At 70.6% G+C, this 56380-nt stretch carries 53 protein-coding genes, 1 pseudogene and 1 riboswitch; of the genes and pseudogenes, 26 read left to right on the forward strand and 28 right to left on the reverse strand.

Translation table 11 applies throughout. The features are described from left to right. Positions 1 to 317 precede the first annotated feature (317 nt). Both L0U85_RS01270 and L0U85_RS01275 read right to left on the reverse strand, forming a co-directional pair. Entirely contained in the window at positions 318 to 617 is a 300-nt protein-coding gene (locus L0U85_RS01270; RefSeq protein WP_241375798.1) for an SHOCT domain-containing protein, read from the reverse strand. Positions 618 to 715: 98 nt separating this feature from the next. After that, positions 716 to 1309, reverse strand: a complete 594-nt coding sequence (locus L0U85_RS01275; RefSeq protein ID WP_241375799.1) for a hypothetical protein — start codon at positions 1307 to 1309, stop codon at positions 716 to 718. A 376-nt stretch (positions 1310 to 1685) separates the two neighbouring features. Here L0U85_RS01275 and disA point away from each other — a divergent pair, with 376 nt between their 5' ends. Then, positions 1686 to 2708: a DNA integrity scanning diadenylate cyclase DisA gene (disA, locus tag L0U85_RS01280; RefSeq protein WP_241375800.1), complete on the forward strand. Its 1023-nt coding sequence runs from the start codon at positions 1686 to 1688 to the stop codon at positions 2706 to 2708. A 31-nt stretch (positions 2709 to 2739) separates the two neighbouring features. On the opposite strand, the gene L0U85_RS01285 is transcribed toward disA, so the two are convergent. After that, the gene (locus L0U85_RS01285; RefSeq protein ID WP_241375801.1) at positions 2740 to 3402 is read right to left on the reverse strand and encodes a hypothetical protein; all 663 of its coding nucleotides are present in this window, start codon (positions 3400 to 3402) and stop codon (positions 2740 to 2742) included. A 60-nt stretch (positions 3403 to 3462) separates the two neighbouring features. Between L0U85_RS01285 and L0U85_RS01290 the strand changes: the two genes are divergently transcribed. After that, a complete protein-coding gene (locus L0U85_RS01290) occupies positions 3463 to 4335 on the forward strand; it encodes an A/G-specific adenine glycosylase (RefSeq protein ID WP_241375802.1) in 873 nt (290 codons plus the stop codon). Between the two features lie 536 nt (positions 4336 to 4871). Here L0U85_RS01290 and L0U85_RS01295 read toward each other — a convergent pair. Together L0U85_RS01295 and L0U85_RS01300 are read right to left on the reverse strand one after the other, a co-directional pair. Next, positions 4872 to 5093 (reverse strand): BldC family transcriptional regulator, encoded by a 222-nt coding sequence (locus L0U85_RS01295; RefSeq protein ID WP_241375803.1) that lies wholly within the window; start codon positions 5091 to 5093, stop codon positions 4872 to 4874. Between the two features lie 206 nt (positions 5094 to 5299). After that, a complete protein-coding gene (locus L0U85_RS01300) occupies positions 5300 to 6136 on the reverse strand; it encodes a hypothetical protein (RefSeq protein WP_241375804.1) in 837 nt (278 codons plus the stop codon). Between the two features lie 477 nt (positions 6137 to 6613). On the opposite strand from L0U85_RS01300, the gene L0U85_RS01305 reads away from it, so the two are divergent. After that, the gene (locus L0U85_RS01305; protein WP_241375805.1) at positions 6614 to 7843 is read left to right on the forward strand and encodes a Glu/Leu/Phe/Val dehydrogenase dimerization domain-containing protein; all 1230 of its coding nucleotides are present in this window, start codon (positions 6614 to 6616) and stop codon (positions 7841 to 7843) included. Positions 7844 to 7922: 79 nt separating this feature from the next. Further along, positions 7923 to 8189: a DUF3073 domain-containing protein gene (locus L0U85_RS01310; RefSeq protein WP_277605238.1), complete on the forward strand. Its 267-nt coding sequence runs from the start codon at positions 7923 to 7925 to the stop codon at positions 8187 to 8189. A 217-nt stretch (positions 8190 to 8406) separates the two neighbouring features. On the opposite strand, the gene L0U85_RS01315 is transcribed toward L0U85_RS01310, so the two are convergent. Then, the gene (locus L0U85_RS01315; RefSeq protein ID WP_241375807.1) at positions 8407 to 9132 is read right to left on the reverse strand and encodes a hypothetical protein; all 726 of its coding nucleotides are present in this window, start codon (positions 9130 to 9132) and stop codon (positions 8407 to 8409) included. Between the two features lie 202 nt (positions 9133 to 9334). Here L0U85_RS01315 and L0U85_RS01320 point away from each other — a divergent pair, with 202 nt between their 5' ends. From L0U85_RS01320 to L0U85_RS01335, 4 genes are read left to right on the forward strand one after another with little or no spacing between them, the layout of a single operon-like run. Then, positions 9335 to 10780 (forward strand): aldehyde dehydrogenase family protein, encoded by a 1446-nt coding sequence (locus L0U85_RS01320; protein ID WP_277605239.1) that lies wholly within the window; start codon positions 9335 to 9337, stop codon positions 10778 to 10780. Positions 10781 to 10783: 3 nt separating this feature from the next. Then, entirely contained in the window at positions 10784 to 11347 is a 564-nt protein-coding gene (locus L0U85_RS01325; protein WP_241375809.1) for a hypothetical protein, read from the forward strand. A gap of 48 nt (positions 11348 to 11395) precedes the next feature. Continuing rightward, entirely contained in the window at positions 11396 to 12244 is an 849-nt protein-coding gene (locus tag L0U85_RS01330) for a hypothetical protein (RefSeq protein ID WP_241375810.1), read from the forward strand. A 57-nt stretch (positions 12245 to 12301) separates the two neighbouring features. Further along, entirely contained in the window at positions 12302 to 13279 is a 978-nt protein-coding gene (locus L0U85_RS01335; RefSeq protein ID WP_241375811.1) for a hypothetical protein, read from the forward strand. Here the strand turns inward: L0U85_RS01335 and pstB are convergent, their stop codons facing one another. The 8 genes from pstB to L0U85_RS01375 all read right to left on the reverse strand — a co-directional run bounded on the left by pstB (position 13280) and on the right by L0U85_RS01375 (position 22832). Continuing rightward, entirely contained in the window at positions 13280 to 14125 is an 846-nt protein-coding gene (gene pstB, locus L0U85_RS01340) for a phosphate ABC transporter ATP-binding protein PstB (protein WP_347177329.1), read from the reverse strand. Between the two features lie 127 nt (positions 14126 to 14252). Then, positions 14253 to 15107, reverse strand: a complete 855-nt coding sequence (locus L0U85_RS01345; protein ID WP_241375812.1) for a DUF6042 family protein — start codon at positions 15105 to 15107, stop codon at positions 14253 to 14255. A gap of 236 nt (positions 15108 to 15343) precedes the next feature. Then, positions 15344 to 15550 (reverse strand): hypothetical protein, encoded by a 207-nt coding sequence (locus L0U85_RS01350; RefSeq protein WP_241375813.1) that lies wholly within the window; start codon positions 15548 to 15550, stop codon positions 15344 to 15346. A gap of 122 nt (positions 15551 to 15672) precedes the next feature. Then, positions 15673 to 17454, reverse strand: coding sequence for an NHL domain-containing thioredoxin family protein (locus tag L0U85_RS01355; protein ID WP_347177321.1), 1782 nt, complete (start codon positions 17452 to 17454; stop codon positions 15673 to 15675). A gap of 81 nt (positions 17455 to 17535) precedes the next feature. After that, positions 17536 to 18936, reverse strand: a complete 1401-nt coding sequence (locus L0U85_RS01360) for a hypothetical protein (RefSeq protein WP_241375815.1) — start codon at positions 18934 to 18936, stop codon at positions 17536 to 17538. Positions 18937 to 19388: 452 nt separating this feature from the next. Further along, positions 19389 to 20696, reverse strand: a complete 1308-nt coding sequence (locus L0U85_RS01365) for a dihydrolipoamide acetyltransferase family protein (protein ID WP_241375816.1) — start codon at positions 20694 to 20696, stop codon at positions 19389 to 19391. A 10-nt stretch (positions 20697 to 20706) separates the two neighbouring features. Continuing rightward, complete coding sequence (locus tag L0U85_RS01370) at positions 20707 to 21681, reverse strand: alpha-ketoacid dehydrogenase subunit beta (RefSeq protein ID WP_241375817.1); 975 nt, start codon at positions 21679 to 21681, stop codon at positions 20707 to 20709. Beyond that, positions 21681 to 22832 carry a thiamine pyrophosphate-dependent dehydrogenase E1 component subunit alpha gene (locus L0U85_RS01375; RefSeq protein ID WP_241375818.1) on the reverse strand — a complete coding sequence of 384 codons (1152 nt, stop codon included), beginning with the start codon at positions 22830 to 22832 and terminating at the stop codon, positions 21681 to 21683. Before L0U85_RS01375 ends, L0U85_RS01370 begins: the two co-directional genes overlap by 1 nt. A 194-nt stretch (positions 22833 to 23026) precedes the next feature. Between L0U85_RS01375 and L0U85_RS01380 the strand changes: the two genes are divergently transcribed. Both L0U85_RS01380 and L0U85_RS01385 read left to right on the forward strand, forming a co-directional pair. Beyond that, positions 23027 to 23515 carry a hypothetical protein gene (locus L0U85_RS01380; RefSeq protein WP_241375819.1) on the forward strand — a complete coding sequence of 163 codons (489 nt, stop codon included), beginning with the start codon at positions 23027 to 23029 and terminating at the stop codon, positions 23513 to 23515. Between the two features lie 114 nt (positions 23516 to 23629). Then, on the forward strand, positions 23630 to 24163 hold the full coding sequence (locus L0U85_RS01385) for a hypothetical protein (RefSeq protein WP_241375820.1): 534 nt from the start codon (positions 23630 to 23632) through the stop codon (positions 24161 to 24163). Positions 24164 to 24218: 55 nt separating this feature from the next. On the opposite strand, the gene ddaH is transcribed toward L0U85_RS01385, so the two are convergent. From ddaH to L0U85_RS01430, 9 genes are all read right to left on the reverse strand, one after another. Further along, the gene (gene ddaH, locus L0U85_RS01390) at positions 24219 to 25064 is read right to left on the reverse strand and encodes a dimethylargininase (RefSeq protein ID WP_241375821.1); all 846 of its coding nucleotides are present in this window, start codon (positions 25062 to 25064) and stop codon (positions 24219 to 24221) included. A gap of 438 nt (positions 25065 to 25502) precedes the next feature. Next, positions 25503 to 25877, reverse strand: a complete 375-nt coding sequence (locus L0U85_RS01395; RefSeq protein ID WP_241375822.1) for an Rv3654c family TadE-like protein — start codon at positions 25875 to 25877, stop codon at positions 25503 to 25505. Then, positions 25874 to 26260: a TadE family type IV pilus minor pilin gene (locus L0U85_RS01400; protein WP_241375823.1), complete on the reverse strand. Its 387-nt coding sequence runs from the start codon at positions 26258 to 26260 to the stop codon at positions 25874 to 25876. The genes L0U85_RS01395 and L0U85_RS01400 overlap by 4 nt, the downstream gene beginning before the upstream one ends. After that, a complete protein-coding gene (locus tag L0U85_RS21015) occupies positions 26257 to 26451 on the reverse strand; it encodes a DUF4244 domain-containing protein (protein ID WP_347177330.1) in 195 nt (64 codons plus the stop codon). The genes L0U85_RS01400 and L0U85_RS21015 overlap by 4 nt, the downstream gene beginning before the upstream one ends. A gap of 249 nt (positions 26452 to 26700) precedes the next feature. Next, positions 26701 to 27303 carry a type II secretion system F family protein gene (locus tag L0U85_RS01410; protein WP_241375825.1) on the reverse strand — a complete coding sequence of 201 codons (603 nt, stop codon included), beginning with the start codon at positions 27301 to 27303 and terminating at the stop codon, positions 26701 to 26703. Continuing rightward, positions 27300 to 27962 carry a type II secretion system F family protein gene (locus tag L0U85_RS01415; RefSeq protein ID WP_241375826.1) on the reverse strand — a complete coding sequence of 221 codons (663 nt, stop codon included), beginning with the start codon at positions 27960 to 27962 and terminating at the stop codon, positions 27300 to 27302. Before L0U85_RS01415 ends, L0U85_RS01410 begins: the two co-directional genes overlap by 4 nt. Next, on the reverse strand, positions 27959 to 29134 hold the full coding sequence (locus tag L0U85_RS01420) for a TadA family conjugal transfer-associated ATPase (RefSeq protein WP_241375827.1): 1176 nt from the start codon (positions 29132 to 29134) through the stop codon (positions 27959 to 27961). Before L0U85_RS01420 ends, L0U85_RS01415 begins: the two co-directional genes overlap by 4 nt. Beyond that, a complete protein-coding gene (ssd, locus tag L0U85_RS01425; protein WP_241375828.1) occupies positions 29131 to 30324 on the reverse strand; it encodes a septum site-determining protein Ssd in 1194 nt (397 codons plus the stop codon). Before ssd ends, L0U85_RS01420 begins: the two co-directional genes overlap by 4 nt. Positions 30325 to 30607: 283 nt before the next feature. Then, positions 30608 to 31504, reverse strand: coding sequence for an aldose 1-epimerase family protein (locus tag L0U85_RS01430; protein WP_241375829.1), 897 nt, complete (start codon positions 31502 to 31504; stop codon positions 30608 to 30610). Positions 31505 to 31861: 357 nt separating this feature from the next. On the opposite strand from L0U85_RS01430, the gene L0U85_RS01435 reads away from it, so the two are divergent. The 8 genes and pseudogenes from L0U85_RS01435 to L0U85_RS01470 all read left to right on the forward strand — a co-directional run. Next, entirely contained in the window at positions 31862 to 32950 is a 1089-nt protein-coding gene (locus L0U85_RS01435; RefSeq protein WP_241375830.1) for a citrate synthase 2, read from the forward strand. Between the two features lie 134 nt (positions 32951 to 33084). Then, positions 33085 to 35118 (forward strand): PIG-L family deacetylase, encoded by a 2034-nt coding sequence (locus L0U85_RS01440; protein WP_241375831.1) that lies wholly within the window; start codon positions 33085 to 33087, stop codon positions 35116 to 35118. A 24-nt stretch (positions 35119 to 35142) separates the two neighbouring features. Further along, entirely contained in the window at positions 35143 to 36273 is a 1131-nt protein-coding gene (serC, locus tag L0U85_RS01445) for a phosphoserine transaminase (protein WP_347177322.1), read from the forward strand. A 215-nt stretch (positions 36274 to 36488) separates the two neighbouring features. Then, positions 36489 to 37349 (forward strand): fructosamine kinase family protein, encoded by an 861-nt coding sequence (locus L0U85_RS01450; RefSeq protein ID WP_241375833.1) that lies wholly within the window; start codon positions 36489 to 36491, stop codon positions 37347 to 37349. Between the two features lie 76 nt (positions 37350 to 37425). Continuing rightward, the gene (moaA, locus tag L0U85_RS01455; protein ID WP_241375834.1) at positions 37426 to 38424 is read left to right on the forward strand and encodes a GTP 3',8-cyclase MoaA; all 999 of its coding nucleotides are present in this window, start codon (positions 37426 to 37428) and stop codon (positions 38422 to 38424) included. Continuing rightward, on the forward strand, positions 38421 to 38669 hold the full coding sequence (locus L0U85_RS01460) for a MoaD/ThiS family protein (protein WP_277605240.1): 249 nt from the start codon (positions 38421 to 38423) through the stop codon (positions 38667 to 38669). Before moaA ends, L0U85_RS01460 begins: the two co-directional genes overlap by 4 nt. A gap of 105 nt (positions 38670 to 38774) precedes the next feature. Beyond that, positions 38775 to 39962 carry an AAA family ATPase gene (locus L0U85_RS01465; protein WP_241375836.1) on the forward strand — a complete coding sequence of 396 codons (1188 nt, stop codon included), beginning with the start codon at positions 38775 to 38777 and terminating at the stop codon, positions 39960 to 39962. A 301-nt stretch (positions 39963 to 40263) separates the two neighbouring features. After that, positions 40264 to 41187 (forward strand): annotated as a pseudogene (locus tag L0U85_RS01470) (chromosome partitioning protein); the annotation flags it as partial. On the opposite strand, the gene L0U85_RS01475 reads toward L0U85_RS01470, so the two are convergent. Next, positions 41115 to 41852 (reverse strand): TetR/AcrR family transcriptional regulator, encoded by a 738-nt coding sequence (locus L0U85_RS01475; RefSeq protein ID WP_347177323.1) that lies wholly within the window; start codon positions 41850 to 41852, stop codon positions 41115 to 41117. The pseudogene L0U85_RS01470 and the gene L0U85_RS01475 sit on opposite strands and share 73 nt — an antisense overlap. Positions 41853 to 41896: 44 nt before the next feature. Further along, a riboswitch (cobalamin riboswitch) is annotated at positions 41897 to 42067 on the forward strand. Positions 42068 to 42149: 82 nt separating this feature from the next. On the opposite strand from L0U85_RS01475, the gene L0U85_RS01480 reads away from it, so the two are divergent. Genes L0U85_RS01480 through L0U85_RS01500 form a run of 5 tightly spaced genes read left to right on the forward strand, consistent with a single transcriptional unit; the run spans position 42150 to position 47406 of the window. Next, positions 42150 to 43364 carry a hypothetical protein gene (locus tag L0U85_RS01480; RefSeq protein WP_241375839.1) on the forward strand — a complete coding sequence of 405 codons (1215 nt, stop codon included), beginning with the start codon at positions 42150 to 42152 and terminating at the stop codon, positions 43362 to 43364. Beyond that, on the forward strand, positions 43361 to 43936 hold the full coding sequence (locus tag L0U85_RS01485; RefSeq protein WP_241375840.1) for a hypothetical protein: 576 nt from the start codon (positions 43361 to 43363) through the stop codon (positions 43934 to 43936). Before L0U85_RS01480 ends, L0U85_RS01485 begins: the two co-directional genes overlap by 4 nt. Continuing rightward, a complete protein-coding gene (locus L0U85_RS01490; protein WP_241375841.1) occupies positions 43933 to 45030 on the forward strand; it encodes a CbiQ family ECF transporter T component in 1098 nt (365 codons plus the stop codon). Before L0U85_RS01485 ends, L0U85_RS01490 begins: the two co-directional genes overlap by 4 nt. Beyond that, complete coding sequence (locus tag L0U85_RS01495; RefSeq protein WP_241375842.1) at positions 45027 to 46628, forward strand: ATP-binding cassette domain-containing protein; 1602 nt, start codon at positions 45027 to 45029, stop codon at positions 46626 to 46628. Before L0U85_RS01490 ends, L0U85_RS01495 begins: the two co-directional genes overlap by 4 nt. Beyond that, positions 46618 to 47406, forward strand: a complete 789-nt coding sequence (locus L0U85_RS01500) for an ECF transporter S component (RefSeq protein ID WP_241375843.1) — start codon at positions 46618 to 46620, stop codon at positions 47404 to 47406. The genes L0U85_RS01495 and L0U85_RS01500 overlap by 11 nt, the downstream gene beginning before the upstream one ends. 39 nt (positions 47407 to 47445) lie before the next feature. Here L0U85_RS01500 and L0U85_RS01505 read toward each other — a convergent pair whose 3' ends face one another. Both L0U85_RS01505 and dnaE read right to left on the reverse strand, forming a co-directional pair. Beyond that, positions 47446 to 48195 (reverse strand): carbonic anhydrase, encoded by a 750-nt coding sequence (locus tag L0U85_RS01505; RefSeq protein ID WP_241375844.1) that lies wholly within the window; start codon positions 48193 to 48195, stop codon positions 47446 to 47448. 483 nt (positions 48196 to 48678) lie between these two features. Further along, complete coding sequence (gene dnaE / locus L0U85_RS01510; protein WP_241375845.1) at positions 48679 to 52215, reverse strand: DNA polymerase III subunit alpha; 3537 nt, start codon at positions 52213 to 52215, stop codon at positions 48679 to 48681. A 286-nt stretch (positions 52216 to 52501) separates the two neighbouring features. On the opposite strand from dnaE, the gene L0U85_RS01515 reads away from it, so the two are divergent. Next, the gene (locus tag L0U85_RS01515; RefSeq protein ID WP_241375846.1) at positions 52502 to 53479 is read left to right on the forward strand and encodes a DUF4192 domain-containing protein; all 978 of its coding nucleotides are present in this window, start codon (positions 52502 to 52504) and stop codon (positions 53477 to 53479) included. A 9-nt stretch (positions 53480 to 53488) separates the two neighbouring features. Continuing rightward, positions 53489 to 54115, forward strand: a complete 627-nt coding sequence (locus tag L0U85_RS01520) for an NTP transferase domain-containing protein (RefSeq protein WP_241375847.1) — start codon at positions 53489 to 53491, stop codon at positions 54113 to 54115. 105 nt (positions 54116 to 54220) lie between these two features. Here L0U85_RS01520 and L0U85_RS01525 read toward each other — a convergent pair whose 3' ends face one another. Beyond that, a complete protein-coding gene (locus L0U85_RS01525) occupies positions 54221 to 55156 on the reverse strand; it encodes a rhomboid family intramembrane serine protease (protein ID WP_241375848.1) in 936 nt (311 codons plus the stop codon). After that, entirely contained in the window at positions 55157 to 55669 is a 513-nt protein-coding gene (locus L0U85_RS01530) for a peptidylprolyl isomerase (protein ID WP_241375849.1), read from the reverse strand. Between the two features lie 146 nt (positions 55670 to 55815). Between L0U85_RS01530 and L0U85_RS01535 the strand changes: the two genes are divergently transcribed. Further along, entirely contained in the window at positions 55816 to 56181 is a 366-nt protein-coding gene (locus L0U85_RS01535; protein WP_241375850.1) for a hypothetical protein, read from the forward strand. The last annotated feature ends 199 nt before the right edge of the window (positions 56182 to 56380 follow it).

Here is a 56380-nt window from a genome sequence, read left to right on the forward strand (position 1 = left end):
CTCATCGCTGATCGATTGAAGCCCAAGCGAGAGGCACCGGGGAGCCGAAGACCCCACCCCCTCCCAACCATCCACCTCGTCATCGCCGCCGCCCTTGGCGCAGAACAACCATCCACCCCACACCGCTCCCGCCAGCGCCCCCGCGGCCATTGCCGGGCTCCCAAGGCGCACCCCTCCGACTTTGCGCTTGGACGCATCCCGATGAAAACGAACAGCCCGCGGTCGCTGACATGCCTTGAGCCCTGACCAACCGCCTGAACTGGTCCCGGAGACGAGTTCGGCCCCAGCGATCCCGCTGAGGCCGTTCGATTCGGAGGTCAGGTGGAAGCGGTCGGCGGACTGTCAGGCTTCTCGCCTTCGAGGCGGGTGCGCATGTCCTCGTAAGTGTCCGCGTCGATCTCGCCCGAGGCGTAGCGCCTGTCGAGGATCTCGCGCGGCGAGCCGTGCTGGACCGGATAGGGGGCCCTTACCGGCGGCCTCGGCCCGAGTGGGGCCTCCGGCTTGGTCAGGCGCAGGATCGACCAGACGATAAGGGCGATGAGTGCGGCCCAGAACAGGAAAGTCAGGAGTCCCCAGACCCAGCCGACTCCGTCGTAGTAGTAGTGCGGTCCGTGCATTGTCGGTTCCCACCCTCCATGTTTCGGTTGAGTGGTTCCGACTTCATCATCCGTTGCGTGAACAGGGCTGCATAAAGGCTTAGGGCCGGATCAGAGTTTCACAGCCGGTCGACGACCTGCACGTGTCCGGGCGCGAAGGACGCGAGCCGGGCGAGGAGCTGCTGGGGGTCGGGGTCGAAGTCGTTGCAGCGCATGGCCAGGTCAAAGCCGGCGACAAGGCCCTCAGTGGCGCGGTTGGCTTCGCGAAGGACCGAGCGGGCGATGAACCCGGGGCGATCGGAGCCGCCTCGGCCGAGGTAGACGTCTGTGGCGAGCAGCAGGTACGAGTGCCCTCTGCGCCGGGAACCGACGGTGATCGCCGCGAGCTCTTCGACATTGCTCCAAGGGATGAGAAGGACCTTCCCGAAGCTGGGGCGCACGCGCAGTCCGAAGTGGTTGACCTGCAACTGCGGTGGTCGGACGAGCGGCGCGAGGAGGAACAACGCTCCCAGGGCGGACACGGCGGTGAAGAAGCCGGGGAGCGCGACGACCGGGTTGGCCTCACCGGAGTCGAGGGTGTCGGGCTCGGTGTGGACCAGCCAGAGGAGCGCGCCGATACCCGCGGCGCACACGAGGGCGTAGAGGACCAGCGAGGAGATCCGGCGGGTCGGGGCGGAGCGTTCGACGACGGTCCAGTCCGAGCTTCTTGGCACCGGGTCACCTCCTGACCGCAACTGTAACCAGCGCCGTCGAACCGGCCGTCCCGGGCGGCGAGAGCGGACATGCGACTGAGATGCCAATCAAGGGTGAATGCGCAGCGCATTCGGGGTGAAGAGACGCGAATGAGCGGTGGTATCCGGCGCGGCGGCGACGTGGGGGTCCCTGGTGCGCGGGCCCCATCCGTACACTGGTGGCAACCACCCGGTGTCCGCTTCGTCCGCCCCTCACGGTGAAGCTCGGGAGCCGAACCTCGGCTCCGGGCGTCGGATCATATTGTCCAGCCGGCACCGCCGGATCAGATAGTCCAGTTATTGGGGGGTTCTCGTGCCGGCGATCCCGGATGAAGGCCTACGCGCGACACTGGCCACGATGGCTCCCGGAACGGCGCTGCGCGACGGCTTGGAACGCATCCTGCGGGGCCGCACCGGCGCACTCATCATCGTCGGCTGCGACGACGCGGTGGAGACGATGTGCACCGGCGGGTTCGAGCTCGACATCGAGTTCTCGGCGACCCGCCTGCGCGAACTGTGCAAGATGGACGGCGCGGTGGTGCTGACGACGGACGGCTCGCGGATCGTGCGCGCCGGAGTCCACCTCATGCCCGACCCGACCATCTTCTCGGCCGAGTCGGGCACGCGACACCGCACCGCCGAACGCGTCGCCAAGCAGACCGGCTTCCCCGTCATCTCCGTCAGCCAGTCGATGCACACCATCGGCCTGTACATGGGCCCGATCCACCACCTGCTGGAGCCGTCGACGAAGATCCTCTCCCGCGCCAACCAGGCCCTGGCGACACTGGAGCGCTACAAGCAGCGCCTCGACGAAGTCGCGGGGAACCTGTCGAGCCTCGAGATCGAAGACCTCGTGACCGTCCGCGACGCGGTCACGGTCCTGCAGCGCCTGGAGATGGCCCGGCACATCGCCGACGAGGTCGAGGGCCACGTCATCGAACTCGGCACCGACGGGCGGCTCCTGGCGCTCCAGCTCGACGAGCTCATGGCCGGGGTCGACACCGACCGGGAGCTCATCGTCCGCGACTACCTGCCCGGCGGCACCGACTACCGCAAGGCCCTGCGCACCGTCGACGAGATGGGCTCCACCGAGCTGCTCGACCTGTCAGCGGTCGCCCGCTCGCTCGGGTACGGGTCCTCGCCCGACGCGCTCGAACGCCGTGTGAGCCCCCGCGGGTACCGGATGCTCGCCAAGGTGCCGCGCTTGACCGAGGCCGTGGTCGAACGCGTCGTCTCGCGCTTCGGCACCCTGCCCGAGCTCCTCGGCGTCTCCGTCGAGGACCTCCAGGGCGTCGACGGGATCGGCCCGGGGCGCGCGCAGAACATCCGCGAGAGCCTCACCCGCCTCGCAGAGGTGTCCATACTCGACCGGTACATCTGAGCTCTTCCGGGACCGACCCGCATGGTGGGCCCTAGGTCAGAGTGAGGGACGTGGGCGGGGAGACCGCCTCGCCGAGCCTGGCGCGAATCTCGTAGTCGCCCGCCGGCAATCTCCTGCGGTCACCTCCGCAGCCCGGGTCGGAGGCGCGTGAGTCGAGCGTGAACTCCGCGGTCTGGCCCGCGCCCGCCTCCAGTTCCACCGTGTTCGGCTCCGCCTCCTCGCAGTGCGCCGTCGAATAGACGACGTCCGATCCGGCCGCGAGCTCGACCTCCACCTCGCCGAGCTCGGCCGTGCACGTCGCCTCCGAACCGCTGGCGACCAGAACGCTCACCGGCACCTCGGCCCCCGAGCGCGCCTCGTCGAACGCCGCGACGACCTGCAGCAGCAGCTCCTCCTCGGCGCACGCGGCAATCGCCGGCTCCGTCGGCGACGGCGATGCGCTGCTCGGCTCCGCCTCCGGCGTCGGCGCGATGTGCGGACGCTTCAGCGTGCTCGACTGCGACGGCCGCACCCACTCCTGCGGCTCGGCCTCGCCGTCGACGCTGGCGCCGCCGCCCCCCGAGCCGAGCGCCTTGAACGCGAACACGACGACCACGATCAGCGCGACCGCCGCCCCCGCCACGATCGCCCGGCGCTGCCAGTAGACCGACGGCGGCTCCGAGCCCTTCACGAACCTGTCCTGGAAACGCTGCACTTCGGGACGCTAACCCACCCTCCCGGCGCATCGTCGGAACTACACGCGGAGAATGGGCGCATGCTCGCACCCGACCAGCTCGCCGAACGGCTCCTGCCCTGGTTCGACGCCCAGGGCCGCACCGACCTGCCCTGGAGGCGGCCCGGCACCACCGCCTGGGGCGTTCTCGTCTCCGAGGTCATGAGCCAGCAGACGCAGGTCGCGCGCGCCGCCCCCGTCTGGGAGGCGTGGATGGAGCGCTGGCCGACCCCCGCCGACCTCGCCTCGGCGCCCACCGCCGAGGTCCTCCGCGCCTGGGGCCGCATGGGCTACCCGCGCCGGGCGCTGCGGCTCCAGGAGTGCGCGCGCATCGTCGCCGAGCACCACGGCGGCACTGTCCCCTCCGACCCGGCCGAACTCGAGAAGCTCCCCGGCATCGGCGTCTACACCGCCGCCGCAGTCGCCGTGTTCCACTTCGGCAAGCGCCACCCGGTCGTCGACACGAACGTCCGCAGGGTCGTCGCGCGCCTCGGCGGCGAGGCCGACGCCGGCACCGCCACCACGAAGGCCGACCTGGCCGCGGCCGAGGCGCTCCTCCCGGCCGAGGCGAGGACGGCGTCCCGGGTGTCGTTGGCGCTCATGGAGCTCGGCGCGCTCGTCTGCACCGCCCGCAAGCCCGAATGCGGCGACTGCCCGGTGGGCGACGCCTGCGGATTCTCGGGGCAGGAGGTCCCGGCCGGTCCGAGCCGCAAGCGCCAGCGCTACAAGGGCACCAACCGGCACGTCCGCGGGGAGGTCATGAAGGTCCTCCGCGAAGCGGACGGACCGGTCGAACGGGGCCGGATCGACGCGGCCTGGCCTGATCCGCGCATGCTCGACGAGGCCGTCGCCCAGCTCATCGCAGAGGGGCTCATAGAGACCGACGAAAACGGTCGATTCGAGTTGCCGTCTTAGTGACAAGCGGCGTTCCCACTGCTAACGTATGAATTGAGAGAACTTCACGATGCTCGGTTGGTGCCGATTCTTAGAGTCGGCGGCTCTGGGTCCGACTCCGCTTCTCACACAAGCGGGGCACCGGACGGGCCAACAGGCCCGTGCTCACCGCCGGTGCCAGAGCCGACACACCTACCGCCAAGGCCGCCCCCGCGCGGCCGGCCAGGAACACGACGACGCGGCTCGCGCCATCACAACGTCGCGTCGACCGCGGACCAGCCGCATGAAAGCGGCCGAGGCGAATGCGAACGCCGTCAGGCGTCGCGACCGGGCAACGACGATGCCGCCGAGGTACCGCGCGCTCAGACCCCGGCGGCACCGTCACGTTTCAACCGGCCACCGCTTGCCGAACTCTATGGCGCCCGTTCAGGGCAAGAAAAACGCCGCCCGCACACGTGCTGACGGCTGCTGCCGGGTTCGGCGGGCCCTGAGGGAGGGCCCGCGCTTCCCGACTCGATCGGTTCCGGCGGCCGGCAGGGTGGTCCGGCCAGCCCGGGCTACTCGCCCGATTCGCGCTGGCCGGGGATGTCTCCGTTGATGAGGGCGCGGATCTCCGACTCGCGGTAGCGGCGGTGGCCGCCGAGGGTGCGGATCGCCGAGATCTTCCCCGCCTTGGCCCAACGGGTGACGGTCTTGGGATCGACGCGGAACATCGCGGCGACCTCAGAGGGTGTGAGCAGGGTCTCGGTTTCAACCGGAAGGTTCAAATCTGTCGTCATCGTTCGTTCTCCTCCACAGGCGGGCTTGGAATCACCGGCTGCCGCAGCCTCGATTCTTTCCTTCTCCAATCGTCCGTGCTGTCGTAGATGTCCGACATAGTCCGAACGGCCGATTTTGGCTGGACTTTCCGCTCGTTCACCTCATCCGAGTGATCACTCCACAGGAGAATCCGGTGCTCGCGAGCGCACTGCCTCGACTGTGAAGTTCAATTCAACCGCTCGGCGAGACGACGATCACGCCATCGCTCCACCAGGCGCGCATAGCAGTCCTGCGCGGCCTCCCTCTCGCCCGCGCCGAGCTTGTCGAGCGCCTCCCAGGTGATGTCTACCGAGTCCTCCCGACGCAGCTCCTCGTCGTCCATGCGCGCGACCAGGCCGCCGTAGTCGAGCTCGACGAGCGAGTCGTGGCCGAAGCCCTCCAGCCACTCGGCCGTCTCGCCGATCGCCGCCGCGAGGTCGGCGTCGTCGCCGAATTCGGCGCGGAGGAGGTTGCGGGCGACGACGAGCTGCGTGCGAGCCTTCGCGATCGGGGTGCGGTAGCGCAGCCACGTGGCGCGGGGGCGGACGACGAGCTGACGGTCCTCGGGCCGGACGCAGGCGAACCAGCGCAGCGGCACCGACCAGGACGCGACCTGCTCATGGGTGTCGGCCGGCGCCTCGTGCCGGTCGGTGAGGTCGTCGTGGGCGACGACCTCCGCGGCCGAGGCGAGGAAGTCCGGCGGGACGAGCGCCTCGGCGACCGCCTCCGGCGTCAGGCGGCGCAGCTCCAGCGCCGCCTGGGCGATCCGGTAGCGCAGGTTCCACGGGCACACCAGCGGGTCGGCGTCCTCGCCGCGGTCGATGACGTAGGCCTCGCGCCCGAAGGAGGGGACACTCCGCCAGGGCCATCCGACGCGCTCGTAGAGTGCTTCTCGGCGCAGCCTCGGGCCCTCGTGCTGTTCGGGCGCCCGTCCGGACGCGGCGTAGGCGCGCCAGTAGTCGGCGTCGGCGAAGGCCCCGGCCGGCTCGTAGACGCGCAGATACGAAGCGTTCGGTTCGTACACGAGGCAGATACTTCCACAGCGCCCACCGACGCGACCGAGTGCCTTCGCCGATCAAGGTGATTCGGATCGCATCCGAATCACCGTCACCTCGCAGGAGGCCGGGCCGTTAGCCCATGCGTCGGATGATCGCTCGCCCGAGCGAAGAGCAAGGAGCACCTGGAATGGAGCGAGACCCGAGCGCGCGGCGCCGCCGTCCGTACGCACCTGCCGCTGTGGGAACTGCCAGACCACCAGACGACGGGACAGGAATTCCGCGCTGGTGATTCTCGGCCCGGGCTGATTTCGCCGCTGAGACCGGAAGTCCTCGGCGGCCGAGGGACGCGCAGGCGGCCAGAGTTGGGAATCTCCTCATCCGAGACGAGAATGCGAAGTCATAGACTGGTCGCGTAGCCGTACCCGTGCTACGCCAAAACGCCCCGGCCGCGATCCGGCCGATCATAGGGCGGGTCCGGCCCGCCCACGGAACTGGAGCAAGTCATGAGCATCTTCGACGAATGCGGCCATGAGCAGGTCGTGTTCTGCCACGACCCGGACTCCGGGCTGCGCGCGGTCATCGCGATCTACTCGACCGCGCTCGGCCCTGCCCTCGGCGGCACCCGCTTCTACCCCTACGCGACCGAGCAGGAGGCCCTCACCGACGTGCTGCACCTGTCGGAGGGCATGGCCTATAAGAACGCGCTCGCCGGGCTCGACCACGGCGGCGGCAAGGCCGTCATCTGGGGCGACCCGGCCACCGACAAGAGCGAAGCGCTCCTGCGCGCCTACGGCCGCTTCGTCGAGTCCCTCGGCGGTCGCTACGTGACCGCCTGCGACGTCGGTACCTATGTGGAGGACATGGACGTCGTCGCGCGCGAGTCGCGGCACGTCACCGGCCGGTCGCCCGAGGCCGGCGGTGCCGGCGACTCCTCGATCCTCACCGCTTTCGGCGTCTTCCAGGCCATGCGGGCCGCCGCCCGCCACCGCTGGGGCTCAAGCGACCTCTCCGGGCGCACGGTGGGCATCGCGGGGCTCGGCAAGGTCGGCCGCCACCTGCTGCCGCACCTGACCGAGGCCGGCGCCGACATCGTCGCCACCGACATCTCCGAGGCCGCCCGCGTCTGGACCGCCGAGCAGTTCCCGAAGGTGCGCCTGGTGTCCGACACCGACGAGCTCATCGCCTCCGGTCTCCACCTCTACGCCCCGTGCGCCCTGGGCGGGGTGCTCAACGAGCATTCTGTGAAGATCCTCGACGCCGATGTCGTCTGCGGCGCGGCCAACAACCAGCTTGCCGAGCCCGGCGTCGCCGACGAGCTCGAACGGGCCGGGATCCTCTACTGCCCGGACTACGTGGTCAACTCCGGCGGGGTCATTCAGGTCGGTGACGAGTACGGCGGCGCCTTCGACTTCAAGCGGGCCGAACGCCACACCGCGACGGTCTTCGACACCACCGCGGCCATCCTCGATCGCGCCGAGGACGACGGTGTCACGCCGGTCGCCGCCGCCGACGTCATCGCCGAGGAGCGCATGGCCGCCGTCGGCCGACTCCAGCGGCTGCGCCTGTTCAGGTTATCGGTCGCTCACATCGCGGGAGCCGACTCCCGCGATGTGAACTCGTGTTCACGCTGCACCGGGCCGCTCGCCGGTCCGGTCTCGACTCGATCGCCCGTAATCTGTGGCATCGAACTCATGGGCCGGGATGCAACCGAGCGCCGCGAGGTTGTACCGTAGGAGCCACGAAGAGATTGCAAGCATGCCGGGGCGCCGAATTGGCTGCCCCGATGATTTCTGTGCGAGGGGGTCGAGCCATATGGGGCGCGGCCGAGCTAAGGCAAAGCAGACCAAAGTGGCCCGGAAGCTCAAGTACCATGCTCCGAACACCGACCTGCGCGCGCTCGAGCGCGAGCTCTCAGGCGGTCGTGAGGATGCCGGTGACGTCGAGCCTGACGAGCCTGAAGAGGACCCGTACGCTGCTTACGCCGATCGGTACAACGCGGACGACGACGAAGTCCGTGAGGATGACTGGATCCCGCCGGACAAGAGGTTAGCCGTCTCGGCGGAGCTCGCAGCCCTGTAGGCCGCGGGCCTGGCCCGGTCCGGCATCTGCAATCCACATATCTGGCATCAACCGCGTTCACCGCCGACCTCCGCGCCGGTCCCACCGACCCGTGCGCCGCGAAGCAGTGGAGGCGGGTCGGGCGTCGATGCGGTCGGTCCCGACGAAGCGAGAACACAGCACAGCACTAAGACGAGGCGGTCGCGACCACGGGTCGCGACCGCCTCGTCCGTTCCGTCTACTGCTGCGGCGGCTGCGGCCACTGGTTCTGCTGGGTCGGCTGGGAGCCTGCATAGCCGGTAGCGTAACCGCCCGGTTGCTGCGGCTGCTGCTGCGCCGCCTGCTGCGGCGCCGCGGCCTGCTGCTGGGCGGCAGCCTGCTGCTTGGCGGCCTTCGCCGCGGCTTCGTCGGCGCTCCCGGGAACCATGATCGCGCCGGCCACGAACACGCCGTAGGCGCCGAGCAGCAGGATCGCCGCGATCCACGCCGAGGCGTCCGAGCCGCTGTCGCCGTCGGGCAGGTCGAGCACGACGTACAGGAACTCCGCCAAGAACACCGCACCCGCGGCCAGCGTCAACGTCTTCCACAGGGGACGCAGTCGCTCCCCCGCGAACAGCGTCAGCGCGAACATGACGATGACGCCCACCAGCGTGGTCTGGACGCCGCCGAACTCGCTGCCGATGTACTCGCCCAGCCTCGTGCTGTCGCTGGTTCCGGCGATGAGTCCTGCCAGGGCCAGCGCGCCCAGGCCCGACATCCCCAGGATCGCGGACATCGAGGGGACGCCGAGCTTGTCGAACAGCGACGGGCTCTGGGGAGCGTAGGCCGCGTACTGCTGCTGCTGGGCCTGCTGAGCCTGGTACTGCGCCTGCGGCGAGGCGTACTGGGGCGGGTACCCCTGCTGTTGCGGTTGGCCGGAGGTCGGCTGCTGCGGATACCCCGCACCTGATTGCTGTTCACTCATTACTTCATCATGCCTTGCGGACGCAAGATCGGGGACAAGCGGGTGCGAAGGGTGCCGGAGAGGTGTCTGCGCGTCGACGATGGCCCCTCGCAGCAGGCGAGGTACCCGCTCGTCGAGAACAGGGGACCGAAAACTGGTGCGATGCGGGACCACGCGCGCGAGATGAGAGCGAGCGGCCGATACGAGACCGTAGGCTGGGGGCATGTCGCAACGTCTCCGTCCCGTTTCACCGATTTGGGTGGCAGGCCGTCCGCAGCACGGCGAGGAGGAATTCTTCGTCACCCATCCCTACGACGACTCGCCGGTGGGCGCCACGTCCTGGGCCACTTCGGGCCAAGTCGAGGCGGCCGTCGCCGCCGCCTCGGGGGTCGCCCGCGAGGCCGCGGCACTGCCCGCGCACGTCCGCGCCGAAGCGCTCGAACACGTCAGGCGCCGCCTCGACGAGGAGGCCGAGACGTGCGCCGAGCTCATCACCGCCGAGTCCGGGAAGCCGATCTCGTGGGCCAGGATCGAGGTGCGCCGGGCGGTCTCGACGTTCCGGTGGGCCGCCGAGGAGGCCCGCCGGTTCTCAGGGGCGGTGCAGCGGCTCGACACCGACGCGTCCGCAGAGGGCCGCATGGCGCTGGTGCGTCGATTCCCGCGCGGCCCGGTAGTGGGCATCACTCCGTTCAACTTCCCGCTGAATCTGGTGGCGCACAAGATCGGGCCGGCGATCGCCGCGGGCTGCCCGATCGTGCTCAAGCCGGCTCCGGCGACGCCGCTGTCGGCGCTGCACCTGGGCGCGCTGTTCTCCGAGACCGAGTTGCCTCCGGCGATGCTCTCAGTGCTGCCGGTGCCGAACGAGCGGGCCGGGCAGCTGGTGGAGGACTCGCGGCTGCCGGTGGTGTCGTTCACCGGTTCGGCCCCGGTCGGCGCGCAGATCGTCCGGCAGGTCCCGGGCAAGCACGTGACGCTGGAGCTGGGAGGCAACGGGGCGGTGCTGGTGGCCGCGGACTACCCGAAGCGGGACTGGGCGGCGGAGCGGATCGCGACGTTCGGGAACTACCAGGCAGGGCAGTCGTGCATCGCGGTGCAGCGCGTGTACGTGGAGGCCCCCGCGTTCAACGACATGGCGCTGCGGATCACCGAGAAGGTCGAGTCGCTGCCGTCGGGAGACCCGAACGACCCGGCGTGCAAGGTCGGGCCGATGATCAGCGCCGCGGCGGCCGACCGGGTCGAGTCGTGGGTGGGTGACGCGGTCGAGGCCGGCGCGAAGGTGCTGTGCGGCGGTTCGCCGCGCTCGGGCGCGAACCTGGAGCCGACGGTGCTCTCGGACGTGAGGGCGGACGCGCTGGTACTGCGCGAGGAGGTATTCGGGCCGGTGCTGGTGCTGCAGAGCGTGGACTCGTTCGAGGCGGGCCTGGCCGCGATCAACGACTCCAAGTACGGGCTGCAGGCGGGGGTGTTCACCGAGAACCTGCCGCAGGCGATGAAGGCGCATCGGGAGTTGGAGGTCGGCGGCGTCGTCATCGGCGACGTGCCGTCGTTCCGGGCCGATCAGATGCCGTACGGGGGCGTGAAGGCGTCCGGGATCGGCCGGGAGGGTGTGGCGTCCGCGATGGACGATTACACGGTCGAGCGGGTCCTGGTCATCCCAGATACGCTGTAGCGCATGAGCTACCCCCCGCATGCGTCGGTCCATTCACCCCGGAATCCGTACACGCCGCAGGGTGGGCGGCCCGGTCCGCCCCGCCGGAACATGGCGCTCGTCGGCGGCATCGTCGTCGGTTGCACGGCCTTGCTGCTCGGCTCGATCCTGATGGTGGCGTTCGTCGTCAACCGCGGCGGTGGGAACGCCGCGGCCGAGGATCCGGCGGAGACCACCGACGGTGCCGAGGAGGCCGGCATCGAGTCGGGGTCCAACGACCCCGAGGAGGTCGCGGTGACGGTGGCCGAGATCCTGTACGGCCTGAGCGGTGAGGGCTCGGAAGGCTATGTCTGCGCCGATCCGAGCTCCGCGCTCGCGGACGTCGAGCAGACCGGCGCCATCGCGGCCGAGATGCTCGGAGAGCTCAGTGAGCTGCTGGAGGGCGTCACCGCCACCGGTTCCTCGCGGGAGGGCGATGCGATGCTGGTGGACGTCGCGTTCATCGCCTCGGGGGCCCAGAGCCCGGCGGGCACGGTCGAGCTCGTCGTCGAGGACGGCCTGTGGAAGGCGTGCGACTTCACTTACTGACGACCGGGGCCCTCGGAACGCATTGACACCGCCTTATAGCTTGGCATCATGAGCGTCCCTCCGAACTACAGCGTTCCGCCCGAGCGCCCGCCGACCCCGGACTACGGGTTTCAACCACAGCATGGCGGCCCGACGGCCCCGGAGGATCCCAAGCCGCGCAACTACGCCCTCATCGGCGGCATCGTCGTGGGCTGCACCGTGCTCGGGCTCGGGACGATCCTGCTGCTCGCACTCGGGCTCACCAGGGGCGGCGAGGAGGCCGACCCCCCGGCCGCCGCGGCCGAGACGACCTCTGCGGCCGAGGAGGAGGCGACGACGCCCCAGGCCGAGGAGACCACGACCGAGGCCGCCGACGACGAGATCGGCCGGTGTCTGATCCGCGAGCCCGCGATCATCGGGGACGGCCTGGAGCTGCTGGACTCCTGCGAGGACCCCGAGGCGTTCTGGACGATCACGAACATGTCCTACGACGTCGACGCGGACGTCGACGACGAGGGGGGCCTGGCCGACACACAGGTCGCCTACGATCTGTGCGGCGAGGAGTACGGTGCCGCCCGGCTCGGCGAGACGTGGACGAACTGGCACTGGGTGTACTCCTCGGGCACGGTCGACTCCCTGTACTGCATCGAGGCGATCGGGAACCCCGACGACGAAGGGCGCCTGCCGTACACACCGGACACCGACGACTGCTTCCCCGACGCCGCCGAGTGGTGGATCGTCCCCTGCGACTCGGACCTGGCGGCCTACGAGGTGACCGACACGATCGAGTTCGACGAGCCGCGGGAGCTCGACGACGACGAGGCCACGGCGGAGGCCGCCTGCGACAGCGATTTCTACTGGAAGGTAGTCGACGTCGAGGACCGCACCACCGCGATCCTCTGCGGCAACGAGCGGTAGCGGGGCGAATGGGCCATTCCGCCCACCAGGACTGAGCATTGCTCATAGTCTGGGGCCATGGTCGAGCCTCCGAACTACGGCAGTCCGCCACCGGGCCCCGATCCCCAGTACCAGTGGGGACGCGGACCCGAGCGGCCGGGCGGCCCTGGCCCGCCGCAGTATCCGCCGCCGGACCAGGACCCGGGCTTCGGACCGGGCGGCGCGCAGCCGCCCTACCCCCCTGGCGGTCCTCCCGGCGGTCCGCCGGGCGGCTATCCGGCCCAGTTCGGGCCGCAGGAGCCGCGCCGGAACCGGACTGGACTCATCATCGGGATCGTCATCGCGGCGGTCGTCCTCGTAGCGGCGCTCGCACTGCTCGGCCTGAGCCTGCTCGGCGGTGACGACGAGCCCGAACCCGGCGCGGCCGAGGACACCTCCGAGGAGGTCACGACAGAGGAGGAGCCCACGGAGGAGGAGACCACCGCACCGCCCGCGGCCGGCGAGGCGGTCGGCCTGTGCCTGCCGCGCGAGCCGCAGGTCTCGGGATTCTCCTTCGACTTCGGCACCTCCTGCGACAGCGACGCGGCGTTCTGGGAGGTCACCGCCGCCTCCGGTGCGGTCGGCGCGAGCGTCGACACCGAAGGCAGGCTCGTGGACCCGCAGGCGGCCTTTCAGGTCTGCGGCGAGGAGTACGGGGCGTTCCAGCTCGGCGAGCTGTGGAAGGACTGGTACTTCACCTACGACGACGCGACACTCGTCGTCGAGGAGCTGTACTGCGTCCAGGCCATCGGCAACCCGGACCCCGAAGGCCGCGAGCCGGTCACGCCCGACACGGGCTCGTGCTTCGACGACTCCGACCACTGGTGGTCCGTGCCGTGCGACTCCGACCTGGCGCTGTACGAAGTGGTCGACACCCTCACCGTCGACCCGCCCGAGGAGATGAGCACCGACGAGGCGAACGACGCCTCGACGCCGTGCTCCGGAGGCGAGTTCTTCTGGCAGGTCACCGACGTGGAGGGCCGCACCACCGCGATCCTCTGCGGTGACGAGGTCTGATCAGCCGAAGCGGCCGGTGATGTAATCCTCGGTGCGCGAGTCGGACGGGTTGGAGAACAGCTTCTGCGTGTCGTCGAACTCGACGAGGTACCCGAAGCGCTCCCCGGTGTCGTCCACATCGGCCGAGTAGAACGCCGTCGAATCCGAGACTCGCGCGGCCTGCTGCATGTTGTGGGTGACGATGACAATCGTGTAGTCCTCGACGAGCTCGTTCATGAGCTCCTCGATGCGGGCCGTCGCGATCGGGTCGAGCGCCGAACAGGGCTCGTCCATGAGCAGGACCTCGGGCTGCACGGCGATGGCGCGCGCGATGCACAGGCGCTGCTGCTGGCCGCCCGAGAGCGCCAGAGCGCTCTTCTTCAGCGTGTCCTTGACCTCGTCCCACAGGGCGGCGCCTCGCAGGGCCCGCTCGACCCGGTCGGACAGGTCGTCGGTCATGCCGTTGATGCGCAGGCCGTAGGCGACGTTGTCGAAGATCGACTTGGGGAACGGGTTGGCCTTCTGGAAGACCATGCCGATGTGGCGCCGCACGGCGATCGGGTCGACGCCGGAGGCGTAGATGTCCTGACCGTGGTAGGTGATCGCACCGGTGACGCGGGCGCCGGGGATGAGGTCGTTCATGCGGTTGATCGAGCGCAGCACCGTCGACTTGCCGCAGCCGGAGGGGCCGATCATCGCGGTGATGCGGTTGCGCGCGACCGGAAGCGAGACGTCCCGCACGGCGTGGGCCTTGCCGTAGTGGACATCGACGCCCTTGAGCTCGATGATCGTCTCAGTGGCCTGCCGGGTTCCGGGGGCCTTCGTCTCGACCTGGACCGGTTCGGTCCGCTGGCCGCTCTCGTTCACTGGCACGCGAACTCCAATCGCCGAATTTCAACCGCCGTTAACGTGTCCTGTACTCATGGAATGCGATACAGGTGCACACCAGTGGGCTTGCAGATGAACGGAGCGTGAACGACGCTTGAGATGCGTCTCAGGCGTGCTCGGGCGGCAGGAGCTCGTCGTTCGGGTAGCCGCCGAGCAGGTCGTCGGAAGCCGTCAGGGTGAACTCCTCGCCGAGGCCGACGGTCGCGAGATCGGCCGGGGTCGACACGTCGCCGTCTTCGGCGAGCTCCATGAGCATGCCGCGGATGACCTGCGGCGGGACGCCCGCGTCGTCCCCGAGTGAGACGAGGTCGAGGGTCACTGTGGCGGAGGACGCGCCGCCCGGCAGCGCGAAGTGTCCCTCGTCGTCGAACTCGTATTCGACGCCGCCGACGCGCCTTACGGCGATCGCGGTGAGCTCTTCGAGGTCGCCGCGCTGGTCGGCGGCCTCCTCGATCGCCTCAAGCTTGTCGAAGGCGAGCACGTCGAACGGGTTGATGTACAGCTGGGGCGAGACGTGCAGCTGGCCGTCGCGGGTCTCGCCGCGGTACAGCCCGAGGGCGAGCAGGAACTCGAGCAGGTCGCGGACGGTGTGCGGGACGGGCAGGCCGCTGCGCTCGCAGTGCGTGGTGAACGTCGCGATGCGCTCCGAGCGCTCGGCGGTGGCGCGGTCGTACTCCTCGCGGGCCTCCTTCTCGACGACCTCCGGGGAGGCGCCGTAGTGGTGCTCGCGGGCCTCGGCGATCCAGTCGTCGACATCGCCGGGGTCGCACCAGACCGGCTCGTTCCAGATGTCCTCCTCGGGGAAGACGTCCGCCCACCAGGTCGCCGGGAACGGGTTCAGCGACGGGACGGTACGGAACAGCTCTATGCTGCACGGCATGAGCCTGATCCACGCGGGGTGCATCGGGGCTTGGACCGGGCCGGACTCGTCGCCGCCGAACGGCCTTTCGAAAGCTTCCACTCGTCGAAGGTAGCAGCGCGGGCCGACGGCGCCGCACGGCTCGGCCCCAGCGTGGTTCGCCTGTAGCGGAATCGGGGCCGCGGGCGGTTTGCGCGGTGGTGCCGCCACGGCGTTTTGTCATCAGTGTTGCTCAGTGCTCGTCGAATGCCTTTTGCATCGAGACAGATCGCGGCGCGGTCGACCCAGCCTTGCACACCGTGCTCATGACCCCGTTCGCCCCCGAGGCGTGGCGCTGTTCACCGGCTGAGACCGGCGGCGCCGTCGAGGCGGGCGGCCCTCAGGTCCGGCTCGAAGTCCGCGAGGTCCTCGGCGGGAAGATATTCGAGCATCCTGACCTGCTGAGCCAGCAACTGACCGACCTCGACGATCTGATCGGCGGCGTTGATGACGAGCCAGTGCTCGTACTCGGCGTATCGTTCCTCGACCTGCGCCTCGGCGGTCACCTGGTTCCTCCCTTGAGCGATGTCATCTGGCAAAGCTAATGCGCGCGCCCCCGGCGCGCTCCGCCGACACGCCGCGCGGCGGCGAAACGGAGCGGACCTGCCCGTCCACTCGGCCGACGGGTTCAAGACCGCAGGACGAGCCGGAGCGTGTCGGTGCCGCCTGGGGCGACTTCGACGGGGACGCCCCAGTCCTGGCGGGTGAGGTGGCAGGCGGGGTGCTCGGCCTCGGCGTCGCAGGTCGCGACCTGCGCGACGACTTGGAGGACGCCGCGGTCACCATACTCCCGGGCCAGTTCGATCTCGCGCGCGAGCTCCTCGCCGGGACCCGATCCGGCCTCGAGCAGCCGGGGCGGGTCGGCCGAGACCTTCACCGAGATCGGGGAGCCGAAGCTGAAGTCGAGCTTGTGCCCGGCGGCCGGCTCGAACAGGACCTCCAAGCGGAGCTTCCCGGGGGCGACGGCGGTGCGCTTGCGAGTCACGCGGTGGTGCTCGCCTTCCACGGCGGTCTCGGCGAGACCGGGGGCGACCAGGCGGTGCGCGGCCGATTCGACGACGACGAGGCGCCCGCCCGCGACGACGACGTCGCTGGGTTCGGCCAGTCCGGCCGCCAGCGTGGTGACTTCCCCGAAGGTCGGGTCGTAGCAGCGCAGAGCGCCGTTGTAGGTGTCGGCGACGGCGACGCGCCCGTCGGGCAGGACGCCGACGCCGAGCGGGTGCTGCATGAGCGCGTCGGCGGCCGGACCGTCGACGTGCCCGAAGTCGAACAGGCCGTGGCCGACGGCGGTGCGCATCCGGCCGTGCTCGACGTAGCGCAGCGCGGAGGTCTCCGAGTCGACCAGCCACAGCCGCTCGCCGTCGGCGGCCAGTCCGGAGGGTTGGGCCATCCACACCTCGGCGAGCGGGCCGTCCTTGAGGCTCTCGACGGTGGTGCCGGCCCAGGGGCCGGCCGTGCCGGCGACGGGGTCGAAGTACCAGAGCTGGTGGATCCCGGCCATCGCGACGATGATCTTCCCGTCGAACCAGGCGACGTCCCATGGAGAGGAGAGGTCCACTTCGGTCGCGGCGCCGGGGCCGCCGGTGCGCCACTGGTTCCCGGTGCCGGCGACGGTGGTGACGGCGCCGTCGGACAGGCGCAGCCCGCGCAGGAGGTGGTTCACGGTGTCGGCGACGACGACGTCGTAGCCGAGGAGCCCGGCGACGTCTTCGGGCAGCAGCGCCAGGCCTTGCGGTTCGCTGAACTCGGGTGCCGTGCCGTCGGCGCGGCCGCGCTCGCCTGAGCCGACGACGGCCTTCACGGTTCGGAGGTCGGCGCCGAGGCGCACGAGGCGGTGGCGGGCGGAGTCGGAGACGAGGAGGTCGCCGCCGGGCAGGGGCAGGGCTTTACCGGGAAAGCGCAGCGCGGTCTCGGCCTGCGGCGGGGCGACGTACGGGGAGCCGGCGGGGTCGAGGGCGCCGTGCCGCTCGACGAGGCCGCCGACGACCGCGTCGAGCGCCTCCAGGTGCCCTTCGCCGGCCATGGTGGACACGACGTAGCCGGCCGGGTCGATGACGACGAGGGTCGGCCAGGCGCGCGCGGCGTAGGCGTCCCAAGTGGTCAGGTCGGGGTCGTCGAGGACGGGGTGGGCGACGCCGTAGCGTTCGACGGCGGCGGCCAGGGCCTCCGGGTCGCGTTCGTGGTCGAACTTCGGGGAGTGGACGCCGACGATGACGAGCGCACCGCCGTACTTCGCCTCGAGGGGCCGCAGTTCGTCCAGCACGTGCAGGCAGTTGATGCAGCAGAAGGTCCAGAAGTCGAGGACTACGACTTTTCCTCGGAGGCGCTCCAGATCGAGGGAGCGCCCGCCGGTGTTGAGCCACCCGCGGCCGACGAGCGGGGCGGCGCGCACGCGAGACTGAGTCACCACCAGAGCCTAGCGCGCACGAGAACCCGTGATCCTACAGGACATATCCAATACGATCACGGTCAGATCGCGTTTGAACTGGGATCACTCGCCTTCGGGCGCTTCCTCTTCCGCATCGCCGTCGACCTCGGCGCCGAGGAGGGTGAGGCAGTAGACGTCCTCACCGGCGGTGAGGGTCTCGCGGCCCGTGTCGGCGCATTCGGAGCCGTCGCCTACCTTCGAGGTGATCTGGTAGTCCTCGCCTTCGACGGCCTCCTCGCAGTCGATGGCCTCTGCGGTGTCGCCGCCGCCGTGGCGAACGCAGCCGCCCTCTTCGAACGAGGGGGGCCGGAGCAGGAGGATCGCGGCCACGGCGGCAGCGCCGATGACGACCACGGCGATGAGCGCGAAGACCGGGACGAGCCACTTCTTGCGGGTCTTCGCGGGCGGCGGCTGCTGCGGGTACTGGCCGCCGGGGCCCATCGGACCGGGCGGCGGGGCCATGCCCCCGCCGGGCGGGACTGAGCCGGGCGGCATCTGCCCGGGATAGGCGCCGGGCGCGGAGCCCGGATACATGCCGGGCTGCTGCATCTGCTGCTGCTCGGAGGGCATCGGCTGCGCGGCCCCGTAACCGGGGGCCACCGGGCCGCGCGGTTCGCTCTGCGGCGACTGGGCCCCGATGATGAGCCGCTGCGTGTCGTCGGACTGCGGCGGCGGGGGCTGCTGTCCTGCGGGCGGCTGCGGCGGCTGACCCGACGGCGGCAGACCTGCGTCCGCCGGCGGCATGACGGTGTTGAGGGGGTTGGGCGGGGGCGAGGGCCACGCCGCATGCGGCTGCTGCGACTGCGCCGGCGACTGGTGCTGGGGCTGCTCCCCGAAGGGGGCCGGCGGGTTGAAGCCGACGCCTTGGGCAGGCAGGACCTCGGTGGCCTCGTCCTCTACGTTCTTGGCCGGGGAGGGCTCGGGTTCCTTCGAGCCGGCCTGGGGAGCGCTGTAGCGCAGCACCGTGGTGCCGCCGTCTTCGAAGCGTTCAGGCGAGGGCTCCGGCGCGGGTTCGGCCGGGGCCTCGGCGCCCGGGGCGGCGGGGGCCGGCGGTTCCGGCGGGGCGGGCGGCACCTGCTCGGGAGCAGCGGTGTCGGCGGCCGGGGCGGCGGGGATCGCGATGTCGATGGAGCCGGAGACGGGGATGGCCTGCGTGGCGCCCTCGTCGACGGTCTCGCTGGAGGGGGTCTCGGGTTCGGGGGCCGCGGTCTCGGCGGCTTCGGCCGCATCGCCTGCGGACGCTTCGGCGGTCTCGGGTGCGCCGTTCGCCCCGGGGTCTGCCGGCGCGGCCTCGCTCTCGGCCGGCGCCGACTCGGAGGCTTGCGATTCGGCGGCTTCAGGGGCGCCCCCAGGCTCAGGGGCACTCTCCTGTGTGGTGCCGTCCTCGACGGAGGCACTGTTCTCGGGGGCCCTCGCTTCGGGGGTCTCGCCCTTGTCTGACGCGTTGCCTTGCTCGGAGGTCACGGCTGCTCCTCAATGGTGCTTTCGGCCCGGCGTCCCGGGGAGGACGCCAGACGAAGCACACGGTACAGCAGCAGATCAACCCTGCATTCGACAGGGTTGCGCGCGAATTGCGCCGCGGTGGGCGCGAATGGAAGCCCGGAGGGCTGAGACGTTAAAGGCCGGGCGCCGCAGTAGCCCACCCCTCATGGCTACGCGGCACCCGGCCGGTGTGAGAACCCCCTGGAGAGGGTCTCCATGCGGTGCGCGGACTCGGCGCTGTCCGCCGCACCTATTGGGAGGAGATAAGTACGCGGCCTCAGTCGTCGCCGAAGCGTCCGACGCCATTCGATGCTCGACTCCCGTCATCGATAGGCGACGCAAAGAAACTTCGAAGTCATGTTTCCTCGACGTTTCCTTGCATCAATTACAACACCGGACAGCTCGATCCGCCATCGATTCATCGGTGCGATGCATCACGTCCAGGAGAGCAGTGTTTCCCCTGGACGCGTAAGGAACGCACCGACATCGGCGAGGAACTGCGCGCCGAGTTCACCGTCGACGAGCCGGTGGTCGAACGCCAGGCCCAGCGTCGTGATCTGCCTTACGGCGATCTCGCCTTCATGGACCCACGGCTGCGGCCGGACCGCCCCGAACACGAGGATCGCCGACTCCCCCGGCGGGAGGATCGGCGTGCCGGTGTCGATGCCGAAGACACCGACGTTGGTGATCGAGAACGTCCCGCCGGCCATGCCGCCGGGCGAGGTCTTGCCGTCGCGGGCCGTGCGGACCAGCTCGCCCATCGCCTCGGCCAGTTCCACCAGGCTCAGGTTCTGTGCGGCCTTGATGTTCGGCACCACCAGACCGCGGGGCGTGGCCGCCGCGATGCCGAGGTTGACGTCGTGCTTGACGACGATCTCCCCGGCCGCCTCGTCCCAGAAGGCGTTGATCATCGGGTGGCGGCGGCACGCCAGCAGGACAGCCTTGGCGACCAGCAGCAGCGGCGTGACCTTGACGTCGGCGAACTCGCGGCGGGCCTTGAGCTCGGCGACCGTCTCCATCATTCCGGTGACGTCGCAGGTGAGGAACACGGTGGCGTGCGGGGCGGTGAACGCCGAGGCCACCATGTTCTGCGCGGTGAGCTTGCGGACGCCCTTGATCGGGATGCGCTCCTCGCCTCCGGCAGGCGCCGCGGCCCGGCTCGGAGCGGTAGCCGGTCGGGCCGCCGCCTCGACGTCGGCTCGGGACACGGTGCCGTGGGGGCCGGTCGGGGTGACCGCGCGCAGGTCGACGCCGAGGTCCTTGGCGAGCTTGCGCACCGGGGGCTTGGCGAGCGTCGGCGCGGTCGGCTCGGCCGCCGGAGCCGGTGACACGGGGGTCTCGGCCCCGACCAGGGACGCGGGGGCGGTCGGCTCCGCCGACGCCCCGCCGGCCTCACGCTTGCGCTTGCGGCGCTTCGGCGCCGACTCCTTCGCGCCGTAGCCGACGAGGTTCGGGGTGCGCTTGTCCGCGTCCTTCTTCGGCTTCTCGGGCTCGGCGCCCTCGACCTCGAACGTCGCCAACGGCGAGCCGACATCGACGGTGTCGCCGGCCGAGGCGTGGTGCTCGGCGAGCCTCCCGTCATAGGGGCTGGGCACCTCCACGAGCGCCTTGGCGGTCTCGACCTCCACGAACGGCTGGTTGAGCTTCACCTCGCCGCCGGGCTCGACGAGCCAGGCGGCGACTTCGCCCTCGGTGAGTCCCTCACCGAGGTCGGGCAGATTGAACGTGATCTTCTGACCCATGTCCCGCTCCTCAGTACTCAAGGGACCGGTCGACGGCGTCGAGCACCCGGTCCAGGTTCGGAAGGTAGTCCTCTTCGAGGCGGCTCGTCGGATAAGGGACGTCATAGCCCGTCACCCGCAGCACCGGCGCCTCCAGGGAGTAGAAGCACCGCTCCGAGAGGCGCGCGGCCACCTCCGAGCCGATCCCCAGCGACCCGGAGGCCTCGTGGACGACGATGGCGCGGCCGGTCCTGCGCAGCGATGCTTCAAGCGGCTCCCAGTCGATCGGCGACAGCGAGCGCAGATCGACGACCTCCAGGTCCAGCCCCTCCTCGGCGGCCGCCGCGGCCGCGCTCTGCGCCACGTCGACCGTGGGGCCGTAGGCGATCACGGTCGCGTCCGAGCCGGAACGGACGACGCGCGCGTCGTGGAGGCCCATCGGCGCCGACTCGGTGTCCACGTCGGCCTTGGCGTGGTAGCGGCGCTTGGGCTCGAAGAAGATCACCGGGTCGTCCGAGGCGGCCGCCTGCTGGATCATCCAGAAGGCGTCGTTCGGGTCGGCGCAGGTGACGACCTTCAGGCCCGCGGTGTGCGCGAAGTACGCCTCAGGCGATTCGGAGTGGTGCTCGATCGCGCCGATGCCGCCGCCGTAGGGGATGCGGACGACCACCGGCAGGCGCACGCGCCCGCCCGAGCGGTTCGGGATCTTCGCCAACTGCGACACCAGCTGGTCGAACGCCGGGTACACGAACCCGTCGAACTGGATCTCGCAGATAGGCCGGTAGCCGCGCAGGGCCAGGCCGATCGCGGTGCCGATGATGCCGGACTCGGCCAGCGGCGTGTCGATGACCCGCTCAGAGCCGAAGTCCTTCTGCAGGGCGTCGGTCACGCGGAACACTCCGCCGAGACGCCCCACGTCCTCGCCCATGACCAGGGCCTTCTCATCCTCTTCGAGGATGCGGCGCAGGCCCGTGTTGAGGGCCTTGATCATCGTCATGGTCGCCATCAGGACTCGCTCCCCTCGTCGAGCGACGCCCGGAAGGCGACCGCCTCCGCCCGCTCGGCACCGAGGCGCGGCGGCAGGTCCGTGTAAACGGAATCGAACATCTCGGTCACCTCGGGATCGGGCAGGTCCATGACCCGCTGCCGCAGTTCGCGGACGTGCTGGACGGCCTCGTCGTCGACCGAGGCGAAGTAGTCGGCGTCGGCCAGCGACTCGGCCTCCAGCCAGGAGCGGTAGCGCAGGATCGGGTCCTTCGCGCGCCAGTAGTCCAGCTCGGCCTCGTCCCGGTAGCGGGTGGCGTCGTCGGAGGTGGTGTGCGGCTGCATCCGGTAGGTGAACGCCTCGACCAGGCTCGGGCCCTCGCCGGTGCGGGCGCGGTCGAGTGCGGACTCGGTGACCGCGTAGGTCGCCAGGACGTCGTTGCCGTCTACGCGGACGCCCGGCAGGCCGAAGCCCTCGGCCCGCTTGTACGGCGGCACGCGGAACTGGCGGGCGTTGGTCTCGGAGATCGCGTACTGGTTGTTCTGGCAGAAGAACACCAGCGGAGAGTTGAACACCCCGGCCCAGATCAGCGCCTCGTTGAAATCGCCCTCGGCGGTGGCGCCGTCGCCGTGGTAGACGATGACGGCCTCGCCGTCGGCGCCGCCGACCGCGCCGTCCTTGGCCACGCCCATGGCGTAGCCGGCGGCGTGGAGGGTCTGGGAGGCGATGACGATCTCGTACATGTTGAAGCGGTCGGCGGCAACGTCGCGGCCACCGAGGTCGACGCCGCGGAACAACGAGAACGCCGAGATCATGTCGATGCCGCGGCACCACTGGACGCCGAGCTCCCGGTAGGCGGGGAAGACCGTGTCCTGCGGCTTGAGCGCCCGGCCGGAACCGATCTGGGCGGCCTCCTGGCCGAGCAGGCTCGGCCACAGGCCCAGCTGGCCCTGGCGCTGCAGGGCCGTGCCCTGGGCGTCGAGCTCGCGAGTGATGAGGAGGTCGCGGTACAGGCCGCGGTACTCCTCGTCGGTGAAGTTCACCTCGTAGTCGGGGTGGGAGACGCGCTTCCCCTCGGGGGTCAGCAGTTGCACGAACTCAGGTTCGTTCGCTGAGGCGGATTTCCGACGGCTCTTGGCCGTCTTCGCGGCTGGACGCTTCTGGTCGCCCATGTTTGCCTCCTCGGTATTGACATTCCGGTGTATTCAAGCATCTCAAAGCCGTGGCGTGCGCGTTCCGCACCTCACGTCCGACTACCATTCGTAGGCTGACATTCGACGCTGAGTAGCCATCTTCGTTCGGCCTCCGACATCATCGGTCCTGAACGCGCGTTTCGCTGCACGGGGGTGGCGGGAAGGAGCGCTTCGTGCGCCATGAGGGCAGCGATCAGGTGGGGCGCTGGCCGTGGGGGGTGTGGCTCGCGCTGGTGGGCGTGAGCGCGGGGACGGTAGCGTCCTTCGCCGCGGTGGGCTGGGTGTTTCTGAGCGCGGACCTCTACAGGGGGACCGACGCGGCGGGACCGCCGAAGCGGGCCGAGGACCAGGTGGTGATCGAGGCCGAGGAGACGCCGGTCCCCGAGCCGGGTCCGGGCGGCTCGGAGCCGACGACGCAGGCGCTCTCGGCTCCGGTGCCAGAGGCCGCGCCGGTAGGGAACCAGGCGGAGCCGATCCCGGAGCGGGCGGGCGAGGTGCCCGCGGAGGATCCGCGCCTCGTGCCGGTCGAGGACGATCCAGAGTGTGAACTGCGGGAGGAGCGGCCGTGGCTTGAGCTCGAAAGCGACCTTTCGGACAGGGACGCGATGCCAGAGCTGATCATCGAACATGAGGCCCCTTGGTTGCCTCGCCCTAAGGAGTGAGCGCGCGGAATTCCCGTCCGCAGCCGTAACTTGCACATGCGGATATCCGTTAAAGGTAACGAGAGCGCATCGCAGAGTGACGAACACATACGGATATCTGTGGGGTACAAGCACATGGACCTTTTCTCCCGCACCATGCTCGCCTCCTCGGCCGAGGCCGGCCTGACCACGACGACCCTCAGCCGACACGTTCCACTCCTCCGCCGCAACATCCGGCCCTCCGATCGGGTGGCGCTGCTGACCGGCTGCGTCGGCTCCGACGGGCTGGCCAGCGGCGACTGCATGCTCATGCTCACCGGTGAGCGCATAGTCGTGACCAGGCAGTCGCGGCTGCTGAGCCGGGTAAGTCTGTGCCTTGACACGCCTGTCAGAGCCGTCGAGAACCTGCGCTGGTCGGCGGACCCGAACGGGCCCGGCGTCGAGCTGAACTTCACGGTGCCGGGGAGGCCTGGCGCGACCTCACCGCACCGGTGGCACTTCTGGCTGCCGGCCTCGCACGCGAAGCGGGTGTGGAGGATCGACGCACTGCTGGCGCGGGCGTTCCGACGCCCAGGGGCGTCCGCGGCCCCCGGTTTCGGATCGGCCCCGCAGTGGGGTGCGAGGCCGATCCGGGGACAGGGCTTCGATGTGACGCTCGCGCCTGCGTAGCGGGCCCGACGGTCGCCCGAATCGACGGAAGCGGCCGGACCCCTTCGTCAGGCCTTCATCGACGCAGCTCGGCGGTGCAGCATTTCACGCTGCCGCCGCCCTTCTTGAGCTCCGAGAGGTCGACTGGGACGGGCTCGTAGCCGGCGTCGCGGAGCTTGCCGACCATGCCGGCGGCCTCGGCGTTGACGACGACGTTCGTGCCGTCGGAGACGAAGTTGAGGCCGAAAGCGGCGGCGTCGGCGGCGTCGGCGAGGACCGCGTCGGGGAAGAGCCGCTCGAGGAGCAGTCGGCTGCCGGGCGCGAATGCGTCGGGGTAGTACGCGATGCGCTCGTCGTCGAGGGGCGCGAGCGCGGTGTCGAGGTGGTAGTAGCGCGGGTCGACCAGGCGCAGCGAGACGACTTGGCGGCCGAACACGTCGGCGGCTTCGGCGTGCGCGCGGGCGTCGGTGCGGAAACCCCATCCGGCGAGGATGAGCCCGCGGCCGGGGAGGTAGGTGAAGTCGCCTTCGCCTTCGTTGGTGTGCTCGGGCTTGACGAATGTCCAGCCGGCGGCGCGGTGCCACTTCTCGTGGGAGTCGGCTTCGGAGGTGCGCTCGGGGTGGCGGAAGCGGGCGCCATAGGCGGTGCCGTCGACGACGAACGCGCCGTTGGCGGCGTAGACCATGTCGGGCAGCCCGGGCTCGGGTTCGATGCGCAGGACTTCGTGGCCGAGGTCGGCATAGATGTCCGCGAGGGCCTCCCACTGCGCGCAGGCGCGCGCGGTGTCGACGGGAGCCGAGGTGTCCATCCAAGGGTTGATGGCGTACTCGACGGCGTAGTAGGCGGGCCGGCACATGAGGTAGGTGCGGCCGCGGGACGCCCGGATCGCGGACGTCTCGGGTGAAGAACTGCGTATCGCCATGGCGGAAGTGTAGACAGCGGACGGCCCGCGGGACCCGCAAGTGACTCGCAGACACCTGATATGTGACCGAATCGCCGTCAACCGGATCGCCGCCGCGCAGCGGCGGCCGCAGCGAGCGGCATGCTCGCGGGCGGGGCCGGACCAGGCCGCAGATTTCGGGTCGCAGGCCGCGGGCCGCGGCGCGGCCCGCGAGGGATTGTCCTGCGACCCGCCCGACGGCGGTCTTCCGGGCCCTCCCCTCCCCGTGCCCACCCTCCGCCGACCAGCACCCATATCGAGAGCGGGCTCGCGCCCGCGCGGGGATCCAGCCGCGGGACCGCGTCCCGCGCACCTCCTCGACCCGCGAAGTCGACCTTTGCCGGTATGCGCCCGGCTGCCTCTATGTGAGGCCGCGGCGGCGTGGCCACCGCCGCCGCGGCCGGATTATGGATTCGGTTCCTATGACGTCATGACCGGCCCCGCCCGGGAGACCGCCCGAGCCGGACCGAACGCCGCCGGGACCCCGACCGGATCGGCGGCCACATGGACCGTCACCTCCAGGTCCTCCACCACGCAGCCTTCGAGCTCGGCGCCATTGGCGGCGACCAGTTCGGCCGCGGCATCGCAAGCCGCCCCGTCCCCGAGAAGGACCCGGGCCGCTCCCGCCAGCGCCGCCGCGTCGGCCGCCCCCTGCGCCCGGTGCCGCGCCGCACTCGCCTGCCCCACGGCCGCGAACGCCGTCGCGAACAGCACCAGAGCGGCGACCACGCCCACGGACAGGACCGTCGCCGACCCCCGCTCGCCACGTTCGCTCGCCGATTCGCGCAGGTTCATTCGGGCATCCCCGGTTCTTTCGGGGCCGTCGCCTCGGCCCGCACCTGCACCGCCGGAGTCAACGAGCCCAGCGGCCTCGCCGGCGCGGTCACCGTCGCCCGCATCATGTCGTCCTCCTCGGCGACCGACACCGACGATCCCTCCGGCAGGTACGCCGCGGCGACCGCTTGAGGGTCCTCGCCCCGCGCCGCCGCGAGGGCGGCGCTGTTGGCCGCGTCGATCGCTCGGACCTTCACGCCGACGGTCGCGACCGCCCAGATGGCGAGCGCGAGCACCGCCACGACCGCGGGAAGGACGGCGGCGAGTTCGGCGGTGACGAAGCCGCGCTGGCCGGTATCGGTTCGTCGTGGCAGGCGGTGTGGTCGGCCGCGGACGGGTGTCATGACAGCGCGCGTTCGATCAGACCGGACAGGGCGCTTTGGACGGTGCCGGAGGTGAGGACCTTCAGCAGGACGCCGGCGAAGGCGACGGCGGCCAGGGTGCCGACGGCGTATTCCGCCGTGGACATGCCTCGTTCGCCGCGCATTCGGGAGGCGAACCTGCCGCCCCAGCTGGGTTTCGTGACGCCTTTCATCCGGCCGGGGCTCCATTCGTCGTCGCGTGGCCTCGGGTTGGGGCGCCGTGTCGGTTGCGGTCGCGGGCGGGCGGGGGCAGGGCAGTCCTCGCCGCTCGGGCGTTGGAGTTCGCATTGCTGCTTGAGGCGGCAGGTGCTCGGGCAGTCGCGGGTGGTCTCGGGTCGGGTCGTGGAGGCCGGGCTGGTCTCGGTCGTGGTCATGTCGGTTGCCTTTCTTCTTGTGGTGTCGGTTCCCGGTTGCGGTCTGGGTCAGAGGGCGAGGGTGTCGGCGACGATGCCGAACACGACCGGTCCGATGCCGGCTATGACGAAGGCGGGCAGGAAGCACAGGCACAGCGGCCCGATGAGGGCCACGGCTGCGCGTCCGGCGCGTTCTTCGGTGCGGGTGCGGTGTTCGGCTCTCAGTGAGGCGGCGAGTTGTTCGAGTCCTCCGGCGATCGCGGCGCCGCTTGCGGTGGAGCGGTCGAGTTGTCTGGCGAGGCGGTCGGCGCCGGGGAGTCTTCCGAGTTCCGGGGCGGCTTCGGTGGCGGTCGCGCCGAGGTGCATGGCCTGGGCGAAGCGGGTGAGCCGTTCGCCGAGAGGTCCTTGCTCGGCGTTCGCGACGGCGAGGGCCGCCTGTGGGAAGGGGGCGCCGGCCCGCATACCCGCGGCGGCCAGGTCGAGCGTCCAGGTCCATTGGGGCGTGAGGCGGGTCGCCGCGAGTTGTTCGCTGCGGTGGGGGTCGGTGCGCAGGAGCCGGCGGATGAGCCACCAGGCCGCGACGCCGGTTGCCGCTCCGGTGGGGCCGCCTACGGCGATGGCGGTGGCGGTGCCGATGAGCGGGGCGGTGAGTTTGCCGAGTCGGTGTTTCATGCGGTCTCCACTCCGACGGATTTGACGAGTGCTGTGGTCCAGGCGATGCCTGCGGCTTGGAGTGCCGTCGCGGCTGCGAGGCAGGCGATGCCGGGGAGTGTGCCGAGGAGGAAGGCGAGGGCGCCGATCCCGAGTGCTTCTCCTAGGGCGACTCCGGCGGCGGGGAGCGCGGTGAGCAGGGCGGCGGTGGCATGGATGGAGGCGGTCTGGGCTCTGGCGCGGGCGGCCGCCTGTTCGTCTTCCCGGAGGTGTTCGGCGAGTTTTCGGCACAGTTCCGCGGCGGGTGCGCCGAGGTCCGCGGCGACGGCCCAGGCGGTGGCGAGCCGCCTGGTCGTGGATGCGGCGTCGCGGGGCCAGTCGGGTTCGATCGCGGCGATCGCGCGTGTCGGGTCGGTTCCTGCGGCCAGGTCGGCGGCGAGGTAGGCGACGGTGTCGGCGGCGGTGCGCCGGGCTTCGCGGAGCCGTCTGCGGCGCAGGGACCGGTGCCAGGCGGTGACTGCGGCCGCGGTGTAGGCGGCTGCGATGGCGGCGGCGGTGGCGGTCGCGGTGGCGCCGAGGTGCTTCGCCGCCCAGGCGGCGGTCAGTGCGGCGATGAGGGAGGCTGCCGTGATCGTCGTTTTCGGGCGGTGGGTGAGCAGTGCGGTGATGGTGGTGTTCATGCGTCGCGCTCCCTCAGCAGCCGTTCGAGGATGCCGGCGGCCGGTCCGGGGCCGTGGCGGGTCCAGGCGGTGGTGACGGCGAGGTTCCGGGTGCCGGGGGTGTCGCCGGTGTCGATGAGGGCGATCTCGGCGACTTGACGCTTCGGCCCGGTTCGTCGCAGATGGATGATGATGCGCAGGGCGGTGACGAGTTGGGCGTGGAGCCCGGCCCTCGGCATGCCGTGCGGCAGTGCCAGCGCCTCCAGGCGGGCCGGTGCGTCGGCGGCGGTGTTGCAGTGGAGGGTGCCGGCTCCGCCTTCGTGGCCGGTGTTGAGCGCGGCCAGCAGTTCGCTGACTTCGGCGCCGCGGCATTCGCCGATGATGATCCGGTCGGGCCGCATGCGCAGCGCCTGGCGGACCAGGGCCGCCATGTCGACCGCTCCGGCGCCTTCGATGTTCGGGGGTCTGGCTTCGAGGGTGAGCGTGTGCGGGTGGTCGGGCGCGAGTTCGGCGGCGTCTTCGACGATGACGATCCGCTCTGACCCGGGGACGGCGGACAGGAGGCTGGACAGCAGTGTGGTCTTGCCGGTGCCGGTGCCGCCGGTCACCAGATGTGGGATCTTGGCGGTGACGACGCGGAGCAGCAGGTCGGCCATGTCGGCGGTGAGCGTGTCGGCTTCGACCAGTTGCGACAGGGTGAAGGCCTTGGCGCGGTGGGTGCGGAAGGACAGGTAGGGTCCGGCGGCGGCGATGGGCGGCAGGATCGCGTGGAACCGGGTCCCGTCGGGGAGTCGCACGTCCGCGTACGGGTTGCCGGCGTCGAGGCGGCGGCCGGCGGCGGCTGCGAGCCGGCAGGCGAGCGATCTGATGGTGTCGCGGTCGCCGAGTCGGACCGAGGCGTCCTGGAGCCCGTCGCCTCGGTCGATCCAGACGCCGTCGGTGCCGTTGACGACGACGTCGGTGACGGTGGCGTCGTCCAGCAGCGGTTGGAGCGGTCCGGCGCCGCCGAGGTCGTCGGCGAGTGCGTCGGACAGTTCGAGCAGTCCGGGTTGGTCCGGCGGTGCGGCTCCGGCGGCGCACAGGGCTTTGACGATGTCGGCTTTGGCCGGTGCGTTGCGATGCTCGTGCGGTCGGCGCGGGTCGGTCTGGGCGGCGAGTTGGCGCCTGACGCGGTGGATCAGTTCGAGGTTCATCGGTCGGCTCCCGCCTGGTCGAGTTCGGGCAGTCGGGTCGTGTCGGGGTCTGAGCGGGTTCGGCCGAGTTCGGTCATGAGGGCGCGGAGGCGGCGGGTGGTGCGGCCGTGTGGGAGGCGTCCTCGACGCAGCCGCCCGGTCAGGCGCCGGTGGACGGGCATGTGGCCCCACACCGGCGGTGCGAAGTCGTCGAACGGTTCGGCGCCGTCCGGTGCCGGTTCGGGTTTCGGGCGGTCCGTGCCGCGCAGCACCATCCCGATGCGGGAGGTGTGGAGGCCGTATGCGGCGACGACGTTGCGGGCGGCCTCCCATGCGCGCGGGGAGGGGCCGAGTGCGACGGCGACTGCTTCGGCCGCTGCGGCGGCGCGGGCGGCGGCGCCGGTCCGGGTGCGCGGCAGGTCGACGACGACGAGGTCGGCGCCCATGCGGGCGGCGCGCAGGACGCGTTCGAATGCTTCGGTTCCTGGCCCGGCCGGGTTGCGCGGGTCGGGGGCGACTAGGTGGAGGCCGTCGCGTTTCGGCAGGCCGGACAGGAGCCGATCGGGTTCGAGCTGGCCGGTGCCGGCGGCGAGCGCGGGCCAGCGCCAGCCCGGTTGGGCGCCGAGTCCGGCGGCGGTGTCGATGCCGCCGCCGGTGAGGTCGAGGTCGATGAGGACGACGCTTCTGCCCTCGCGTGCGGCGGCGGTGGCGCCGGCGAGCGCGAGTGTGGACGCGCCGGCTCCGCCGTGTCCGGCGACGGTGGCGAGGACCGGTGCGGCGGTGGTGGCGCGGGTGGAGCGGGTGAAGCGGTCGAGCAGCCACTCGTTGGCTTCGGGTACGGCGATGACGTGTTCGGCGTGGAGTTTCACGGCGAGGGGCCAGAGCATGGAGGCGTCGGCCTGGTCGGCGCTGATCCAGGCGACGGTGGTGCAGAGGATCAGGTCGGGTCGTTCGGGCAGGCCGAGGGCGAGGCATTCGTCGCCGATGTCGGCGCCGACGATGGCAAGGGGCGCGTGCTGCCAGCGGGCGCGTGCTTCGGCGGGGTCTTTGACGCGGCGGAGCGGTTGGCCGGCAGCTGCGGCCAGTGGCGTGATGATGTCGGCCAGGCGGTCGTCACCGGTGACGAGCAGGGATTCGGTTGCGGCGGGGGTGTTTCGGGGCGCGGTGCCTTTCGGGTCTTCCGCGGTCCGGACGAGCGTTGACGCGACCATGGCTACTCCTACGTTGCGTGTGTTTCCGATTGCCTGGAGTAACCATGACCGAGATTGTCAAGGCTTGGCAAGGAGCAGTTTCGAGCCTGTGGATAACTTCCGTCCTCAGCGGTGTTCGCGCAGGTCAGCCACTGTCCATGTGAGAGCGGTTCCGGTTCGGTCGATCGCGGAGGGCCTGTGGACGACTTCCGTCCGTCGCGGGATCGGGTCTGCGGATCGGGGCGGGACGACCCGGGGGACCGTCGCATCGCGACGGTCCCCCGGGTCGGCGGCGGTTTCGTGTCTATTCGGGGCGGATGCCCCAGACGCCGAACCATGCCTCGCTCGGCGCGAGCTCGATGAGGTCCTCGCCGGTCGCGAGGGCGTTGGGCGGGCAGGTCGTCGGTTCGATCGCGACCGAGGCGCGCTTGCGGTCGCCTTCGAGCCCGTCGGAGGTGTAGATGTGGACCCAGTCGAAGGACTCGTCCATCCACACGGTCACCGCCGATCCGGAGACCGGGTCGGCCAGGCGCACTTCGGCCTTGCCGTCGGAGCCGCGCCGGAGTTCGCCGTAGGCGTCGTCGATGACCGTCGCGCCCAGCACGGTCGGCTCGTCGAGGTCGGCCGCGCCGGAGCCGACGGGGATGCGCTGCTTGTCGAGCTGCAGCTTCGTCTTGGCCGGGACGTGCAGCGTCGCCTGGGCGATGTCGTCGAGTTCGCCGGCGATCAGGTAGGAGTGGGTGCCGAGCCCGAACGGCGCGGCCTGCGTGCCGAGGTTGGACACGGTGTGCGCGGCCCGCAGACCTCCCGGCCCTACCGACCAGCGTGTGCGCAGCTGCAGGGTCCAGGGGTAGCCGATGCGCGCGGGGAGCCGGCATTCGAGCGTGACGGAGGTGTCGGTGAGGTCGACGGCGGACCATTCGGCCCATGCGACGAAGCCGTGGAGGGCGGTGTTGGTCGGGATCTCGTTGATCGGCAGCTGGTACTCCTCGCCGCCGAAGGTGTACTTGCCGTCGCGGATCCGGTTGGGCCACGGGGCCAGGACGTGGCCGGCCCAGCCGGGAGCGAGTTCCTCGTCTCCGTAGGTGGCCACGACAGGGCGTCCGCGGTAGCTGTAGGCGCGCACGCCGCCGCCGACAGCGACGATGGTCGCCTCGTGGTCGTTGTAGGCGATAGACCATTGCTCGCCGGACAGCGCCATCGGGGGTACCTCCATGTCGTTCGGAACGGGGCGGGATGTGCATTGACGTTAGCCCATGGGCGTTGACCTGCGGCACGCGTATCGATGTGGGGGAGATCGCAACGAACCGTTGAACCTGACAACGCTGGTTATCGAAACCCTCCCATGAAAACCGTCAAAACAGTACAAATACCATGCCTCACGAAGCTCTTCTCATATTTTGCGCGCCTTTTGGGCACCCAAACGAGAGCACCGCGACCCCGCTCGCACTTCCGTAGTCGATCGCATTGAGGCACCATTTCCCCAATAACTACGAACCGTCGCCTCCCGGAAGCCCCCGGTCGGCAAGTACAGGGACAACCACTCAGGAGTACAACGATGTCTGAGTTCAAGCCCGGTCTCGAAGGCGTGGTCGCCTTCGAGACCGAGATCGCCGAGCCCGACAAGGAAGGCGGATCGCTCCGCTACCGCGGAGTCGACATCCAAGACCTCGTCGGCCAGACTTCCTACGGCGATGTCTGGGGCCTGCTCGTCGATGGCAAATTCGGCGACGGCCTCCCGGCCGCCGAACCCGTCCCGGTCCCCGTCTCCTCGGGCGACACCCGGGTCGACGCCCAGGCCGCCGTCGCCATGCTCGCCCCGTTCTGGGGCCTCAAGCCCCTGCTCGACATCGACGACGACACCGCCCGCGACGACCTCGCCCGCGTCTCGGTCACCACGCTGTCGTTCATCGCCCAGTCCGCCCGCGGATCCGGCCGGCCGGCCATCCCGCAGTCGGAGATCGACAAGGCCGAGACCATCACCGAGCGATTCATGCGCCGCTGGCGGGGCGAGCCCGACCCCGCGCACGTCAAGGCCGTCGACACCTATCTGATGTCGGCCGCCGAGCACGGCATGAACGCCTCCACCTTCACCACCCGCGTCGTCGCCTCCACCGGCGCCGACGCCGCCGCCGCGATCTCCGCGGGCATCGGCGCCCTGTCCGGCCCGCTCCACGGCGGCGCTCCCACCCGGGTGCTGCACATGATCGAAGAGGTCGAGCGCCGCGGCGAGGCCGAGTCGTACGTCAAGGAGATCCTCGACTCCGGCGAGCGCCTCATGGGCTTCGGCCACCGCGTCTACCGCGCCGAGGACCCGCGCTCGCGCGTGCTTCGCTCCGCTGCCAAGAGCCTCGGCGCCGAGCGCTACGAGGTAGCCGAGGCCCTGGAGACGGCCGCCCTTGCCGAGCTCAAGGCCCGCAAGCCAGACCGCGTCCTCGCCACGAACGTCGAGTTCTGGTCCTCGGTGCTCCTCGACTTCGCCCAGGTGCCCGCCGACCTGTTCCCCTCGATGTTCACCTGCGCCCGCGTCGCCGGCTGGAGCGCCCACATCCTCGAGCAGAAGAAGCTCGGCCGGATCGTGCGCCCCTCCGCCGTCTACGTCGGTCCCGGCCCGCGCCAGCCCTCCGAAGTGGAAGGCTGGCGCTAGAGCCGACCCCAAGCCGCCCAGCGAAGGACGAGGTCCGCAAGCCGCACGCCCCGGCAGGCTTGCGGACCTCGTTCGAGCACGGCTGGGCTAAGATGCCCTAGGAACCGCCGCAAGCCCACCTGAACGAGACGTGCATGCCCCCGGCCCCCCGCCCCGCGCTGCGTCGGCGAAGCCTCCTCGTCGGAGGGATCGCCGGCCTGACGGTCGCGGCCGCCGCCGGCGAGGCCGCATGGTCGCTGCTGGACTCCACCGGCCGCGGCGAACCGCCGCCCCAGGCCGTGACCGGTCCGGTCCACATGCAGATCGTCGCCCACCCCGACGACTGCCTTTATTTCATCAACCCGCGCATCGCGCGTGTCCTCGCGGCCGGTGCCGCGAGCTGCACCGTCGTCCTCACCGCGGGAGAATCCGACGGCCGCAACAGCCGCGACACGACCGGTGCCCCCGACTACGCCGGCTACGCCGCCGCCCGCAACACCGGGCTGCGCCGCGCCTACGCCCACCTGGCCACCGGCGACTCCGAATCACCCTGGGACCGCACCTGCGTCGACCTCGACTCCGGCCAGCAGGTCGAGATCTGCGTGTTGCGCGAACGGCCCGGCGTCCACCTCGTCTTCTGCTCGTTGTGGACGAACCTCGGGCGCCTCACCGGCGAGTACACCCGTCTGGTGTCGCTGTGGGAGGGGAACCTCGGCGCCTCTCTCGTGCTGCCGCCGACCGACTCGGGCCTGGGGGAATCCACCGTGGAGCGCCAGACGGTCCGCGAGACCCTTCTCGAACTGCTCGACCGCTACCAGCCCGCGATCGTCAACACCCTCGACCCGGACCCCGACCCGGTCGCGGGCCCCCGGATCGGCGCCGAGCAGCGCGGCTATTCCGACCACATCGACCACACCGCCGCCGCCCTGTTCGCATGGGAGGCGGTCCGCGAATGGGGCCGAGCCGCCGCCGTCGAATCCTGGAGGGGCTACTACAACCGCCGCTGGCCCGGCAACCTCGGCGCCGCCGACCGCGACGCCAAGGGCCGCGCCCTCAACGTCTACGCCTGGGCGGACGGCCTCGACTGCGGCGACCCAGTCGGCTGCGGCGACCGGCTCATCGCCGGCCCCGACACCGGCGACACCTACGGCACCGCCACCCACCCCCGCTACCACGCCGCCGTCGCCACCGCCCTCCTCGACGGCGACCTCACACCGATCACCGTCCAGGGCACCAGGATGCGCGTCGAGAACGACCTGTCCTGGCACGACGCCGGCGGCCCCGACCTCCTGCCGTCCATCGCCGTCGCCGGCACCCGCGTCTTCGCCGTCAGCCCCGACCACACCCCCGACCCCGACGCCCACACCCGCGACCTCCACTGCCTCGACCTCACGCTCGGCGAATGGACCAGCCTGGGCAACCCCGCCGGCACCGGCGAACCCGCCCGCGCCATCGGTCCCCCGACCGCCGCCGACAACGGCGCCATGGCCGTCGTCGCCGTCCGCAGCCCCGACCGCGGCCTGCACGTGCGCGCCAAACCCCTCGGCGGCCCATGGACCGACTGGACCCACCTCGACGGCCGCATGATCCACGACTCCCCCGCCGCCGTCGCCACCGACAGCGGCTTCATCGTCGTCGCCGCCACCCCGGGCGGCCTGGCCGCCTGGGAGTGGAGCGGCCTCGGCTGGACCACCCGCGACCTCGACCTGCCCCACGTCGGCGGCGAACCCGGCTACATCCCGGCCAGCGCCGTCACCGCCGCCAAAGCGCCCGGCGGCCGCCTCGTCATCGCCTCCCGCTCGGCCGGCAGCGCCGACGTCGTCCTCCACCTCGGACGAGGCGGGTCGTGGACGGCGACGCTCATCGCCCTGGACGGCGGCATCCTCCCTCCGACGGTCGCCGTCGGCGAAGACGGCACGGTCGCCGTCGCCTGCGACGACGGCACCGGGGCGCCCGCGGTCGCCGCCGTCGCCCTCGACCGGCTCGAACACGGCCCCTCCGAGCGACTCGGCCCGCACTGGAGCCGCGGCGACATCGTTCTCGCCAAGCGGCCCGCGATCGCCTTCGAGGCCGACGGGAGCCTGCGGCTGTGGGCGATCGGGGCCGACGGCGAGGTCTACACCGCGGTCTCCGCACCAGGTGACCGACCTGCCACCGCATGGGCCCCCGCGCTTCGGCAAGGCGACTGACCGGAGCTACAGTGAGCTCGGACGATGAGAACGGAGCCTCAAGTGACCGACGAGATCACCATCCCCGCCGACCTGCTGCCCGCCGACGGGCGATTCGGATCCGGCCCTTCCAAGGTGCCGGCCGAGGCGATGAGCGCGCTGGCCGGGATCGGCAAGTCCGTCATGGGCACCTCCCACCGCAAGAGCGCGGTCAAGGACCAGGTGGGACGGCTGCGCCGCGGCCTGGCCGACCTGTTCGCGCTCCCCGAGGGCTACGAGGTCGTCCTCGGTGTCGGCGGCACCACCGCGTTCTGGGAAGTCGCCGTGTTCGGCCTCGTCGAGGACCGGGTACAGGCCGCCTCGTTCGGCGAGTTCGGCTCCAAGTTCGCCAAGGCAGTGCAGATCGCTCCGCACCTGGGCGAGCCGACGGTCGTCACCGCCGAGCCCGGCTCGGCCGCCTACCTGAGCGCTGAAGAGGGCGTGGACGTCTACGCCACGCCGCACAACGAGACCTCCACCGGTGTCGCCGTCGAGGTCGAGCGGGTCGCGGCCGACGGGCTCATGCTCCACGACGCCACTTCGGCCGTGGCGGGCCAGCCGGTCGACATGGCCGAGACCGACTGCTACTACTTCGCGCCGCAGAAGGGCCTGGCCTCCGACGGCGGGCTGTGGATCGCGCTGATGAGCCCGGCCGCGATCGAGCGCGCCGAGCGGATCGCCGCCTCCGGGCGCTACATCCCGGCGTTCCTGGACCTGAAGACCGCGATCGACAACTCGCGCAAGGACCAGACGTACAACACGCCGGCGGTGGCGACGGTCGTGCTCGCCGCCGAGCAGGTCGACGCGCTCAACGCCGCCGGCGGTCTCGAAGCGGCCGTGAAGCGCTGCTCCGAGTCGACCGGGACGCTGTACTCGTGGGCCGACTCGCGCGAGTTCGCCTCGCCGTTCGTCACCGACACGAAGATCCGGTCCAATGTGGTCGCCACGATCGACTTCGAAGGCGTCGACGCCGCTGAGATCGCGAAGATACTGCGCGCCAACGGGATCCTCGACACCGAGCCGTACCGCAAGCTCGGCCGCAACCAGCTGCGGATCGCCTGCTACCCGGCCGTCGACCCGGCCGACGCGGCGAAGCTGACCGACGCGATCGACTACGTCGTCGAGCGCCTCTCCTAAGACACGGTGCGAAGGGCCGGGCCTGTCGGCCCGGCCCTTCGCGCATCTCCTGGGCGACGGTCCAGGGCATGCCGAGCCGCTGGAACTGCGGCAGGAAACATCGACGACCGAGCCGACGGGCGTTCCGGCGCATGGGACTCCTCCAGTCGAGGGTGCGGACACGAGCAGTTCTTCCACATCCGGAGACCGCCGCGTGACTCCGATACATTGGGTGCGTGGATACAGCCCGCGACCGATGGCGCCTGCTGCCCGAGCTCATCGAGCACCAGCGCGTCCGCACCACCCCCGTCAAGTCCGAGGCCAGCGCCACCGCCCAGCGCCTGACGTTCGACGACGGCACCTCCGTGTTCGCCAAGTTCGCTCACGGCGACCAGCCCGGCTACCTCGCCGCCGAGGCGAACGGACTGCGCTGGCTCGGCGAGGCGAGCGACGCGGTGGTCCCCGTCCTCTACGGCGACGACCGGCTCCTGGTCGAGCCGTGGATCGAACCGGCCGAGCCGAACCGCGATCGCGCCCTCGAGCTGGGCCGCGAGATCGCGCGCATGCACGCGGCCGGCGCCGACCGGTTCGGAGCGCCGTGGCGCGGCTACATCGGCGAGACGTTCATGGACAACGACCCGGCCGGCATGAGATGGGCGGAGTGGTACGCGGCCAGGCGCATTGAGCCGTACCTGGGGCCCTCGCGCGACAACGGCGCGCTCGACGCTGCCGACGTCGCCGCCGTCGAGGCGCTCGCCGCGCGGCTCCCCGACCTCGGCGGTCCCGAGGAGCCGCCCGCGCGCACGCATGGCGACCTGTGGTGGGGCAACGTCCACTGGGGCGCCGACCGGGCGTGGATGATCGACCCGGCCGCGCACGGCGGACACCGCGAGACCGACCTGGCGAACCTGAGGCTGTGGGGCGGGGTGCCGATGCTCGGCGCGATCCTCGCCGGGTACGCCGAGGTCAGCCCCCTCGCCGACGGCTGGGAGGATCGGATCGGGATCCACCAGCTGTTCCCGCTGCTGATCCACACCACGCTGTTCGGGCGCCCGTACCGCGGCCAGTTGATGGGCGTCGTGTCGCGCTTCGCATGATCGTCCCCCTCACCCATGGAATGGGAAACGTGTCTCACTTTACGGAAGTGTCATATTGACGGATTAGGCTCGACAGATGTCGACCCGTTCTCTCCGCGACCGCCATGGCCGGGTGGCGACCGACCTCCGGGTCTCGCTGACCGACCGGTGCAACCTGCGCTGCACCTACTGCATGCCCGAGGCCGGGCTGCCGTGGCTTCCCAAACCCACGCTCCTCACCGACGACGAAGTCGTGCGCCTCGTCGGCATCGCGGTGAGCGACCTGGGCGTGCGCGAAGTCCGCTTCACCGGCGGCGAGCCGCTCCTGCGCCCGGGTCTGCCGGACATCATCGCCGCAGTCGCGGCGCTCGACCCCCGGCCCGAGATCTCCCTGACCAGCAACGCGATCGGTCTCGACAAGCTCGCCGCCACCCTTGAGGAGGCCGGGCTCGACCGCATCAACGTCTCCCTCGACACACTCCGGCCCGAGCGGTTCACCGAGCTCGCCAAGCGCGACCGCCTCGGCGCCACCCTGGCGGGCATCGAAGCCGCCGCGGCCACCGGCCTCGCCCCCGTCAAGATCAACACCGTGCTCATGCGCGGCGTCAACGACGACGAGGCCCCCGCGCTGCTGCGCTTCGCCCTCGCCCACGGCTACCAGCTGCGGTTCATCGAGCAGATGCCGCTCGACGCCGGCGGCACCTGGCGGCGCGAGGAGATGATCACCGCCGCCGAGATCCTCGAATCGCTGAAGGCCGAGTTCGACCTCACCCCCGACCCGGCGCACCGCGGCTCGGCCCCTGCCGAGACCTGGCTGGTCGACGGCGGCCCCGCCAAGGTCGGCGTCATCGGCTCGGTCACCCGCCCGTTCTGCGGCGACTGCGACCGCACCCGCCTCACCGCCGACGGCCAGGTCCGCAACTGCCTGTTCGCCCGAGGCGAGACCGACCTGCGCGGCCTCGCCCGCTCCGGAGCGGGCGACGACGAGATCGCCGCGCGCTGGCAGGAGGCTATGTGGGGCAAGCTCCCCGGCCACGGCATCGACGACCCGTCGTTCCTCCAGCCCGCCCGCCCCATGTCGGCGATCGGAGGATGACGGTGACAGTGAGGGTGCGCTACTTCGCGGGCGCCCGCGCCGCGGCCGGGACCGCCGAGGAGGACGTCCCCGCCGGCGACCTCGCCGATCTCAAGGCCGCGCTCGCCGAGCGGCACGGCCACGAGCTCGAACGCGTCCTCAAGGTCGCGACGCTGCTCGTCGACGGTCGCGCCGCCCGAGAGGACGCCCTCGCCTTGGCCGAGGGGGCCACCGTCGAGGTCCTCCCGCCGTTCGCCGGCGGATGACCAGGACGCGAACACTTTTCCACTCCGGGAGCCGCCTGGTGTGGACCGATCGGGGTTTGCGAGGATGCAGTGGTGCGCCGTCCTGACGAACGAACGAGACCACAGGTGGCGTCCCCGCTGTTCGAGCTGTCAGCGGACATGCGGACCACCGCCGAGAAGCGGCGCCGGTCGAGCAGGCCGCATCCCAAGTCGGCGCGCGAGGTCGTCCCGATGCCCGACCCGGCCTTGACGACACGGGCCCCAGACCCCTGGCTGGACTCCGCGCCGCTGCTCACCGGCATGGACGAGGTGGGCGCGGGACTGCTCGATTCGCTGGACGCGATGCAGCGCGTCGCCGCCTCGGCCGGGCCCGGGCCGCTGCTCGTCAACGCCGCCCCCGGCACCGGCAAGACGCACCTGCTCGTCCGCCGCGTCGCCTACCTCGTCCAGGAGCTCGGCATCCCCGCCGCCCAGTGCCTGGTCGCCGCCGCCTCCACCACCGGGGCCGCGAGGATCCGCCGCGAGCTGGGGACGCTGCTCGGGGGCGAGGCCTCGGCGATCACCGTCGCCGAGTTCGCCGACTTCACCCCCGAATACTCGAAAGACTCCGCATACCGACGCGTCGCACCCGAGCTGGGGCACCTGTTCGTCGACGACCTGCCGCGCATGCCGATGCGGCTGTACCGCCAGCTCATGGAGCATCGCGGCGCCGAGGCCGACGTGACCGCCACCGGCGACCCCGACTCGGCCCTCGGCCGCGGCCCCGACGCGTTCGGCGCCTTCGCCGAGCAGTTCTCGCACGCCCACGTCGTGCGGCTCTCGCGCAACCACCGCAGCGCCGCCGCCGTCCTCGTCGCCGCCTCCCAGGTCGTCGAGCCGATCAGCCGCGTCCCCGGGCGCCTCACCCAGCCGCAGCGCCCCGCGCTCGAAGGTTCGGGCATCGGACGGTACTACGCGGTGGACGACGACGACGAGAAGCACTTCGTCGAGCAGCTCACCGCCCGCCTGGCCGACCTGGGCGTCGACCCCGGCGAACTGGCCGTGATCGGCCCCGACGGCATGTCCGTCGCCGAGGCCGCCGACGGCGAGTACCGGGTGGTGTGTCTGACGGGGATGACCGCCGAGACGTGGCCGAACACGCCCGCCGCCAGACGGGAGCTGTACGTCGCGCTCAGCCGCACCCGCGACCTCGCCTACGTCAGCCACACCGGCCCCGGCTCGCCGCTGCTGGCCGATGTGGACCAGGGCCTGTTCACTCCCTTCGGGATGGTGCCGGTGACGCGCTCGGGCCCTGAGCAGCCCCGACTGCTGTGAAACGGACAGACGCGGCGACGCGTAGTTCCCGCACGACCACGCAGCGATAGGCCACAATAGGTCGGGTAACCGCAGTCCGACACTGGGAGGCCCGATGGAGCACACCGAAGAGGACACCTTGCCTCTGCACCGGCCCGCTGCTTCGGGGTGGTCGCCGTTCGCACCCGACGGGCCCCCTCCGGGCGAGGACCGCACGCCGGCATCCGGCGCCCCCGGGCACCCGCTCCCGCCTGCCGCGCCGCCCACGGCGCCGGTGGCGGCGTTCCCCGACCAGCCGGGCGCCCTCGAACGCGTCGGCGTCACCGCGGACGACTTCTCCAGCCGCCGCGTCGTGCCGCCCCGGTCGCCCGTCGCCGAGACGGGCCTGCGCGGCGCCCTCCACCGGCTCTCGCTCGGCCTCGTCGCCCTGCCGCCGAGCGCGCGCGAACAGGCCTACCTGCAAGCGATCGAGACCGTCCGGCGCAATTTCGGAGGCCTGCGGCAGGTCACCATCGTCAATCCCAAGGGCGGGGCCGGCAAGACCGTCGCCGTCCTCATGCTCGCCATGACCTTCGGCCGCCACCGCGGCGGCTACGTCCTCGCCTGGGACAACAACGAGACTCAAGGGACGCTCGGGATGCGCGCCCAGCAGGACTTCCACATCCGCACCGTCCGCGACCTGCTGCGGGACCTCGACCACTTCAAGGGCCCCACCGGGCGCGTCGGGGACCTGTCGCAGTATGTGCGGGCACAGGGCGGGGCGATGTTCGACGTCCTGGCCTCCGACGAATCGGCCACGGCCGGGGAGATGCTGACCGCGCGGGCCTTCGGGGATCTGCGCGAAGCGGTCTCGCGCTTCTACAAGCTCATCGTCGTCGACACCGGGAACAACGTCCGCGCCCAGAACTGGCAGGCGGCCATCGACGCGACCGACCAACTGGTGGTGACGATGTCGGCGCGCAACGACTCGGCTGAGACGGCGGCTCGGATGCTCGACCATCTGGAGCAGACCGGGCGCAGGGACCTGGTGCGCAACGCGGTCTCGGTGGTCTCGATGCCCGCCCATCGGAAGGATGTGGATCTGCCTGCGGTGCAGCGGCACTTCGCGGCGCGGACTCGGGCGGTGCTACTGGCGCCCTATGAGAAACTGCTGGATTCGGGGGAGCCGATTCGCTACGACTCGCTGAGTAAGGCGTCGTCGGGGGCCTGGCTTCGGATCGGGTCGGCGGTGGCCGAGGGTCTGTGACGGTCGAGGAGCGCCACCAGGCCGGCCGCCGCGTCGTCGAGCCGCACGTCGTCCTCGTCTGCATGCCCGACCACGAACGCGCCCTGTATGAACACCAGCAGCGTCCGCGCCAGACCGACCGGGTCCACGCCGTCCATCTCACCGACCTCGACCGCGCGCGCCAGGATCGCGGCGAGGTCGCGCTCGAGCTCGGACCAGGCTTCTTGGACCCGGCGCATCGTCACCGGATCGTCCGCCAGCTCCACCGCCGCACGCACCACGAATCCTCCTTGCTTGCTGTGCCTGGCCACCACTTCGAGGATGTCGCCGACCACCCTGGGGGCGTCGAGACGCTCGAACGCTGCCCGGTCGAGAGCCCGGCGGGCAATCGAGCGCATCTCAGGTTCGGTGTCCTCGCGGTAGCGCGCGAGCGCGGTGATGTACAGCTGGTGCTTCGAACCGAAGGCCGAATACAGGCCCGCCCGGTTCATTCCCGTGGCCGCCACGAGATCCGACATGGAGGTCCCCACGAAGCCTCGCTCCAGGAATGCCCTGGTCACAACGCGGAGCACTCTGTCCAAATCGGCATTCTTATTTCTGCTCACGTCTGAACCGTATCGACACCTGGCGCTACCGGTCAATGACTTGACTGCCGTGAACGCAGTGGAGCGAGTGAAGGGATCCACTCACTGCGTGACCTCCTTGACACCCCGTCGCACCGAGCGACAGAATGAACGCAAACTCAACAGGCGCCCCGTGGGGGAAGTCCGGTCAGAAGCCGGCGCTGACCCGCAGCGGTAGTCGCGGTTCGACTTCGAACACCAGCCGAGTGCCTTAGCCTCTTTACAAACTCGGCCCGCCCGCGTGAGCCCGAATGCCCACCGGTCGCCAACATCCACTGTCAACGCCTGTCGTGGTCTACAGGCGCCTGCGGCGACGCCGCCTGCCCGAAGACCCCGCCCGCGCTTCAGAAAGGTCAGGCAATGCGCCACCAGTCGACCGCAGGCCGAGTCACGGCCCGCACGCGTCGCCGAGGGCGGAAGCTGCTCGCAGCAGCGGCCGCCGCGGTCCTGCCCATCGTCGCCGTCGTCACGGCCTCCCCGGCCCAAGCCCAGGCCGAGCCGCACGACGACCCGGCCTCGGCCGCCGCCGCATGGCTCGCCGACCAGTCCAGCGGCGACTACTTCGAGTTCAACGGCGCCCCCGACGTCAGCACCACCCTCGACGCCCTCATCGGGCTCATGGCCGCCCGCGTCGGCGGCGACCAGGTGCAGGCCTCGCTCGAATGGCTCAACGAGCCCGACACCCTGAACTCCTACGTCTACCCCGGCGGGGACGCCGAAGGCGCCTCAATCGCGGTCGGCGCCGCGGGCAAGGTCATGTACGTCGTGGCCACCGCCGGCGGCGACCCCACCGACTTCGGCGGCGTCAAACTCGCCGACGAGGTCGCCGCAGCACCGCTCGAAGGCATCGACGGCAGCACCCTGTCGTGGGCCGCGCTCGGCCTCTCCCGCACCGAGGACGGCGTCCCGCCCGAAATCGCCGACGCGCTCACCGCCGCCCAGTGCGACGACGGCGGCTTCTCGTTCACCGTGCCAGAAGACGGCTCGTGCACCAGCGACACCGACACCACCGGCATCGCGGTCGCGGCACTCACCGCGACCGGCGACGCCGCGGCCGACACGCGCGAGGACGCCCTCCAGTGGCTGCGCGACCACCAGGACGAGGACGGCTCCTTCTCCTTCGACGAAGCATCGGGCCCGAGCGCCAACTCCACCGCGATGGCCGCGCAGGCACTGCTGACCTCGAACGACACCGAGGCCGCGCAGCTGTCGGTCACCTACCTCATCGGACTGCAGATCTCCTGCGGCGAGGACGGCGCCGGCGCCGTCCGCTTCACCGACCCCGAGGACCCCGAATTCGGCGAGATCTCCCGGCTGAGCGCGACCGCGCAGTCCCTCGTCCCGCTCGCGGGCCAGAACTACGCCGAACTCGACGCCACCGACTCGTCCCCCGACGTCCCGACCCTCGAATGCCCGACCGCCGGCGACGACGCCGCGACCGCGGACGAGGACGAGACCGACACGACCACCTGGGTCCCCTGGGTGATCGTCGCCGCCGTGATCGTCCTAGCCGGGATCATCGCCTACCTGGTCGTGCGCGCCCGCCGCGGCGGCGGGGGCAAGGACGGCGAATGACCGACCGCGCCCTGCCGACCGGAGCCGCCGCGGTCATCGCGGTCGCGGCGGCCCTGGCATGGGCCGGGTCGGCTGCCGCGCACGACGCCCACTGCCACGGCGTCACGGTCGTCGTCGACTCCGGGCAGGGAGCGCCGGCCGTCGGCTGCGCCGACGACCCCGCCTCCGGCATCGAGGCCCTCGCCCAAGCCGGCTTCACCGTCACCGAGGTGACCTCCTTCCCCGGCGCGGTGTGTCGGATCGACGACCACCCCGAGACCGAATGCGGTCCGATGCCCCCGGCTGACGCGTCCTGGTCGTACTGGTACGCGGACACCGGCGACGACGAGTGGACGTACGCCAGCGTCGGCGCGGGCGTGCGCGACCCCGACGAGGGCGACCTCGAAGGCTGGGCCTTCGGCAACGGATCCGGCGCGCCCGGCCTCGCCCCCGACGAAGCGGCCGCCGCCGAGCCCCGGCCCGAAGCCGACCTCGAATCGTCCAGCCCGCCGACCTGGGTCCTCGCCGTCGTGATCCTCGCGGCCATCGGGGCACTCGTCATCTGGCGGGCACGGCGCGACAGGCGAGCGTGAACGCACCGGCCCGGGCCCGCCGCCCCGCCCACCCGGTGGCCTGGTGGGGATGGGCGCTACTGCTCGCCACCGCCGCCAGCCGCACCGCGAACCCGTGGCTGCTGCTCCTCATCATCGCCGTCTCCGGCCTCGTCGTGTCCTGGTGCAGGGGCGACGAGCCCTGGTCCGGCGCCTACCGGGTGTTCCTGGCGATCGGCGCGAGCGCGATCGCGATCCGCATGACGTTCTACATCGTCTTCGGCGGCGCCGAGGGCACGACCGTCCTGTTCGCGCTCCCGTCGATCCGCCTGCCGGACTGGGCCGCGGGCTTCCGGCTCGGCGGCGCCGTCTCGGCCGAAGGCGCGCTCGCCGCCTCCTACGACGGGCTCCCGCTGGCGACGCTGCTGGTGTGCGTGGGCGCGGCGAACGCGCTCGCGAGCCCGCGGCGGCTCCTGCGGTCGGTCCCGGCGGCGCTGTACGAGGTGAGCGTCGCGGTCGTCGTCGCGTTGTCGGTCGCACCCCAGCTGGTGTCGGGCGTAGCGAGGATCAGGAAGGCGAGGGCGCTGCGGGGCAACACGAAACGGAACCCGGCGAACCTGATGCGGACGGTCGTCGTCCCGGTCCTGCACGACGCGCTGGACCGGTCGCTCGCGCTCGCCGCCGCGATGGCGTCGCGCGGCTACGGCCGGGCCGCGGGCGCGGCGGCGAGCACCCGCCGCACCACCTCCGCGCTCCTCCTCATGGGCCTGCTCGGGCTGTGCGCCGGAGCGTACGCGCTGCTCGGCCCGGCCACGCCGGCACCCGTCGCCTGGGGCCTGCTCGCGCTCGGCGCCGCCGCCGCGGTCCTCGGCATCGCGTTCGCCTCCAAACGGGTCCCGCACACCCGCTACCGGACCGACGCGTTCGGCGCCCGCGACTGGGCGGTCCTGCTCTCAGGCTCTGCCGCTGCGATGGGGAGCATCGTCAGCGCCGCGGCCGAACCGGGCTCGATCTGGCCGGCGACCAACCCGCTGACGATGCCGCCGCTGCCGCTGGCGGCCGCCTTCGGGGTGCTCATCGCCGCCGCACCGGCCATCCTGGTACCGAACACACCGACGAAGGCAGGACCCGCATGATCCACTTCGACCGAGTGACCTTCGCCTACGACGAGCGCCCGGTCCTCCGGGACGTCACCATCGACATCCCAGAAGGGGAGTTCTGCCTGCTCGTCGGTTCCACCGGAGCGGGCAAGTCGACGCTCCTGCGGTCGATCAACGGCCTGGTCCCGCACTTCACGGGCGGCACGATGACCGGCGAGATCACCGTCGCCGGGCGGCGCGTGCGCACATCGTCCCCCGCGGACCTGGCCGACGCGGTCGGCTACGTCTCCCAAGACCCCCTCGCGGGCTTCGTGACCGACGACGTGGAGCTTGAACTGGCCTACACCGCCGAACAGCTCGGCCTCCCACAGGCCACGATGCGCAAACGGGTCACCGAGATCGTCGACCTCCTCGGCCTCGCCGACGTCAGAGGCAGGACCCTGGCGGCCCTCTCCTCCGGCCAGCGCCAGCGGGTCGCGATCGGCGCGGCCCTCGTGGCCGGACCGTCCGCGCTGGTCCTGGACGAGCCCACCTCGGCGCTCGACCCCGGTGCTGCGGACGAGGTCCTGTCGGCACTCCACCGGCTCGTCCACGACCTCGGGGTGACGGTCCTACTCGCCGAGCACCGCCTGGAGCGGGTGGTGCAATACGCCGACTCGGCGCTGCTGCTGCGCGACGGCACCGTGACGGCGGGCGGGCCTGGCGCGGTCCTGGCGGACTCCCCCGTGGCCCCGCCGGTGGTCCACCTGGGCAAGCTCGCCCACTGGCCCGGGCCGCCGGTGACGATCCGCGAGGCACGGCGCCACGCCGCGCCGCTGCGCGAACGGCTGGCGGGCGAGCGTCCGCCGCAGCGAGCGCCGGTCGCCGCCGGCAGCCCGCTGCTGGAGACGGGCGCGGTCGCGGTCGACTATTCGAGGGTGCGGGCGGTGGACGGCGTCGACCTGGCGGCGCTGCGCGGGGAGCGGATCGCGCTCATGGGCCGCAACGGGTCGGGGAAGTCGAGCCTGCTGTGGGCGCTCCAGGGCACTGGGAGGCGCTCGGCCGGGACGGTGCGGATCGACGGCGTCGACCCGTCGTCGCTGCGCCCGGGCCGGCGCCGGACCGTCGCGGGCCTGGTCCCGTCGGAGCCGGCGGACCTTCTGTACGCCGAGACGGTCCGCGCCGAATGCGAAGGGGCGGACCGGGACGGCGACGCTCCGTCCGGGACGTGCGCGAAGATCCTGGCCGACCTGGTCGAGGACGTCGACGCCGGGGCCCATCCGAGGGACCTGTCCGAGGGGCAGCGGCTGGCGTTGGCGCTCGCCGTGACGCTCACGGCGGCGCCGCCCCTGTTGCTGCTGGACGAGCCGACGAGGGGCCTGGACTATCCGGGGAAGGCGTCGTTGGCGACGAGGTTGCGGGGGCTCGCCGACGCGGGCCACTGCGTGATCGTCTCGACGCACGATGTGGAGTTCGTGGCGGAGTTCGCGAGTCGGGTGGTGATCCTGTCCGACGGCCGTGTGGTCGCGGACGGCCCCGCGTGCCGGATCGTGTCGGCCTCGCCGATGTTCGCGCCGCAGGTGGAGAAGATCCTGCCGGGCTGGCTCACGGTCGCGGAAGTGGCGGCCGCACTTGGGGCGGATGATGACCGGTGACGCGCGGACAGCGATCCGCTGGCGCGGTGCGCTTGCGGTGGCGCTGGCTGCGGTGTTCGGGCTGGTGGCGACGTCGTGGCCCCTCTTGGCCGCTCCGGGCGGGGTCTTGACCGAGTCGACCTCGGGTCCTTGGCTGTTCGCGCTGCTGCTGCCGGTAGTGACGGCGGTGGCGCTGGTGCAGTTGTCGGACGGAGGGTTGGACGCGCGTGCGGTGGCGATGCTCGGTGTGCTTTCGGCGGTGGTCGCCGCGGTGCGGCCGTTCGGAGCGGGGGCCGCGGGGGTGGAGACGGTCTTCTTCCTGATCATCCTGGCGGGCAGGGTGTTCGGTCCGGGGTTCGGTTTCATTCTGGGCAATACGGGGCTGTTCGCCTCGGCGCTGTTGACCGGCGGGGTGGGCCCTTGGATGCCGTACCAGATGTTCGCGGCGGCGTTCGTGGGCCTGGGGGCGGGGCTGCTGCCGGGCGGTGAGCCCGGGGGCCGGCCGGGGCGGGTCGGAGAGTTGGCGATGCTCGTGTCCTACAGCGTCGTGGCGTCGCTGGGTTTCGGCCTGCTGTTGAACATGTCGTTCTGGCCGTTCGTGATCACGCAGGGCGATCTGGCCTATGTTCCCGGCGGCGGTTTCGAGGAGAACGCTTCGCGGCTGGTCGCCTATTCGCTTGCGACCTCGCTCGGTTGGGATCTGGGACGGGCGGTGACCACGGCGGTGCTGATCGTGTTGACCGGCCCGATCCTGCTGCGGGTGCTGCGCCGTACAGCCCGCAGGGCGCGCTGGGCATGAGAAGGGGCCGCCGGACGGATCGGCCGGCGACCCCGGGGATCACTCGATTCCGGTGACCAGGCCGGTGTCGAAGGAGTAGTAGGCGCCGATGATGGTGAGGGCGCCGGAGTCGACGTGTTCGGCCATGTTCTTGTGCTCGCTGAGCTGCTGGACCGTGAGCTCGACGTTGGCGCGGATCATCGCCAGGACCGGGTCGTCGGCCTCGCCTTTGCTCTCCTCGTAGGCCGGGCGCAGGGCCTCGACGGTCTCGCTGAGGTCGTAGCCGTGGTCTTCGAGCTCCTCGCCCGACTCGGCGGCCACGAGGGCCTCGTGGGCGGCGGTGACGGCACCGCAGTTCTGGTGTCCGAGAACGACGAGAAGGGGGGACTCCAGCGCTGCCGGGCCGTACGAGACCGATTCCTCGATCAGGGGGTCGAGGACGTTGCCTGCGGAGCGGGTGGTCATGAGGTCGCCGATGCCGGTGTCGAAGACGAGCTCGGGTCCGACGCGGGAGTCGACGCAGGTGATGACCGCGGCCTTCGGCGTCTGGCCCTCGATGAGCGCCTCGCGGGTGGCGACGTCGGTGTTGGGGTGCTTGGCCTTCCCGTTCGCCCAGCGCTGGTTGCCTTCGAGCATCGCGTCCCAGATCTCCTGGGCGGATTCGAGGTCCTGGAATTCGGTCTGGCTCGCCTGCGCTTCGGGGGAGCTGCCGCAGGAGGCGAGCGTAGTGGAGAAGAGCGCTCCCAGGCCGAGAGCTCCTGCGCCGGTGAAGATCCGGCGCCTTGTACCTGTAATTTGAGTGGTTTTCATGGCCCATGGGTACCGAGGCGATATTCGCATGTCCATGTGCATATGTGTCAGTGTGTGATCCGGCATATCGGGCGCCAGTCGGTCGGCGGCGATCGCGCCGCACCCCGTCGAGGCAAGTAGAGCGGCCGCTGCCTGCGAAGACATGGACAGCGGCTGCGGAGCCGCTCCTCCGAAAACGATCATGCAAACGCACCTCGGGTCCACCGGAGCCACCAGCGAGGCGAAGTCGGGGACGGTGACTGAGACGACTTCGCCCTCAGCCGTGGTGGTGATTGTCACGAACGGTCCGCTCGCCTCGCGCGGAACTCGGGACTCGGTGACGGCAGGCGCCGAGATATTCGCAAGTGTCGCGATTCAGCGCGAGCGGCGGCTCCCGGAGCAGGAGCTTGCCCATGCGCGCCCAAGAGTACGAGCGCGGCGTCGCATCAGGGACCACCTGCGTTTCGGACCCGCCCCGGAGGCGTTCACCGAACACCCGGCGCGTCAGCCGACGAGGGCCCCGGCGCCCAGGAGTGCCTTGAGGTCCGCCGAGAGCTCGACCGAGGGCCGCACCCTCCAGGAGTCCCCTAGGGCGAGCATCGTCGTCTTGGGGCCGTTGGCGAGCTGGACGCGCACTTGCGCCTCACCCCGGTGCGTCCGGAAGGTGTCCGAGAGCTTCTCGATGAGCTGGGGGTTCACCGCGGCGGCGCGCAGCGCCAGCGTGATCGGTGCCGAACTCGCCTCAGGGCCCGAGGACGTGTCGAGGACGGCCAAGTCCTGGGCGATGAGCTGCGCCGTGCCGTCGCGCCGGTCGAGCTTGCCCTTGACGCAGCAGATCAGGTCGTCGGCCAGCGAGTCGGAGACCAGCTCGTAGGTGTTCGGGAAGAACCGAACCTCGATCGAACCGGCCAGATCCTCCAATGTGGCCGATGCCCACAGCTTGCCCTGCTTGGTGACCCGCTTGGCGACGTTCTGCAGAATGCCGGCGACGCGCACGTTCGATCCGTCCGCCACGTCCTCGCCGTGCAGGGCCGCGATCGGCCGGTCCGCGTTCGTCGACAGGAGCCGTTCGAAACCGTTGAGCGGGTGGTCGGAGACATAGAGCCCCAGCATCTCCCGTTCGAACGCCAACTTGTCGCGCCGGTCCCACTCGTCATCGGCGATCGTCAGGTCCACGCCGAGCGTGTCGGTGGACTCTGCCATGCCGCCGAACAGGTCGAACTGGCCGCGCGCCTCCTCCTTCTTGATCGACACCATCGCGTCGATGGCCTTCTCGTGGACCTCGGCCAGCCCGCGGCGGGCATGCCCGAGCGAATCGAACGCGCCGGCCTTGATGAGCGACTCGACGGTGCGCTTGTTGCACACCGGCGCGGGCACCTTCTGCAGGAAGTCCTTGAAGTCGGTGAAGGCGCCCTGCTCTTCGCGCGCTTCGATGATGCCCGAAACGACGTTCGCACCGACGTTGCGCACCGCCCCCATGCCGAAGCGGACGTCCTCTCCGACCGGGTGGAAGACGTGTCGGGAGTCGTTGACATCCGGCGGCATGACGGTGATGCCCATCTTGCGGCACTCGGAGAGGTACACCGCAGCCTTGTCCTTGGAGTCGCCGACGCTGGTGAGCAGCGCCGCCATGTACTCGGCCGGGTAGTTGGCCTTGAGGTATGCCGTCCAGTACGAGACCAGGCCGTAACCGGCGGCGTGAGACTTGTTGAACGCGTACCCGGCGAACGGGAGCATGATGTCCCACAGGGTCTTGATGGCCTCCTTGCCGAAGCCGTTGCCGAGCATGCCCGCCTCGAACTCGGCGAACATCTTCTCCAGGACGTCGATCTTCTTCTTGCCCATGGCCTTGCGAAGCACGTCCGCCTGGCCCATCGTGAAGCCCGCGACCTTCTGCGCGATCTTCATGATCTGCTCTTGGTAGACGATGAGGCCGTACGTCTCGGCGAGGATCTCCGCCAGCGGCTCGGCCAGCTCGGGGTGGATCGGGGTGATCTCCTGGCGGCCGTTCTTGCGGTCGGCGTAGTTGTTGTGGGAGTTCGCCTCCATCGGCCCGGGGCGGTAGAGCGCCAGGACGGCGACGATGTCGTTGAACTCGGTGGGCTTCATGCGCTTGAGCAGCTCGCGCATGGCCGCGCCGTCGAGCTGGAAGACGCCGAGTGTGTCGCCCCGGGCCAGCAGTTCGTAGGCCTTCGGGTCGTCGGTCGTCAGCGTGTCGAGGTCGATGTCGACGCCCTTGTTGGCTTTGACCGCTTCAACGGCGTCGCCGATGACAGTGAGGTTGCGCAGACCCAGGAAGTCCATCTTCAGCAGGCCGATGTCCTCACAGGAGGGATAGTCCCAGCCGGTGATGATCGACCCGTCCGGCCTGGCCCACATCGGGATGCAGTCGACCAGCGGCTGCGAGGAGAGAATGACCGCGCAGGCGTGGACCCCGGCGTTGCGGATCAGGCCCTCCAGCCCGAGCGCCGTGTCGAAGATCTGGCGGACCTCGCCGTCGTTCTCGATGAGGCTCCGGACCTCCCCGGCCTCCTTGTAGCGAGGGTGGTTCGAGTCGGTGATGCCCGCCAGCGGGATGTCCTGCGCGGCCACCGGCGGCGGCAGTGCCTTGGTGATGCGCTCGGCGATCGAGAACCCCGGCTGCCCGTGGTGGACGCGGGCGGCGTCCTTCAAGGCGGCCTTGGTCTTGATGGTGCCGAACGTGATGACCTGGGCGACGAACTCCTTGCCGTACTTCTCGGTGGCGTAGGTGATCATCTCGCCGCGCCGACGGTCGTCGAAGTCGATGTCGATGTCGGGCATGGAGACGCGCTCGGGGTTGAGGAAGCGCTCGAACAGCAGGCCGTGCTCGATCGGGTCGATGTTGGTGATCTTCATGGCGTAGGCGACGAGCGAGCCGGCCGCCGAGCCGCGGCCGGGGCCGACGTAGATGCCGATCGAGCGGGCATGGCTGATGAGGTCGGCGACCACCAGGAAGTAGGAGGGGTAGCCGGCGGTGATGATGACGTCGAGTTCGAGCTCGGCCCGTTCGCGGTACTGGGCGGGCACCTCGCCGCCGAAGCGCTCCTTGAGGCCCACCTCGACCTCGTGGCGAAGCCACGAGCCCTGGTCGTGGCCCTCGGGGACCTCGATGGTCGGCATCCGGTCCCGGGCGGTGAAGATCTCGTCGTAGGACTCGACCTGCTCGGCCACGAGCAGCGTGTTCGCGCAGCCCTCCTGCCAGATCTCGTCATTGCGGACGTCGTACATCTGGTCGGCCGAGCGCAGGAAGTAGCCCTGGCCATCGAACTTGAACCGCTTCGGGTCGTCCAGTGTGGAACCCGACTGGACGCACAGGAGCGCCGCGTGGGTGTCCTTCTGCTCCTCGGTGACGAAGTGGGAGTCGTTGGTGACCAGCGGCGGGAGGCCCATCTTCCGACCCAGCTCGTACAACTCGTCCCGAACGCGCTGCTCGATGGCGTTGCCGTGGTCCATCAGTTCGAGGAAGTAGTTGTCAGCGCCGAAGATGTCGCGATAGTCGCTGGCGGCCTGGTAGGCCTCCTCGATCTGACCGAGGCGCAGCCGGACCTGGACCTCTCCGGAGGGACAGCCGGTGGTGGCGACGATGCCCTCGGCGTGCCGGCTGATGAGTTCGCGGTCCATTCGCGGCTTGTAGTAGTACCCCTCGAACGACGCCTGGCTGGAGAGGCGGAAGAGGTTGCGGGCGCCGGCGGAGTTCTTGGCGACCATCGTCATGTGCGTGTAGGAGCCGGCACCGGAGAGGTCGTCGGAGCGCTGGCTGGGCTCGCCCCACCACACCGGCTTCTTGTGGAAGCGGTCGTGCGGCGCCAGGTAGGCCTCGATGCCGAGGATGGGCTTGACGCCGGACTCCTTGGCCGCCTGGTAGAAGGCGTAGCCGCCGTACATGTTGCCGTGGTCGGTCATGGCGATGGCGGGCTGCCCGAGCCGTTCGGCCTCGGCGAACAGCGGCTTCAGCTTCGCCGCTCCGTCGAGCATCGAGTACTCGGTGTGTACGTGAAGATGGACGAACTGCTTCGACACGTGGTGCTCCCTGACTCTGCGCCCTATTCAACACCCGACCACCGACATCGCGCTCCGCGCCGAGGCCGGGAATCAGACCCTCAACCCTAGTCCCCGCCTTCATGGCGGCGCGCCGGCTCGGCGGCCCGGATGCCTTCCATCTCAAGGTCCGAGGACATCAGAGAGAACTTCGCATTGCCGCTATATGCCGTGATGGTGATGATGACCGCACACAAGGTGCGGAGAGTTATCCACAGGCTGAAAATCGATGCTTGCCAAGTGTTGACATCAGTCGGACACTTATGCCATGAACTTGACAGAGACGAAAATCAGCATCAAAGGGCCCACCGACCTCATCACCACCGTTCCGCTGCTGCTGGGTTTCCACCCGGAGCACAGCCTGGTCGTGGTGGGGCTCATCGACTTCGATCTTCAATGCACTTTCCGCGTCGACCTCCCCGGCTCGGCCGACCACCTCGAACACCTGCGTGACCTGACCGCGCAGCTGTGCCGCAACGAATGCGACGCGGCCGTCCTCATCGCCTACGGCGAGCGGGAGGTCGCCGAGGCCTCCCTGGAGCGCGGTGCCCACCGGCTCGACGCCGCCGGCATCAAGCCGGTAGACCGGCTCCGCGTCTCGGAGGGCCGCTGGTTCAGCCTCTCGTGCGGCCGCGCCTGCTGCCCGCCCGAGGGCAAACCGGTCCCCGAGAGCTCGGCGGCCTCCTGCGAGGTCGCCGTCGCCGGGGGCCACGCCCTGTCCGACCGCGCGGCCGTCGCCGCACAGCTCGACCCGGCCGAGGACGGACGTCGCGCCGCCGTGGCCTCGGCCGTCGAGGCGATCCTGCTCGCCGAGACCGAACTCGACTGGGCCGAGCAGCGCGGCCGCGACCTCCACACCGTCGAACACTGGATGAGCGCCGAGGATCTTCCCGACACCGACGACATCGCCACCCTCGGGCTCGCGCTCGGCGATCTGGACATCCGCGACTTCGTGATCGAGCGCATCGGTTCCGGCGGGTTCGAAGCCAATCGCACCGACCTGTGGGTCTGGCTGGCCCGCCACCTCGAGGATGAACTGGTCGCCCCGGCCGCCACGGTCGCGGGCTTCGCCGCCTACCGGTTCGGCAACGGGGTCCTGGCCTTGGAGGCCTTCGAGATGGCGCTGCGGTCGCAGCCGAACTACCGGCTCGCGCAGATGCTCATGGCCGCGCTCCAGGCAGGGATTCCGCCCGGAGCGCTCGATGGAATCGGGCGTGGCAGGGCGGGCGGTGTACTCGATGGCTAGGCTGGTGGCATGGGAAACTCCCCGCGTAGTTTCGCCGCACTCTTCCTCGTCGGCGGCCGGGCCAGAAGGTTCGCGGGCATCGCGAAGAGCGAACTCGTCGTTGACGGCGCCACCATTCTCGAGCGAATGCTGGGCGCCACCACGGCGGCCGCGCGCCGCGTGGTCGTCGGCACCAGGCCCGCCGACGCCGATCCGCTGCCCGATGACGTGGCGTCGGTCTTGGAGGATCCGCCCGGGTCGGGGCCCGCCAGGGCCGTCGCGGCCGGGCTGGAGGCGGTGCCGGTCGAAGACGAGCGGGTGGTGATCCTGCCGGGAGATCTGCCGTTCCTGTGCCCCGAGGCGCTGAACCTGCTGTTGACCCGAGCCGAGGCGGCCGGTGATGACGCGGGCGCGGTGTTCTGCGACGACGCCGGGCGCCGCCAGTGGCTGTGCGGAGCATGGCCGACAGAGGCGGTGCGGCGCAACGCGTTGAAGGCTCTGCCGGGCGATCCGGCGAGGGTCCTGTTCTCCGGGATCAAGGTGGCCGGGGTGAATTGGGACCGCGGCGGGCCGCCGCCGTGGTTCGACTGCGACACTCCAGGCGAGCTGGAACAGGCACGGGTGTGGGCCAGCCATATCAAGGCGAACGAGGACTGACCGGTCCGCTCGCTCGCGGATCGGGCCGGAGCCCGGCCGATGGGCCGGTCTCGGGTCTCACCGTCGACCGGGGAGCCGGCGGGCTCGATCCCGCCGGTTCCGATCTCAGCCGATGCCGTACTGGCTGACCAGGACTCCGGTCCTCCACATGGTGAGCACGATCAAGAGCACCAGGATCGCGGCGAAGCCGACCCAATGCAGCACTCGCCGCTGGTTCTTCGGCGTGAAGGCCAGCACCGCGCCGCACAGCAGGCCGCCGACCAGACCGCCGAGGTGACCGGTGATCGAGATCGCCGGCACGATGAACGTCAGCGCCAGGTTCAGTCCAAGCAGGACGTACAGTCCGGTGTTGTCGCGGCTCAGCCGCCGATTGACCAGGATCAGAGCGCCGAACATGCCGTAGATCGCGCCCGACGCGCCCGCGGACCAGCCCTCCGGGCTGGCGAACAGGTACGTCACGACGCTCCCGGCCAGGCCCGAGAGGAGGTACACCGCCAGGAATCGCATCGATCCGAGGTCGCGCTCCAGCACCCGGCCCAGGATCCACAGCACCACCATGTTGAACAGCAGGTGCATCGCGCCGAAATGCATGAACGTCGAGGTCAGCAGCCGGTACTCACCGCCGGCCGCGACCGTCGGAAGGAGGAACCGGTTCCCGAACAGATCGACCTGCGCGGTGGCGGGGCGCGAGAACTGGGCCAGCGCGAGGTGGAACTCGGTGATCGAGAAGCCCATCGCGGCCGCGCCTCCGACGGCGAGGGTCAGCACGAACACGGCGACGTTGATGCCGATCATCGCCTTGGTGACCGTGCCGGCGGAGCCGGATGAGGAACCGCCGAACGCGGAGGCTCGGCCTCCGAAGGCCGTGCGGGTCCGGCGCATGGTGCGCCGGCCCTCGGCTACGCAGTCGGGACATTGGAACCCGACGGGCGCGTCGATGCGGCAGTCGGCACAGATCGGCTTGTCGCAACGGACACACCGCAGGTAGGTCTGGCGGTTCCGGTGGCGATAGCAGACCGGGGGCGACTGCTGATCGCTCATTTACTTCTCGATGTCCACACTGTTGATGACGATGTCGTTCACAGGGCGGTCCATCGGGCCGGTCTGGGTCTTGGCGATCTGGTCGACCACGGCCCGGGAGTCGTCGTCGGCGACGACGCCGAAGATGGTGTGGCGGCCGTTGAGGTGCGGCGTGGGCGAGACGGTGATGAAGAACTGCGAGCCGTTGGTGCCGGGCCCGGAGTTCGCCATGGCCAGGAGGTAGGGCTGCCCGAAGTGCAGGTCGGGGTGGAACTCGTCGCCGAACTGGTAGCCGGGTCCGCCGCGGCCGGTGCCGGTCGGGTCGCCGCCTTGGAGCATGAACCCGTCGATGACGCGGTGGAAGATGACACCGTCGTAGAACGGGCCGGAGCCGGGCTGCCCGGTCTTCGGGTCGGTGTATTCCTTGGTGCCCTCGGCCAGTCCGACGAAGTTCGCGACCGTCTTGGGCGCGTGGTTGTCGAACAGGTCGATCTTGATGTCACCGACGTTGGTCTTCAGAGTCGCCTTTGTCATGGCGTCAATGGTGCCAGACGCGACAGGTTGGTCCAACTTTCTCCCCCGTTTCCCTCGACGGGTGTCACAGGTCGGTGCAACATGAGACTACGAGCACCTAGAGGAGGGCAATCACGATGGGCTTCAGCCGAAATTCAACGACTCCCGTGCAGGAGGTCAAGGCCAACCTGAGCAAGGGGAAGGACAACCTGAGCAAGGGGGCTGTCTACCTGAAGGACGCCGGTGTCGCAGCCGCGAAGGGAACGCGCGAGGCGGCGGGACCGAAGGTCTACGTCATGCTCACGAAGGTCGGACTCAAGAAGGCCCGGGCGCGCAGGTGGCCGTGGGTGGCCGGCGCGATCGGCGCCGGCATCGCGGTGGGCGGCGCGGCCGCGTACCTGTGGTACCGGCAGCGCACGCAGTCGATCGGCGAGTCCCTGCTGGCCGACGAGCTCCTCGACGACGCAGAGGAGGGGCCTCAAATCACCGATGAGGCGATAAACCAGGAACTGATCGAGCGGGTGAGCCGCTGAGCGGTCGCCTGCCGTTCGAGCGTGAATGGACTGCCGTTCTTTCCGGCGGGATCCGCCGGAGTTTTCGGCTGTTCGGACTTCGCTCGACCGAGTGCGGTCCGGTGCGGACATGTGAACGCCGGACCGGTGCCTCGCCCCGGGGGGGAGTGGGCGAGTTCACCGATCCGGCGCCAATGGGGGCGGGAATTCGGTCTTCCGC

Source organism: Glycomyces sp. L485, from assembly GCF_022548875.1.
Lineage (GTDB): Bacteria > Actinomycetota > Actinomycetes > Mycobacteriales > Micromonosporaceae > Glycomyces.

Coding starts and splice junctions, on each gene's coding strand:
- L0U85_RS01270 (WP_241375798.1), bottom strand. CDS start 617: ATGCACGGACCGCACTACTACTACGACGGAGTCGGCTGGGTCTGGGGA.
- disA (WP_241375800.1), top strand. CDS start 1,686: ATGGCTCCCGGAACGGCGCTGCGCGACGGCTTGGAACGCATCCTGCGG.
- L0U85_RS01290 (WP_241375802.1), top strand. CDS start 3,463: ATGCTCGCACCCGACCAGCTCGCCGAACGGCTCCTGCCCTGGTTCGAC.
- L0U85_RS01295 (WP_241375803.1), bottom strand. CDS start 5,093: ATGACGACAGATTTGAACCTTCCGGTTGAAACCGAGACCCTGCTCACA.
- L0U85_RS01305 (WP_241375805.1), top strand. CDS start 6,614: ATGAGCATCTTCGACGAATGCGGCCATGAGCAGGTCGTGTTCTGCCAC.
- L0U85_RS01310 (WP_277605238.1), top strand. CDS start 7,923: ATGGGGCGCGGCCGAGCTAAGGCAAAGCAGACCAAAGTGGCCCGGAAG.
- L0U85_RS01315 (WP_241375807.1), bottom strand. CDS start 9,132: ATGAGTGAACAGCAATCAGGTGCGGGGTATCCGCAGCAGCCGACCTCC.
- L0U85_RS01320 (WP_277605239.1), top strand. CDS start 9,335: ATGTCGCAACGTCTCCGTCCCGTTTCACCGATTTGGGTGGCAGGCCGT.
- L0U85_RS01325 (WP_241375809.1), top strand. CDS start 10,784: ATGAGCTACCCCCCGCATGCGTCGGTCCATTCACCCCGGAATCCGTAC.
- L0U85_RS01330 (WP_241375810.1), top strand. CDS start 11,396: ATGAGCGTCCCTCCGAACTACAGCGTTCCGCCCGAGCGCCCGCCGACC.
- L0U85_RS01335 (WP_241375811.1), top strand. CDS start 12,302: ATGGTCGAGCCTCCGAACTACGGCAGTCCGCCACCGGGCCCCGATCCC.
- L0U85_RS01365 (WP_241375816.1), bottom strand. CDS start 20,696: ATGGGTCAGAAGATCACGTTCAATCTGCCCGACCTCGGTGAGGGACTC.
- L0U85_RS01370 (WP_241375817.1), bottom strand. CDS start 21,681: ATGGCGACCATGACGATGATCAAGGCCCTCAACACGGGCCTGCGCCGC.
- L0U85_RS01375 (WP_241375818.1), bottom strand. CDS start 22,832: ATGGGCGACCAGAAGCGTCCAGCCGCGAAGACGGCCAAGAGCCGTCGG.
- L0U85_RS01385 (WP_241375820.1), top strand. CDS start 23,630: ATGGACCTTTTCTCCCGCACCATGCTCGCCTCCTCGGCCGAGGCCGGC.
- ddaH (WP_241375821.1), bottom strand. CDS start 25,064: ATGGCGATACGCAGTTCTTCACCCGAGACGTCCGCGATCCGGGCGTCC.
- L0U85_RS01395 (WP_241375822.1), bottom strand. CDS start 25,877: ATGAACCTGCGCGAATCGGCGAGCGAACGTGGCGAGCGGGGGTCGGCG.
- L0U85_RS01400 (WP_241375823.1), bottom strand. CDS start 26,260: ATGACACCCGTCCGCGGCCGACCACACCGCCTGCCACGACGAACCGAT.
- L0U85_RS21015 (WP_347177330.1), bottom strand. CDS start 26,451: ATGAAAGGCGTCACGAAACCCAGCTGGGGCGGCAGGTTCGCCTCCCGA.
- L0U85_RS01410 (WP_241375825.1), bottom strand. CDS start 27,303: ATGAAACACCGACTCGGCAAACTCACCGCCCCGCTCATCGGCACCGCC.
- L0U85_RS01415 (WP_241375826.1), bottom strand. CDS start 27,962: ATGAACACCACCATCACCGCACTGCTCACCCACCGCCCGAAAACGACG.
- L0U85_RS01420 (WP_241375827.1), bottom strand. CDS start 29,134: ATGAACCTCGAACTGATCCACCGCGTCAGGCGCCAACTCGCCGCCCAG.
- ssd (WP_241375828.1), bottom strand. CDS start 30,324: ATGGTCGCGTCAACGCTCGTCCGGACCGCGGAAGACCCGAAAGGCACC.
- L0U85_RS01430 (WP_241375829.1), bottom strand. CDS start 31,504: ATGGCGCTGTCCGGCGAGCAATGGTCTATCGCCTACAACGACCACGAG.
- L0U85_RS01435 (WP_241375830.1), top strand. CDS start 31,862: ATGTCTGAGTTCAAGCCCGGTCTCGAAGGCGTGGTCGCCTTCGAGACC.
- L0U85_RS01440 (WP_241375831.1), top strand. CDS start 33,085: ATGCCCCCGGCCCCCCGCCCCGCGCTGCGTCGGCGAAGCCTCCTCGTC.
- serC (WP_347177322.1), top strand. CDS start 35,143: ATGAGAACGGAGCCTCAAGTGACCGACGAGATCACCATCCCCGCCGAC.
- moaA (WP_241375834.1), top strand. CDS start 37,426: ATGTCGACCCGTTCTCTCCGCGACCGCCATGGCCGGGTGGCGACCGAC.
- L0U85_RS01460 (WP_277605240.1), top strand. CDS start 38,421: ATGACGGTGACAGTGAGGGTGCGCTACTTCGCGGGCGCCCGCGCCGCG.
- L0U85_RS01480 (WP_241375839.1), top strand. CDS start 42,150: ATGCGCCACCAGTCGACCGCAGGCCGAGTCACGGCCCGCACGCGTCGC.
- L0U85_RS01485 (WP_241375840.1), top strand. CDS start 43,361: ATGACCGACCGCGCCCTGCCGACCGGAGCCGCCGCGGTCATCGCGGTC.
- L0U85_RS01495 (WP_241375842.1), top strand. CDS start 45,027: ATGATCCACTTCGACCGAGTGACCTTCGCCTACGACGAGCGCCCGGTC.
- L0U85_RS01500 (WP_241375843.1), top strand. CDS start 46,618: ATGACCGGTGACGCGCGGACAGCGATCCGCTGGCGCGGTGCGCTTGCG.
- L0U85_RS01505 (WP_241375844.1), bottom strand. CDS start 48,195: ATGAAAACCACTCAAATTACAGGTACAAGGCGCCGGATCTTCACCGGC.
- L0U85_RS01515 (WP_241375846.1), top strand. CDS start 52,502: ATGAACTTGACAGAGACGAAAATCAGCATCAAAGGGCCCACCGACCTC.
- L0U85_RS01520 (WP_241375847.1), top strand. CDS start 53,489: ATGGGAAACTCCCCGCGTAGTTTCGCCGCACTCTTCCTCGTCGGCGGC.
- L0U85_RS01525 (WP_241375848.1), bottom strand. CDS start 55,156: ATGAGCGATCAGCAGTCGCCCCCGGTCTGCTATCGCCACCGGAACCGC.
- L0U85_RS01530 (WP_241375849.1), bottom strand. CDS start 55,669: ATGACAAAGGCGACTCTGAAGACCAACGTCGGTGACATCAAGATCGAC.